Here is a 56,701-nt window from a genome sequence, read left to right as displayed (position 1 = left end):
CCGCACCTGCGCCGCCGAGAGCGAGAGCGACGTGTCGGCGGCGCGCTCGACCGGCGTGCCGCCGTCGAAGATGACCTCCGTGGAGCGAGCCTCTACGGTGCGGGCCCGCACCTCGACCTCGGCGGTCACCACGCCGCGACCCGCCATGAGTTGGTAGGCGCCGCCCAGGCGAAGCCGCACGGGGAAGCGGTCTGTGGTGCTCGTGCCGCCCGAAAACGCGTCCGAGGTGTCCCAGGCATAGCGGGCGAGCAGGTCGTCCACCGCGACGCCGAGTGCGAGCGCCTCGGTGACCTTCGCTGTCAGGCCCACCGAGAGCCCGAGCGAGTTGGCCGGAGTCACGTCATCGAACAAGTCAGCCCGGTAGAGCCGCAGGCCGAGCCCACCCGAGATACGCTCGTTGAACTTGATCCCGAAGGCGAGGAAGAACGCGAACTCCTCCGTCGAAAGCGTCTGGGTGGGGTTGCCGGACCCGTCGCGCCCGTCGATGCCGGAGACGCCGCCGCGGATGATGCCCGCCGCGATGCCCGCGCGCGGCCGCAGCGGCGAGGCGAACTGGATCGACTGCAGTTGCCGGTCCATCGTGAGGATCCCAGCAGAGAGTTCGAGATTCTGCCCGGGCATCGTCGGAGCGAGGGCGGGGTTGTGGTAGGGGCTTGCTCCGCCGAACACGTCCGCTGTCAGCGCGCCGCCCATGCCGAGCGACCGGGCGCCGAGGGCGTAGCGAGCGAACGCGCCCGCGTCCTGGGCCTGCAACCCGGGAGCCGCCCCGAGGAGTAGGACGACCATCGCCGCTGTGAGAGAGCGAAGCATAGTGCGTGGTGCGTGGTGCGTGATGGTGCTCATTCCAGAACCAGGATCTTGCCGTCAAACGTCTGGCTGCCTGCCTCGATGACGTAGAAATAGACGCCGTTGGCGAGGCGCGTGCCGTTGTCGGCCGTGCCGTCCCAGAGCGTTTCGGTGGGGCCTCCGGCGGTGCTGTCGGTCAGTTCACGGACGAGGTTCATGCCGAAGTCGAAGACACGGATCGTGACCTCGGCGGGGCCGCTGAGGTCGTAGCGGATCCGGATGACGCCGTCGGCGAGGGGCGAGAACGGGTTAGGGTAGGCGTAGGCCTCGACCGCATCCCCGTCGGCGTCCGTATCAACGGCGGGGTTGGCACGAAACGCCGTCCAGGTGGCGCCCCCGTCGGTGCTGCGCAGCAGGCCCTCGCCTGTGCCGACCCACACGGCGTCGGAGGTGGTCGCCACGGCAAAGATGGCAACCTCGGGGCCGAGCGGGATCGTACGGCTCGGGTCGGCGGCGCTGGGGAAGCCCCGCACGACGCGCCAGGAGTCGCCGCCGTCCTCCGAGATGTGGAGGCCGTTGCGCACAGCGGCGTAGATCACGCCCGTGCCCTGCATCGGGTCACCGCTGAAGGCGACATCGAAGATGCGCGTGTCGAGGCCTGTGCCCAGCGTGAGCTTCGGCTCAAACGCGACCGTGCCGTCTTCGTTGACCGTGGCTCTGGTGAGCCCGTTGCGCATCGCGTTGCCCTCCACAGGCCAACCCACTACCCACACCGGATTGCGCGGGTTCTCGGGCGATCCGATGGGGAAGGCCGCGTCGCCAATGGGCTGTTCCTCGACCGAGATCACGAAGTCGCCGGTGAGGGCGCGGGCGCTGCCGTCGAAGGGATAGCGCGTCCAGGCGCGCCCCGACGAACCGTCGGTGCAGGTGAGCACGTCGGCGTCGGAGGAACGGCTGACGCCTGCCGCCGTCCCGGCCCAGACGTCGCCGGCCTCGTCGACGAGCACGCTGAAGGCGACGAACCCGTTCTGCTGCTCGCCCTGGATGGGGGCATAGAAGAAGTTGTACGGCACGCACGGGTTGAGGAACCGCGTGGTATCGGGCGGAAGGACGACCGGCTCGAACCGGCGCGCGTAGCCGTCGGCGGTGTTTTCGAGGCGGCGCAGCCCGCTGGCCCAGCCCGCCACCCACACGTCGCCGTTGGGCGCGAGGGCGATGTCGAAGGGCGGGCTCTGCTGCGGAACGATCACCGGGAGCGCAGGGATCGCCGAGACGCCGTAGCGCACGGTGTCCTCGTCGGCCTGGTCGAGGTAGTCGCCGCGGTCGAAGGCGCGCCAGGACGTGCCGCCGTCCGTCGAAAAGGCGAACCCGCCGAGCGTCTGCGGCTCGCCGGCCGCGCTCTCGTCGATGAAGCCGATGCCGACCCAGACGGTGTCGCCGCGCGCGTCGAGCGAGAACACGATCGGGTCGGCCGCGCCTGCTGGCAAGAACGCGGTGTCCTCGATGAGCGTGACGGTCCCGTCGGGCGACCGCACGGTGACCTCGGGACCGAAGAGCAGCGAGTCGCCTCGCGTGATCAGGTTGCTGATGCCGTTGCGGCTGCCTGGGGCGAGGCCCTCGATCTGGCTGCCGAGCACCTGCACGGGCTGGGCGAGCAGACCGGGCGCGCTCAGGAGCAGCAGCGCGCACGTGAGCAGCAACGGGTAGAGCGTGCGCATGGAATGACTGGTGCGCATCGGACGAAGAATGCTCATTCGAAGGTGACGATGAACTCGACGGGGGCGCTCTCGTCGCCCGCGCGGTCCGTGGCGAAGAAGGTGAAGACCTCCGGTCCCGGCTCGACCTCGGGGATGTCGAACCCGACCGTGTAGAAGCCTTCGCGCTGGGCGGTGAGGTTGAAGAGTTGGCCCGAGCCGGCGCCGACTTGCACCTTGAGGAGGTCGTTTGGCCCGTCGGGGTCGCTCGCCATGACCTCGAAGCGTAGGATGCCCGGAGGCGTGAACGTCATGGGCCCGACGACCTCGTCCACCGACGGTGGGAGGTTCTCGCGCTCCACGACGACGGTGCTGCGGGCCTCGCTCGTACCGCCGTCGGGCCCGATCGCCACGGCGAGCACCGAGACGATGCCAGCCTGGTCACGCGGGAGGGTCACCTCGATGGTGCCCTCAACGCGCCCGGCGCCCCCCGGTGTGACCACGGTCTCACCGGCCGGATCGAAGCTGGCGAAGGGCTGCGCGATGAAGCGCACCTCGGACGCGGCACCTTCCAGGTTCACGGAGGCCGTGAGCGTGAAGGTGGCGGTCTGGCTCGTCCCCGCCACGTCCTCGAACTGGACGTTCTCCGGCGTCACGGTGAGGCCGCTCACACGCGGCGGCGTGGCCTGATCGACGGGGGAGGTACCCGGTGTCGTGTCGCACCCGGCGATCCCAACGAGGAGGACCGCCGCAAAGACGACGCTGATAAAGGAACGCATGGCGAGCAAGGAGAGAGTGCGGCGTGCTGGCTAAACCGCAAAGCGCGGTCAGGGGCGAAAGCGCCGCGAAAGTACGTGCTCGTAGCGAACGGTGCAGAGGCGTCGAATCGGGTTCGGTGTGAAGACAGGTCAACCTACGGGCGGAGGCTACCGTCCGCAACCGCCATACCCGCCGGGACCGGAAAGTGCCCCGCTGGCCGCGTCACGACGACAGCGCCGCCTGCCGCTTCGTGAGCTGGCTCGCCGCGAACTCCAACTGCTCCATCGCCGTGAGGCCGAACGGGTTGGCCTCGCCGAACGGCGCGAAGTAGTCGGCGACGATGCCGAGCGCAGTGTCGAAGTGTTCCTCGATGGTCTCCTCGAACACGGCGCGGGTGTTGGGGCTCCGCTGGAACGCGGCACGGAGCAGGTCGAGGCCGAAGGCGATGTGCCGCGCCTCGTCGCGCTGGATGTGCCGGATGCCCTTCACGAGGCCCGGCAGGATCTCGTTCGCCTCGAAGCTGCGGTAGAAGCCGTGGTAGCCCGACTCGGCGAGCATGCCCTCGATGACGACGTGGTAGGTCGTGATGGCGCGAACGAGCGCCTCGTCGCTCTCGTCGGTGAGGACGGCGTCGAGATTGGCGGGCAGCACCTCGTCGAAGAGCCGCGTGGCATTGTTGCTGGTGTAAGGTGCCAGGTCAGGGTTGCCCGCCACCTCGGTGAGCCACCGGCTGAAGAACTCGGCGTGCTTGGCCTCCTCCCAGATCTGGCTGGCGAGGAAGTAGCACGCGGTCTCGTACTCCGGGCGTCGGCGCAGCCGCACGAGCAGCGGCGCGAGGTCGGCCGCGACGGCCTCCTCCCCGCCTAGGAATAAGGCCACCGCGCCGAGTACCCCGTGCCGCTCCGTCTCGTCGAGCCGCGCCCAGTCGGCCTGGTCCTGCGCGAGGTCGAAGTGCTGCGGGTCCCAGGCGAGCTTTTTGGCCTTCTGGTAGCGCGTCCAGTGCTTGTCGCGGGCGCGGTCGAGGACAAAGTCGGGGGCTTGCATCGCAGGCAGGGTTGGGAGAATAGAAACGCTGTCGGATGGTAGCATGCGACTCGTCTCAGCGCAAGCACGCGGCGGACGAGTCAGGTACGCTGCCGGCTACGCGAGGCACCGGCCGATACGGACGAGCCAGGCTCCTCATCGACCTCGTCGAGGTCAAGACGAGCCGCGGACGTGGGATGCTCCTCGGACGTAGCGTGGGCCTCGTCCTGCCCCTGCAGCGCGGCGCGGGCCGCCTCCAAATCGTGGGCCTGCGTGTGCTTCGTCACGATGCCGTCCAGCCGCTCCATGAGTTGGTCAGACCGATTGGCTTCCTTGTCGATGAAGTTGCGGTACCAGCCTCGTGTGAGGGCGAACGCGAGCACACTCGCGAGCACGGAAACCGTCGCGCCAATGATGGCCCCGCTCATCGGCATGTTTTGCGTGCCGAGCAGCAAGAAGAAGGGCGCCATGACGCCTCCGAGGACGAGCCACGCCGCCGTCCCGCTAGCCGGTGTCGTCCATGAGCGTCGCAGGGTGAGGTGCACCTCGCCGTCGACTTCCTCGGCCTGAAACTCGCCGAAATTCTTGCTATGGTGGGAGTCCGAGCGCCACTCGTGCAACGCCCCTAGCGTGCTTGGCGTGCCCGCGGTGTCGAACGTACGGCGCAGCTCCAGCACCAACTTCTGCCACAGCGCCTCGTCCAGGTGGCCTGGGATGACGCGTTGCCTGCGCAAGCTCGTCGGCTTGCCGATCATGCGGTCGGTGAAGCCGGGCTCCGTCTCCGGCTCGACGCGCTCCGCATCCCGGATGGCCCCGGCCACGTGCTCGGGGTCGATGCCCGCCGCTGCCGCTGCACGTTCGAGGTCGGTGAGGGAAAGCCCGTTCGCTCGCGCTTCGGCGCTGAGGTCGGCGCGGTGCTGGCGCTCGGCGGCACGCTTGAGGATAGCGCGGGCGTCCCGTTCGGTGAAGCGTTCGCGATGGGGCATAGGGGTCGGAACCTTGTGTGGGCAAGAGCGGCGATGGTGCGTACGCGAGTGGCGTGTAGCGTAGGCAACGTACCCGCAGCACGCATCAGGTGCCCGTTTGGGAGCGGCTCTGCCTCGATACTTCCGTGGAGCGTTCGAGCCTATCCTCGACCTCGCCCAGCGACAGCACCGGCGCGTTCGCCTGGCCGAAGGAACGACCGTCCTCCGACGGTAAAGCGGTGAGGTCCTTGCCGTGATCCTCCACGATGCCGTCGAGTCGTTCCATGAGCCCCGTGAAGCGCTCGGTCTGCGCGCGCGTCCAGCGTGGGTAGAACACTCGTGTCGCGACTGCCGCTAGCACACTCACGGCCATGAGGGCCCCGACGAGCGGCATGATCTTGTCGGCTTTGTCGCCGAGCACGCCGATCAGGAGCAGGAACAGGCTAAACCCCGTGAAGAACGCCGCACTTGCGGCCGGTCCACTCGCTTTTGCCACCCACGAGCGGCGCAGTGTCAGGTGCACCACTCCGTCGACCTCCTCCGCCTGGAAGGTCGCCTGGTCCTGAACGTTGGGATTGGAGCGCCACTCCCGAATCGCCCCGAGTTGGTCGGGAATGCCGGGCGTGTCGAAGGTCTGCCGCAGTTCCACGACGAGCTTCTGCCAGAGCGCGTCGTCGAGGTGGCCGGGGGTGGTCCGTTCGAGGTGGATGCGCGTCGGCGCGCCTGCGGCGCGTTCGAGCAGCGTCGGGGCGGCGGTGGGCTCAGCTCCACGCTCGACCTCCAGCGCGGCCGCCCGCACGTGCTCGGGGTCGATGCCAGCCGCAGCGGCTACGTGCTCCAGTTCGTTCTTCGACAACCCCGACGCCCGCTCCTCGGCGCTCAAGTCGGCGCGGTGCTGGCGCTCAGCGGCACGCTTGAGGATGGCCTGCACCTCGGCCTCGGAGTAGCGCTCGCGGTCGGGCATCGCTCAGCCCTCGGTCTTCGCGGGAGGAGCGAGGGCGACCGGCCTCACGCCGGACAGCCCGGCGGGCTTGGCTACCCCACCAGGCTTGGTCACGCCGACCGACCGCGTGGCGGCGTTCGTAGCCGGCGTCGCTTTCTTCTCGCGCCAGATCGGGACGGACGAGCATGGCTCGCCGTACATCAGCTTCTTGGCCACCCCTTGCAGTTTCTGCGTCGCCACGAGGTAGGCGTGCGTCGGGACGATGGTGCCCCCACAGCCCTTGATGACGACCGGCTTGCCCGCGTAGGCGCTCCAGTCCTCCGCTTCGAGCGCACGGACGAAGTGATCGCGGACGAGGTCCTGCTCACTGCCGAAGGCGACGGAACGCGCGATACCGTCGAGCTTGGAGGCGACGAGCATGTAGGCCCACGTCGGAATGATGGCGTCGGTGGAGCAGGACACCGCGACGTGCTGGCCGTCGTGCTGCGGCCAGCCGTAGTCCTTCATCGCCTGGCGGAAGTCGCGCTCGCGGAGAACAAGCCCGCGCACGAGGTACGGCGCGAGGTCGAACGACACCACGGGCGCGCCGTCCCACAGTGCGGCGAGGTCGTAGACGGCGATGTCGCTCTGCGCGACGCGGTTGACGAGGTCCATGTCGAAAGTCGTAGATCGGAGGGCTTTAGTCCTCAGAACGAGGCCAGAAACACGCCGTTCCGGCTACAGCGCGGCGCGGAGGCCGAGGAGAAACGTGCGCGGCAGGCCTGGGCGCAAGCCCGCTGGACGCCGTGAGGCGACGTAGAGCGCGTCGGTGAGGTTGCGGACCGTCGCATAGGCCGACAGGCGCGCACCACCGGGGGTGAAGGGCAGCGCCGCCTCCCCGGTGAGGTCGATCACGAGCCGCGCGTCCACCCGCTCTTCTTCGGGGATCGTCCCCTGCCCGGCCCGGTCGCGCGTCTCGGCATGCCAGTTGGCACGTACGTCGAGGCGGACTGCCTCCGTGGCGATGCCCGCGCCGAAGGTGAGCACGTGCGGGACCACATAGGGCAGGCGGTCGCCCTCGCGCACGACGCCCCACGGCAGGAAGCTGCTGCGGAAGTCGGACTGGAAGCGCGCGTCGGTGAAGGTGTAAGCGAGCCGCAGCGGCAGCCGCAGCGTTCCAGATCGGTCGAAGGCCAGCGGGTCGAGGTCGACCGACGCCTCGGCGCCGACCACGCGGGCCGCACCGCCGTTGAAGAGGTCGCCCGTGCCGCTCCCGCCCGAGGAGGCCGTGTCGCTGCCGAGGAGGTTGTCGTACCACGTCCCGAAGCCAACTACCTGCGCCGAGAACGCCGCACCGCGCTGGATGCGCGTCCCGAGTTCGGTGACGATGCTCTCCTCCGCCTCGACGCCCGGCGCGCTCGACGGCGGCGCGAAGCCACGGTGGAGACCACCGAAGACGGTGACACCCCGGAGCGCCTCAACCTGCACGCCGAGGCCCGGGATCAGAGCAGTTACGGTGTTGGACCGCGTCGCGGGTGTGCCCTGCCGGTCGGGGTCGGCGGCGCCGAAGTCTTCGCGCTCCAACCCGACGAGTTCGAGCCGCAGCCCGGGCGTGAGCGTGAGCGGCCCGCGTTCGAGCGCGACCTCCGCGAAGGCCGCTAGTGCTCGTGCCCGATCGATCCGGTTGCCTGCGTCGCCCGGCACGCCCGGCGCCGTGAGGACGAGCGAGGCATTCTCCGCCCCCTCGTAGCTGAAGCCGTTGGCCGTCTGCAGCCGGTCCCCGTTGTCCCGGTGGAGCCGCAGCCCAAGCGTCGCGTCTATGTCGAAGCCGGCGACGCGACCCGGACGCACGCCGAGGACGATGTCGAGGCCGACGGTCCAGAAGTCGCGCGCGTTGTCGTTGACGACGAGGAGGCCGTTCGACAGGGCGCCCGTCGCCGTGCCGCGGGCGATGGCGAGTTCGTCGGCGAAAGAGACCGGGTCGGCGAGAATCGCATTGACGGGAATCAACTCGTCCGTGTCGTTGACGTTGTCCTGGTCGGTGTCGAGGTCGTCGCCTTGCCCGTCGGAGACGCGGTCGAGGCGCGTCCAGACGCGCGAGAAGCGGGTCGTGTAGAGCGTGGCCTTGACGTCAAAGCGCTCGCCGAAGAGGCCGACGTAGCGGAGGTAGCCAAGCGCGTAATCGCTGTCGAACTGATCCCGGCCCGTCGACGCGTAGCGGGCGAACGGAGCTGCGTCGAAGTCGTCGGGCGTGAGGCCGAGGTAGGTCGTGTTGGAGAGTTGGTTGTCGTAGGTCCCTTTGAGTTCGAGCGCGTGGAACACGTCGGGCGCGGGCGCGATGCTCAGCCGTGCCTTGCCGTGGAGACTCCACAGGTCGTAGCCCGTCTCGTCAGACACGCCCACGGGCGACGCCCCCGAGAAGTCCTCGATGCGCTTGAAGCCGTCCACGCCGTCGGCGAAGACCTCGCCGAGCACGCCGAGCCGGAACGGCCCAAGTTGAAGGTCCCCCGCCCCCGCGCGCGCGTGGAGCGTCCGCGCCGCATCGGTGCCGCCACGCACGTCGAGACGCAGCGCCCGCGTCGCCGGAATCGATGCCGAGACGAGGTTGATGGCCCCGCCGGTCGTGTACGGCCCATAGGCGACCTGCGCCGAGCCCTTGCGCACCTCGATGCCGTCGAGGCGGCCTGTCGCGGGGAAATAGTAGGCCGCGGGCGAGGCGTAGGGCGCGGGGGCGATCAGCACGCCGTCCTCCATGAGCGTCACCCCGCGCGAGCGGTCCGCGACGGTGCCCCGGATGCCGATGTTGGGCCGCAAGCCATAGCCGTCTTCTTCCTGCACGGTCACGCCCGGCACGTCGGCGAGGAGACGATGCACGTCGGTGTCGCCATAGCGCCGCAGCGCCTCGGGGCCTAGCACCGTGACCGACCCCGGCACGTCCAGCACGCCGCGCACGCCCCCCGCCAGGCTGCCGGCTGCCTCGACGGTCACCTCGCCCAGCGCTTCCACCGACGCCTCCAACGCCACGTCGAGCCGTACCGTCGCTCCTTCGGAAACCTCGACAGAGCGTTCCGTTGCGGCGTAGCCCGTCGCCGAGAACACGAGCGTCACGGTGCCCACGCGGACTTCCAGCTTGTAACGCCCGTCGCGGTCTGCCGCGGTCCCCTGGCTCGTCTTGTCCAGCACAACCGTGGCACCCGGCAGCGGCGACCCTGTCGCTGCGTCAGTCACGACGCCCTCGACGGACTGAGCGCGAACCATCTCGGAGGTGACGCCGAGGCTACACAGCGCGGCGAGGAGAACGAAGAGGCGAAGCATGGTGGTGGGGAATGGCAATAAGACGAGTAGCGCCACAAGACGAGCGGCGCTACGACCCGACGCCAGCGCCGGTGGATCCGACGCTCACGGGTCTCCGCGATAGATCCACGGCGTGGGCGTGACGACGTGCCGCCCGACTGCGGTGAGGTCCACGTCGGGGTCGATGAGAAGGCGACTATCGCGGCCGTTGAGGTTCACGTAGACCTCGGCGCGCACCTCGACGTCGTCGTAGCCGACGGCCTGGAAGCGGCGCTCGACGTGCTGGGCGTATTGCCAGATGAAGTCGGGCTGGACGGCCATCTCCTTCTCCTGGAATGCGGTCAGGTCGTCACTTGGGAGGATCGTCCAGCGGCGGTCGGTCGCGGGGTCGCGGACGAGGAAGGTGGCGTGCCCGGTCTTCGACGCAACCATCACGTGCCAGGCAAAACGGTAGCCCTCCTCGGTCCAAAAGCGGTCGCCGGGATAAAGCCAATGCCGCAGCGGAACGACGAGTTGGAGCGTCAGGAGGACCGCGACGAGGGCAAACGCTCCCCCCGTTCTCATCGCCTCCGCGCCTGTCGGCGCTACGCTCTTCGAACTGTCCCCCTCATTCGTGAGGGGGACAGCTTGACCACCGTTCAGGTGTGTTAAGCGGGGGGAGCGAAGCCGAGCAAACAGCCACCGCCACTGGTCCGCCTCGAAGAACACGAGCGCGGCGACCATCATCACGAACGGGAAGACGCCGATGTTGAAGAGCACGTACGTCGCCGCGTGGAAGGCGAACGCGACGGCATACGCCCACGGCCGCGCGCGGCGGTTCCAGAGGAAAAACGCCACGGAGAGGTCGAACACCGCCCCTGCCCACGACATCGCCCAGGGCATCCAGGCCAGATCCAAGACCGGACCAATGACGGGCATCCCGCCGCGCGCCGCCAGCCAGATCCGCAACGGCTGCGCGTCGATCAGCCAGTCGGGGTGCAGCTTCGCCACGCCCGCGAAGAAGTAGACCAGCCCAACGTGCACCCGCAGCGCGCCGAGCGTCCACGCAGGCACGCGCCAACTCGCACGTCCCGGCACGAGCGCCGCGTTCATCGGGAGGAGCAGCATCAGCAGCCCCAACGCCGAGACGAAGTAGTAGTGGTTCAGGTAGGTCGTCGCGTCGAGCAGTTCGACGTAGGTGAAGCTCACCACGAAGAGCGCGAGCCATGCCTTCGCGCCGCGCCCGACCGCGAAGCCGAGCGCCGCCGCCACCTGCGTCCACAGCACCGCGTCCAGCACGGCCGCCGACGGCCTCGGCACCCAACCGAATCCTGGGTAGGCGAAGCGCGTCACCGGCTCCACGTAGAGCGCCGCGCCCCAGTCGAGCCAGAGGAACCGCAGCGCGCTCAGCGCCATCACGACGCCAAAGGCGATGCGGAAGAGGCCGAGGACGAGCGGGTCCGACGGTTTAATCAGCCGCTCGCGCAGGGCGTTGGCAGTGAGAGGGCTGCGAACGGAGGCCACAGCCGAAACCGCCCCGTCGCCGGTCGGGCGCAGGGCGGTCTGGAGTTCAGTCCCGGATCCAGGCATGCTCATGCCAGCCGAGCACCGTTTCTACCTTCTGCGTTCATCCTTCTGCCTTCTCATCACCCTGAATCGCCGTCGTTGTCGCTGAAGGTGATGCTGACGCCGAGTTGGTTGGCGAGGTCCACCTTGACAATGCGGAGGAGGTCGCCCGCGGCGTCGTGGGCCGCCTGACCACCCGTTGGGTTGGTGCCGATGGCGTCGAACAGCGTGGAGCCAAGTTGGTCCACAGCGATCTCCGCAGCGTCGATCTCGGCGAGGAGAGCGGTACCCAAAGGCTGGCCGCCGAAGGTCGCGTCGAGCGTGTCGAGGTAGTCGTCGAGGCCGGTGCTGCCGTTGGCGGTGACGAGCGCGCGGAGCCCGTCGAGGTTGGCCTCGAAGAGTTGCTTCGAGACCTGGGCGTAGGGCGTCTGCACGCGCATCGCGTCCGGCGCGCCGCCCGGCTCCTCGGGGTTGCGCGCGATGCCGAACGGGCGGCCGAGCAGCACGTAGCGCAGGTCTTCCGTCACCATCGCCATCTCGTTGACGATGCGCGAGACGGAGCTTTGGAGGTTGCGCCCCTCGGAGTCGGCGGCCTCGAACATCCCGAGTTCGTCGCCGCCGTCGCGGCTCCAGACCTCGGCGAGGTCGTTGGCCTTGGCGACCACGTCGGCGGCGACGGCCGAGGCGTAGGCCTGCCGGTTCGCACTCTGCATGGCCGCGAGGATGGCGTCGTCGCTGGCGCGGCCCTGCGCCTCCATGCCGTCGGCGAAGAGGAGGTATTCCAGCACCGGCAGCCCACGCTTGTTCGAGCCCTGGCGGTTCACGAAGGCGACGTCGATCGCATCGTCGGTGGTGAGCAACTGCTCAACCTCGAAGACGTCGGTGGGCCAGATGCTGATGCGGTTGTGGTAGAGGCCGAACTGGATGCTCGGCAGGTTCAGCGCCGAGAGCCGCTCCCACTGCGTGGCCGCCTCGACCCACGCGCTCTGCGCGGCGGCGAGCGTGGTGGCGTTGGGGCCGGCGACGAAGGCGTCGACGGCCGTTTGCAGCGCCGCAGCTTCAGCGGCGAACTGGGTGTGGGCTGGCCCGATGACGTTGTTAGCGAGGTCGGCGAGCATCGCCGTGCGGACAGCCGCGCGGTCGTCGACGGCGGCCTGGGTGTCACCGTCACAGGCGACGAGGCCTACGGTGAGACCGAAGCTGAGCAGGAGAACGAGGGGAAACGTCCAGCGCATGGGAAGGAAAACGTAGAGCGGTGGTGGGTACTCAGAGCGAGTGCAGGAAGCGGACGAGGTCGTCGCGCTCTGCCTGGGAAAGCTGGCGGAACTGCTCGCGGGAGGCCTCCGCCTCGCCGCCGTGCCAGAGGATGGCCTCGACGACGCCGCGCGCGCGCCCGTCATGCAGCAGTTCCATATGGCCGTTGACCGTCTGGATCAGGCCCAGGCCCCAGAGCGGCGGCGTGCGCCACTCGCGGCCCGAGGCATCGAACGTCTCCAGGCCGTCGGCGAGGCCGTCGCCCATGTCGTGGAGGAGCAGGTCGGTGTAGGGCCGGATCACCTGGTGTTCGTGCGAGGCTGCGATGGTGCTTGGGCCCGTCTCGAACTTGGGCACGTGGCAGTTGGCGCAGCCGAGTTGTGCGAAGAGTGCCTTGCCGCGGAGCACGGCGGGCTCCTGCCAGTCGCGGCGGGCCGGGACGGCGAGGCTGCCCGAGTAGAGGGTGACGCGGCTCAGGCCCTTCTCCTCCACTTCCGGCGAGCCGCCCGTGGGCGCGTCGGTGCAGCCCGGCGAGGCGGGCGCGCAGTTTTCCTCGGGGAAGAGCGCCGATGTCAGCCCCATGTCGCCGTGGAACGCGCTCGCCACCTGCTGCTCGACCGTGGGCTGCTCGGCCTTCCAGCCGAAGCGACCCAGCGTGCGGCGCTGCTCGCGGACGTTCCAAACCATATTGGCGCGCCCCGAAATGCCGTCGCCATCCATGTCGTCGGGGTCGGCCAGGGCGAGGATGGTCGCCTCGGGGATGGCTTCGAGGAGGCCCATCCCCGAAAGGTGGTTGGCTGTGCGCCCCGAGAGCGGGAGGGTGCCGAGCGGCCCGTAGGCCTCGTCGCTGACCGTGATCGTCGGGCGACGCAGCGAGTACGGCGTTCCGTCGGCAAACTGGCCGGGTACCTCCTCGTAGGTCACCGCAAGCGCAGCCTCAGCGGGGAAACCATTGTTTGCGGCGTCCTGGATCTGCGTGCCGTAGCGCTCGTCGCCTACGGGGTTGCCCTGCGCGTCGAGGCTGCCGACGCTCGTGCGGACTAGCCAGCCCGTCGGGCGCTCGCCCGGGAACGCAGGCGGCCGACCGCGACCGTCTTTGAAGTGACAGCTGGAACACGTGCGTGCGTTGAAAAACGGCCCCAGCCCGTCACGCGCTGTCGTGGACGCCGGGGCCGACACCCAGCTCTGGTTGAAGAACGAGTTGCCGACGCCGAAAAACAGCTCTTCCTGGTTGTCGAGGCCCGGCGACGGTAGGCCGAAGGCGTTTGCCCCTGAGTTGAAGATGGTCCCCCTCGCTCCCCCGGACAGCTCCTCCCCAGGCTCGGCGACGAGAGCGTTGAGGTCCTCCCCCGCTCCGTCGCACGCGATGAACCCCCAGCTCAGCACCGGGATCAACGTGCAGGCAAAGAGACGAAGCAAGAGCGTTTTCATACCGAGATAAAGTGCCACACCCTCGCCACCTTCACGGCGACGAGGGCGGGCAGACGTGCTGTGCCGAGTAGGGGCACGCATGAAACGAGTGTAGGATTAGTCGGGCAGTTCGTTGTTGATCGAGACGCCGAGGGCCGCGGCGGCGGCGACGAGGTTGTCGCCCTGCGTCTGCAGCGCCTGGACGGCGTCGAGGATGACCTGCTGGTTGTTGATAAGCGCCTGGTCAAACGGATCCGGGATCAGATCAACGGCAGCAAGTGCAGCGGCCACGCTCGCGTCAACGGTCGCAGCCACAGTGGGATCCGCTTCGGCCACGAGGTCGGCAAGCGACGGGCCGCTCACCACCGAGCCATCCGTGCGCGTGTAGGTCCCGCGGTAGACGTTCGCGACACCCTGCTGGTTTGTCACGATGTCGCGGTCGGTATTGTCCGAGAAGCACGAGTGCTCGTCTTCCTGGTCCTGGTTGTCGACGGCGACGAACATGCGCTCCACAGCGAGCTCCGACTTGGCGAGCGTACCGATGCCGGTGAAGACGTTCGCAAGCGCCTCGTTCGTGTCGAGCGCTAGGAAGGTCGCGCGGTAGTTGTTCGAGCCGTTCGGGTCCCATGTGTCGAGCATCTCCCGGAGGTTAGCGAGGAGCTGATCCGACACAAGGCGGAGGTACTGCTTGCGGCGCTCGGCGTCAGCGTCGGTCGTGTAGTCTGTCACCGGACGCCGGCCACCCGTATCGCCCGTGGTGGCATCGTTAAAGTCCTGGCCGAAGAGGAGAAACTCAACAGCGTGGTAGCCGGTGGAGATGTTCTTCTCGCCACCCGCCTCGTTGAGGTCTACGAGCAGTTGGGCGTCGATGGTCGGGTAGGTCGTCGCGTCGTTGACGATACCCATGCGGATGAACTGACCTGGGTTGCTCGGATCGGCCACGTAATCGATGTAGCCTTCGTCGAGCGGCCAGGCGTTGAGCAGGCCTTCGGGGCCGTCCTCGTCGTCGATGGGACCGTTGGAGAAGCGGTAGGCTTCGGTCTGGCCGTAGGGCTCGTTGGAGTCGAGCCATGCCTGCTTGGCCGCATCGAAGTTGGCCTGGGTCGGGTTGGCGATGAACGCGTCGATGGCCTGGTCGAGCGCAATGGCGGCGTCGTAGGAGTCCTCGTAGGAGGCGAAGACGATGTCAGCATAGGTGGCGAAGACCGCCGCTGTGTCGATGGGGTCAACGACAGGATCTGGATCGTCACTGGAGTCACAAGCGACGAGGAGGAGCGGCATGGCCACGAGGACCACAGCCGCGAGGTAGAGCGTACGCATCAGAATGAGAGTGGTGAACAAGGTGGGATTCGAGTTTAGACCAAATCTAAAGAAGCGATCAACGGACGTTTGGGTGATTCCGTGAAGAGTGGAAACCTCCCCAAAAAAAGGAGACAAGGCATCGGCCCACAGCCGAGACGAACACATAAATAATGCAGGTCTATGAACGACCTAGGGCCACGCCTTACCTAACTCGACCAGCCTCTAGGTACGGGGTAGTGCAGCGAGGATCCCGCGCCAGTCTTCCAATTCCGGTAACCCTGGCTTGCGCTTGCCGAACATCTGTGTGATCACCTCGCCCTCTGCATCGAACAGTTCGAGCGCCGTCACCACACCGTCCGCAGTAGGCTTGCGGACGACCCAGGCCTCAGTGATGGCGTCTTCGCGCAGATGCAGGTTGAAGCCGGGGTCGAGCACGTTGTACCACGCGCCATACTCCTTGAGCTTCTTCACAGGCCCCGTGTGGATCTGGATACAGCCTCGGTTGGCGACGAACACCATGATCGGCGTCTTCGTCTCGCCGGCGAAGTCAAGCGTGCGACGGGCGCTGTCGAGCGTGACGCGCTCGGCGAAGGTGCCCTCGGCGAAGCGCAGCGCCTGCGTGCGGCTCACGCCGTGGTCTTTGAGCAGCGGGAAGAAGTCATGCGTGTCCTTGAGTTCGGCCCAGCCTTGGAGGAAAGCCGCGCGGTCGATCTCAGCGTCCGGCGTCTCGGCTTCGGGAACGAACGGCGCCTCGAACTCGATGGGGTCGTGCTGGTCGCGGTGGCGGTACTTCCTGACGATCTGCTCGTAGGCCTCGACGTTGCTCTTACGCGTGAGGAAGACCTTATGGACGGCCATGCCGTGCGCGTCGAAGAACTGGAGGCTGCGGCGGAGGCCGTCCTTCGCCCCATCGAACGGCGTCGCCACGGCGAACCCGTAGCGCCAGCGTCCGAGGAAGAGCCGCAAGTCGATGTCCTCGTCCAGCACGAGGCCGATGGCGTGGGCCTCGATCATCTTGACGTTGCGGTAGACGCCATGCTTCTCGTGCACGCAGGCGTCGTTGCGGGTGAGCGCCATCACCGTCCCCATTGACTCGATCTCCTGGAGCAGCGCGCCCCACCCCCCATCGAGGCGGATGGTGTGCACGGCAGCCAGGTCGTCCTGGCCGAGATTGGTGGCGAGGAGGTCGGCCTCGCTGACGCCGAGGTCGGCAGCCGCGTTGCGGATGCGAATACTGGGGGTGTCCGCGCGCAGGGCCGCCCAGCGGGCTGCGAGGTCGGCGTGGCCGGGCACCGTGACGGCACCGGCCGTCGGAGCAAGGGAGACGTCAGGCATGAGTCGAGGTGGGTAGCGAGTGAAAGGAAGGCGTGCTGAAACGCGCCGTCGGATCCGCGATTACGAGCGGGCAGCCCACGGTGGGGTGCGTCTCGACGAGCGCGTCGAGGCCGAAGGCGTCGCGGATCGTTTCGGTCGTGAGCACCGCCGAAGGTGGACCCAGCGCCACGAGGCGGCCCTGCTTCAGGACGGCGATGCGGTCGGCGTAGTAGGCGGCCAGGTTGAGGTCGTGCAGCACGGCGAGGACGCCCACGCCTGCCTCAGCGCAGCGCTTGGAGACACCAAGCACGGCATGCTGGTGAGCAGGATCCAGGCTCGCCGTTGGCTCGTCTAGGAGCAGGTAGCGCGACCCGGCCGGCGGAGCTTCCCAGAGTTGCGCCAACGTGCGCGCGAAGTGGACGCGCTGCTGCTCCCCACCCGAGAGTGTCGGGTAGGCGCGCTCGGTGAGGTGCGTCACACCCCCAAGGTGCAGCGCCTGGGCAGCGACCGCGTCGTCCATTGCTTGCCCAGCCGCGTGTGGCGTGCGGCCCAGGAGCACGACCTCGCGCGCGGTGAAGCCAAAGGTGAGCGCGGCGTGCTGCGGGAGCACGGCCCGCCGCTGGGCGAGAGCGTCGGGGGCATAGGACCGGAGTTCACGGGCGTCAAGCCGAACGGTGCCTGTGCTCGGCGTCAAGTCGCCGCTCGCCATACGCAGAAGCGTCGTTTTGCCCGCCCCATTTGCGCCGACTACCGCGACCACCTCGCCTGGATTCACCGCGAGCGAGACGTCCACGACCAGCGCGTTCGTCCCCACAGAGTAGCGTACGGTGTCGAGGGTGAGCATGGGGCGAGGTGTTCTACAGCGCGTAGTCGCGACGCCGGTGGAGCAGCAACGCGAGGAAGAACGGAGCGCCGCCGAGCGCCGTGAGAATACCAATCGGTACCTCGGCCGGCTCAATGGCCACGCGGGCGATCGTATCGGCAGCCACGAGCAGCGTCGCACCGAGAAGCGCGGAGGCGGGCAACAGCGTTCGATGGTCGGGGCCGATCATAAGTCGGACCAGGTGCGGCACCACGAGCCCCACAAAGCCGATGAGCCCGCTCACCGCCGTCACCGCGCCCACGGCCAACGCCGCTAGCCCGATGACGAGGCGCTTCACGAGATCGACGCGCACGCCGAGGTGCCGCGCCTCGGACTCGCCGAGGAGCAGCGCATTGAGGGCCCGCGCAAGTCGAGGCGCTGCTGCCAGCAAGACACCCACAAAAGGCACCACCGCCAGCACCGTCGGCCACGTCGCCCCGCCGAGGCTACCGAGCGTCCAGAACGTGAGGCTGCGAAGCTGCCCTTCGTCGCTGAAGAGGACGAGTGCGCCGGTGCCCGCGCCGCAGAGCGCGTTGAGGGCGATCCCCGCAAGCAGCATCGTGGCTACGTCGGTACGTCGCCCCCGCGTGGCGATACGGTAGACTAGCACCGTCACGACGAGACCGCCTGCAAACGCGCCAAACGCCACCCCGAAGAGGCCGAGAACAGCTGCTACGCTGCTCAGCACCGACCCGCCGAGCACGATCATGGTGGACGCTCCGAGCGCAGCCCCGCTCGACACACCGATGAGGCCAGGGTCGGCAAGCGGGTTGCGGAAGAGGCCCTGCATAAGGGCACCACTCACCGCCAGCGCCGATCCTACCAGCACGCCGAGGAGCACCCGCGGCAGCCGGATCCCAGTCAGCACGAGCGCCTGCTGCCCAGTGTAGTCCCACGACATCGCCGTGCCGACTTGGTCCAGGCCTACCTGCGCGGCAAGGATGGCAAGGACGGCACCCGGCGAGATCGCTACCGCGCCAATACCCAGCGCCAGCACCATGGACACACCGAGGGCAACGGTGAGCACGGCCAGGGCGCGGCCTGCATGCGAGCGGGAGCGAGGCATCGCGTTCGGGGAGGCGACCCCACCTGCGGACTCTCCCACAGCTGGCACCGCCTTGCTCTTGCGCGTTCGCTCTCGCTCTGACGTTCTTTGTCCCGGTTCTAGCGTCCCCGCCACCGACGAGTCCGCCCCGTCACCAGAGGGTGCGGGGCGGTCGAGTAGGACGGCCAGGGACGCTCCGGTCATACGTCGGTCGCGGATACCATCTCGGAGACGCCGGAGAGCGCCTGCGCGAGTTCAAGCACGCCCTCGCCGACGCGCGGGCCGAGGCCCAGCAGCAGTGCGTCGTCTACCGCGACGACGTGGCGGTTTTGCCCGGCTGGTGTCTGACCGAGGCCAGGTTGTGCCAACAAGCCATCCACGCCGCCGAGGCTTTCGAGGCCGCGCGCCGGGATCACCAGCACGTCGGGAGCCGCCTCGACGGCCGACTCGGCCGTGAGCGCCTGGAAGCCCTCGAATGCCGTGACGGCATTCTCGGCACCGGCCAGCTCCATCACCCGCTCGGCGGCGGTACCAGTACCGGAGACGCTCACGAGGCCTGCACCGCGCGCGTAGATAAAGAGCGCCTTTGGCGGGATCGCCGGGTGGGCAGCTTCGGCACGCAGGAGGCCCGCGCGCATGGTGTCGAGGACTGCCTCCGCCCGCATGGGGCGTCCGAGCGCCTGCCCGAGGGTGCGCACGCGCACTTGGGCCTCTTCGAGTGTCTCGGCTTCCTCCACGAGCAAGACCGGCACGCCCGCTGCGCGGACCTGGTCAGTCACCGCGGGGGGGCCAAGCCCGTCGAGCGCGATCACGAGCGTAGGCTCCAGCGAGAGGATGCCCTCGGCCGACGACTGCCGAAAGTAGCCGAGGCGCGGCTTCTCCTCCACGTCTGCGGGGAAGACGCTGGAGATGTCTGCGCCCACGACGTTGTCGCCGAGGCCTAGCGCGTAGACAGTCTCGGTGACCGGGCCGCCGAGCGTCACGATCCGTGACGCGTCGGGGGCTTCCACCACGACGCCATCGGTCCCGGTCACCGTTGTTGCCGAAACTGGGATCCTATCCGTTTCAGCAGAAGAGGTCCCGTCGGGTGCAGTACCGCACCCGACGAGCAAGACGAGGACGGCGAGCGTGCTCGCCCAGAGCATGGTAGCACGCATCGCTAGCCCTCTGTCGTCTCGAAGCCGCGCGAGCCGTCCGGCTGCACGATGTACTCGAACGTGTAGTAGCGACTCGGAGCATTCGGGTCGGGCGGGTTGGGGTTGCCCTGGTAGTAGCTCAGGATCTGGACCTTCGCATAGTTGCCCTCGCCGGTCGTCATGAGGATCGTGCGGCCGGGCAGCGGCGAGATCAGGTTGATCATGAAGTTGTAGTTGTACCACCCGTTGTCGGAGCCGGGGCAGACCGCCAGCAGATCGTCGCATTCGGTATTCCCACCGTCGGCTACATAGCCATCCGCTGGAGCTTCTAGGATGTCTTCGAACAGGTTCTCGACGACCTGCGCCGTGCCTTGGCCTGGGCCGCTAATGCCCCCATTGATGATGATCGTGGTGGAGTTGAAGCCGATGTCCCAGGCCGTCGAGGTCGAGTCGGCGGCACGCATCGCCTGGTCGGTCACCGAGGACGAGAGGACGATCTCGCCGGCATCGAGGTCATAGAGCGTGTAGCGGCCTGTCGAGGTTGGCGGCCCGCCACCGCCACCCATGGATGGATCGGCCTCGATGTCCGAGGCAGTTTGAACCACGAGCGGGACCGGGTCGGGGTCGGGATCCGGATCTGGATCGGGGTCGGGATCCGGATCGGGCATCGGGTCAGGCATCGGGTCCGGATCGGGCTCGGGGTCCGAGGAGTCACAGCCCACGACGCCGAAGGCGAAGACAGCGGCGAAGAGGGCCAAGAAGCGAAAGCGGGGACGCATGGTCGGCAGAGAGGTAGGTGGGGATATCACAGTGAGAAGCGGAGCGCGACGTAGAGCCGCCGCCCTGGTTGCGATGGGACGAGCGTGCCGCGCGTCACATCGAAGACGTTGTCGATGCCGATCTGGGCACGTGCGGACCCGGGCACAGTCTTGGTCACGGTGGCGTCGAAAATGGTATACCCGTCGATGTACTCGTCAGAGCGGTTGAGCAGGCCGTTGCCGTCGAAGTCTGCGTAGCCGTAGCGGTCGCGGTATCGCGCGCGCGTGGAGACCGCAAGACCCAGCGGGATGTAATCGTAGGCGGCCTGCAGGGTTGCGGAGTGAGGAGAGCGCCCAAACAGGCCCCCGTAGTCGCCCAGCGCGAGCCGGACGCCGCGGCCTTCAAAGTCGCGTCCGAAGACGGTGCCTGCCTCGATAGCGTCGACGACCTCGCGGTCGCGGGCCTGGAGAAACTGGTAGCTGAGCAGCACCTGAACGTGATGGCGGTCCTCAATGCCGAGGGCTGCGAGAGGGCGGAACGTCGTCTCGATCTCAACCCCGCGCGTATACACCTGTGCCACGTTGAAGTAACTGATGACGGGTTGCCCGTTCGTCTTGCGGGCCACGTTGCGTGTGTCGATGAGGTTCTCGACATCGTTGTAGAACGCGTTCAGGGACGTGGAGAGCCACGTCCACGGTGCGAAGGTCGCTCCGATGTTGTAGGCAACCGAGCTCTCGCTTTGAAGCGGACTCAGCGTTGTTCCGTCGGTGAAGACCCGGTTCTCGTCCTCGATTTGACCCGACGCCAGGAACTGCTCGATCCCCTCCGCGAGTAGCGTCGATCCTAGGACCGAGTAACCCGCGATGGGGTTGGTGAAGTTGAGGTAGAGTTGCCGAAAATCCGGAGCCTTGAAGCCGCTGCCAATACTGGCACGCAGCCGGAGGGTCTCGGCAGGGCGCACGAGGACGGCCACTTTGGGCGAGAGCTGCGCCGCATAGTCGGAGTGCGCGTCGAAGCGCACACTGGCGTTCGCCTCGAGTAGACGCGACGGGGCCCATTCATGCTGCGCAAACGCGTAGACGTGCTGTGCACTTGGCTGGTCGCCGTTGAAGGTGTAGCGGGCGCTCTCGAGCCGCTCGTCAGTCATACCCGCGCCGAGGACCGTGAGATGACGCTGACCCCAGATAGCGTCGGTCTGCACTTCGGCGCGGGTGAGTCGTTGATCGAAATCGTCTTCGTAGTAGAGGCTACCGTCGCGCTGACGGAAGGCCTGGGTTTCTGTGGCGTAGCGCGCGCCATAGAGCGTTGCCCGCAGACGGAGGCGATCGTTGAGGCGGATTTGCGCTTCGGGGTGGATGCTCCAATCGACGCGACGTGCCTCGTTGTCAAAGCGCACTTCGTTGCCCTGGTCGTCGAAGCTGGCAAAGCCGCCGTCTTGGTCCTGGAGAGCCGCACGGACGCCGAGGCTGAGCCGGAGGCGGTCGGTCACTTCGGCGTGGGCGCGCACGTCCGCCGTCCAGTCGCTGAAAGCGGGAACCGTCTGTCCAAACGAGTTCGGCGTGAGGTCATAGCCTCTCGAGGCATAGCGGTTGACGAGCAGGCGCAGGCCGCCGCGCGCCAGACCTACCTGCGCCTCGGCTGTGAGATCGGTCGATCCGAAGGAACCGCCGCGCACGGAGTAGCTGCCACTCCAGCCGTCCTGCGGAGCCGACGTGATGATGTTGACCACACCTGCGAGCGCTTCGCTGCCATAGAGCGACGACGACGGCCCGCGCACGAGCTCTACACGCTCGACCCCCTGCACTGTGATACGGTTAAGGCTGAGCGTGCCGGCGGTGCGCCCGATCACGGGTTGCCCGTCGATGAGGATGAGGGTGTAGTCTGGGTCGAAGCCTTGTACCTGGAGGCCCGTCCCGTGGTCGTCGAAGAGATGGAGGCCGGGCACCGCCGCGAGCACCTCGCCGAGGCGCACGGCGCCCTGGCGCTCGATCTCCTCGGCGCTCACGACGGCGATGGGCACCGCCACGTCCTCGATCTCCTTCGCGGTTCGCGTCGCCGTGACCACGACCGAGGAAAGCCGAACCGTCGTGTCCGGCCGGACCGTCGTGTCGGGCCGCGCGGTCGTGTCGGGCCGCGCAGGCGGTGAGGAGGGCTGTTCCGGGATCGGCCACGCCATTGCCCCGGTCGCGCTGAGCAGCACGAGGCCTAGCACCAGGCTGAGGTGCGTGAGCAGGGTCGCAGGTAGAGCTTTCACGTAGTCGAACGCCGTTGCGTAGGGGTGCACGAGCATGTTATATGGAACGAGTCTAAATTAAGAGGCTAGACTATGGCCCCGCCACCCTAGTGCTTTTCCCCATCTTCGGTTCCCACGTCCGTGCGTCCAACTGCACGTCTGTGCTGCTCAGCGTCACTCCTTTCCGCCACTTTCACACGGCGACGCCATGTCCTTCCTGAAACGCCTCCTGGTCACGCTGCGCAGCGAGGTCATGGTAGTCCCGCTTGACGCCGTCATGTTCATCCAAGCAGACCGCTCCTATGCGCTCGTCCACACCGACGCGCAGACCACGCCGTACCCAATCCGCCTTTCTCTGGCTGACTTGGAGCGCCGCTTGGACCCGGCGATGTTCTATCGCATCCACCGCTCCACCATCGTCCGTCTCGATGCAGTCGATGCCATCCAGACGGCTGCGGGGGGCGACTATAGCGTGCGGCTCCAGGACGGGACCACGCTGAGCCTAGCTCGGGGGCGACGGGATGCGTTTATGCGTAGCCTGCAAGGATAGGTGTGCGGTCTCCTGGCCGACTTGGTACGGTATCTTGCGGGCGTAGCAGAGTCCCGCGCGGTGTGGGCGGCGAGTGTGTCTCGCCGAGGGAAAGCCGGTGGAACTCCGGCGCTGTCGCGCAACGGTCACAGCCCGAATGCCTCCTCGCTATCGCCGCCTTTTCCCCACGCTGTATGGGGCGCGGCCCAGCCTGGCTGTGCGGGCAGGGACGCGTCTGCCTCGTCTCCATGACCCACCCCCGCCTCACGCCCGCCGACGTGCGCGCCGCCCTCGACGCCAAGGCCAAGCCTCCCGGGGCGCTCGATCGCCTCGACGACCTCGCTCTGCGCGTTGCCCTGGTGCAAGGCACGCTCCGGCCCGACCCCGATCCTGCCCGGGTGCTCCTCTTCGCCGCCGACCATGGCGTGGCTGAGGACGGCGTGAGCGCCTACCCCGCGTCCGTCACGGCCGCGATGGTGCGGACGGTTGCCGCTGGCGGGGCCGCCGTGGCCGTGCTCGCACAAAGCTGCGGGGCCAGTCTAGAGATCGTCGATGTGGGCGTAAACGCTGACCTGTCTGACGTGGCTGGCATCGTGCACGCGCCGGTCGCGCGCGGGACGCGCAACTTGGCGCGGGGGCCTGCCATGACGACGGTGGAGTGCGAGACGGCTTGGCAGGTCGGGGCCGACGCGGCGCATCGCGCTGCCGAAGCAGGCGTCCGCACGATCCTGCCCGGCGAGATGGGCATCGGCAACACGACGGCGGCAGCGGCCGTCTTGGCGGCACGCAACGGGTGGACGCCGGCGTCTTCGGTCGGGCGCGGAACGGGCGTAGACGACGCCGGGCTTGCTCGCAAAGCGGATGCCGTCCGCGCCGGGCTGGCGCACATTCCGGAGGCCGCCGAACCGCGGGACGTGCTCGCCCATGTGGGCGGCTTCGAGATCGCGGCGATGGCGGGCGCCTTTGCCGCGGCCCCCGACCTCGGCTTGGTCGCCGTCGTGGATGGCTTCATCGCCACGGCAGCCGCGACCGTCGCAGTCCGGCGCGATGCGCGGATAGCAGACCACCTCATCGCGGGCCACGCCTCCGCCGAGTCGGCCCACCGCCGCGCCCTCGACGCGCTCGGGCTCGTGCCCATCCTCGACCTCGGTCTACGGCTGGGCGAAGGGACGGGCGCGGTGCTCGCTCTGCCGGTCGTCCGCGCCGCCTGCGCCGTACTCCGCGAGATGGCCACGCTCGACGACGCACTCGCTTTGGGCACCACCGCATAAGCATCTACGAGTGAGCCCCCAGACATGAACACGACGCCCGCCGTCTCCAAGCCCCGCCCGCCCGCCGTCGATCCGCCTGAGACGACGGGCTGGCGCGCCGTTGCGCGCGTGCCGCTCACGGCGGTGATGTTTCTCACGCGCCTCCCCTGCCCCGCCTGGGTCGGCCACGACGCCCCCACGCTCTCGCGGTCGGCGGTCTACTTCCCCGTCATCGGCGCTCTCGTGGGCCTGTTTGGCGCAGCCGCTTACGGGCTCGTTGGGCTCGCGTTCGCCCCAACGTTTGCCGCTGCCGCTGCCCTCGCCGCCACGATCTGGCTCACCGGTGCCTTCCACGAGGACGCCCTCGGCGACACGTTCGACGGCTTTGGCGGGGGCTGGCAGCGCGACGAGATCTTGCGCATCATGCGCGACAGCCGCCTGGGCACCTACGGCACAGTCGCGCTCGTGCTCACGCTGGGGAGCCGCTGGGGCGCGCTCGCCTCGCTCGATGCCTCGATGGTGCTGGCTGCGCTCGTGGCGGCCCACACGCTTGGGCGCTGGACAGCACTCCCGCTCATCCTCTGGCTTCCCTATGTCCGCGAGACGGGCACCGGAAAGCCGTTTGCGGCGAGCATGACGCCGCGCCGCCTCGTCGTCGGGAGCCTCGTCACGCTCGCCATCACCGTCGTTGCGCTCGGCTGGGTGGCCATACCAGTAATCGGGACGGTGCTCGGTATCACGCTCGTCGGGGGCTGGTACGTCCACGCGCGCATCGGGGGCATGACGGGCGACGTGCTCGGGGCGGTCAACCAGCTCGCCGAACTCGCCGTCTACCTGGTACTTCTGGGCGACTGGGCGGGAATTGCCGAGCGCCTCGACGTGCCCCTCTTCTAGCGACGACGCCCGCGCCTATGCCGACGCTCCATCTCCTCCGCCACCTCCCGGCCGCCGAGGCCAACGGCCGCGCGATCGGCCACACCGACCTGCCCCTCGCCGACCCCGATGCGCCAGATCGCCTTGCACAAGCTTGGCCGCACGAGCCCCCGGCACGCCTCGTCGCGAGTCCCCTGCTGCGCGCCGCGCGCACCGCCCGGGCGCTCGGAGCGAAATGGAACCTGGACATCAATTTTGAGCCCCGGCTGCGCGAGATGGACTTCGGTACGTGGGACGGGCGCACGTGGGACGAGATCGAGCGCGACGATGCGGCGGCACTGCACGCCTGGATGGGCGACTGGACCGCGACGCCTGCCCCCGGCGGCGAGTCGTTCGCCGACGTGCAGGCGCGCGTGGGTGCCTGGCTGTCGGAGTTGGTCGATGACGCGGCAGCACAGGACACCGCGGCGCAGGACGCCGCAACCGTGGTAGTCGTAGCGCATGCTGGCTCAATCCGCGCAGTTCTCGTGCAGGTGCTCGGCCTGGATCCCGCGCAGGCCTTTCGCCTCGACGTGCACCACGGAGCGCTCACGACCGTTCGCCTCAAGCCGCCGTGCCTGACCGTCCTCAACCGACCCTTGTGACCCTAGACCCGTGATGCTACACCGCCTCCTCCCTGCTCTCCTCGCTGTGCTCGCGTTGGCAGGCTGCCGCCCGCAGTCCTCAGCCTCGACGGAGGACGGCGGAGCGTCTGCAGCCGACTCCGTGCACACGGTTTCAATGCACACGGTGCAGGACGACCTTGGTCGGAGCGTGCGCCTGCCGCAGTCGCCGCAGCGCATCGTGCCGCTGGCGCCAAGCGTGACCGAGTTGGTCGCCGCAGCGGGCGGTCTCGACCAGCTGGCAGCGCGCACGCCCTACTGCAACGCCCCAGAGGCAGCCCTGGCACTCCGTCCGATCTCGACCTATCCGCTTGATCGCGAGGCGCTGGTGGCCGTCCAGACCGATCTCGTAATTGGGACCGATCAGGTGAACGACCCCAGCGTTGGCGACGGCCTCAGCACGCTCGGCATCCCGGCGTTCTACCTCAACTTCCGGACCCTCGCCGATGTACCCCGGACGCTTCGTGTGGTGGGCGACCTGCTCGGCACTCGCGACGTGGCCGAAGCGGCGGCTCAGCGCTTTGAGGCGCGCATCGGCAACACACCGCCAGCCGACCCCGACGCACCGCGGGTGCTCGTGCTCATCGGCGACGACATCCTCTACGGGTTCGGCGAGGCGAGCTACGTCCACGCCCTGGTGGCTCGGGCTGGGGGCCGGTCCATCACGGCGCAGCTTGAGGGCGAAGGCGTGACCCTGTCGAGCGAGTGGGTGCTGACGCAGGCGCCCGAGGTCATCGGCGTGCTGGCGGGGGCGGACTACCGCACCGACGACCTAAGGACGGCGCAACCAGCCTGGAAGGATGTTCCAGCGCTTCAAAACGAGGCTGTGTGCGGCCTCGATCCCGATCTCATTTCGCGGCCAGGTCCGCGCCTCGCCGACGGCATGGACGCGCTGGCTGCTTGCATCGCAGCCGCACACGGGTGAGCCCGCGCGCTGGCGCCGGCGCTAGGCTGCCATCGCGCGGCCACGGAGGCTGCCGACGGCGCTGACGACGGCCTCGGCGGCGGCCTCCACCTCGGCTTCCGTCGTGTAGCGGCCGAACGAGAACCGGAGCGAGGCGAACGCCTCGGCGCGGCTACGCCCCATCGCGGTGAGCACGTGGCTCGGCTGCGACGCGCGCGTCTTGCAGGCAGCCCCGGTCGAGGCGGCAACGCCACGCAAGAGGGGGAGCAGCTTGCGCGTCTCCGTGCCCGGGATCGTCAGGTTCGAGACCGTCGGCACGCGCGGCGACTCTGCACCGTTGACGGTGACGTCGGCGAAGCGCGTCGTGATGGTCGCTTCGAAGCGGTCGCGGAGGCGCTCCAGATAGGCGGCCTCCTCAGCGAGGCGTTCGTCGGCGAGGTCGGCGGCCTTGCCCATTCCGACGATGCCCGGCACGTTGTAGTGGCCCGAGCGCAGACCGTCCTGCTGACCCGCTCCCGTGAGTTCGGGCAGTAGGCGGACCCGGCGCGGGCGGCGACGCACCCACAGGCCACCGGTGCCCTTGGGGCCATAGAACTGATTCGCGTCGAACGCCAGCAGGTCGACGTCGGCGGCGTCCACGTCCACGGGCACCTTGCCGACAGCCCACGTGGCGTCGGCGAGCAGGAAGGCGCCGCCGCTGTGCGCGACCTCGGCGATCTCGGCCATCGGGAGGAGCACGCCCGTCTGGTCGTTGGCCCACATGGCCGCCACGAGCAGCGTGTCGCGGTTCACCGCCGCGCGCAACGCATCTATGTCAACTTGCCCGGCGCGGTCCACCGGGACTACAACGATGTCGAAGCCGTCGCGCTCCAGGCTCGCTGCCGTCTCCAGCACACGCGGGTGCTCCGTGGCCACGGTCACGATGCGCGTCCGGCGGTGGCCGTAGGTCGAGGCCAGCCCTCGCATGGCGAGGTTGACCGCCTCGGTGGCGCCGCTGGTGAAGACGAACCCGGCGGCCTCCGCGTTGAGCAGCAACCCAAGCTGCCCACGGGCCACGTCGATGGCCTCGTCGGCGGTCCAGCCGTGCGCGTGCAGCGTCTGCCCAGGGTCGCCGAAGCGCTCCGTGAAGTAGGGGCGCATCGCCTCGAAGGCGAGGGGGTCAACGGGGGCAGCGGCGTGGTAATCGAGGTAGATCGGCGCGGCGGACATGAACGCGAGATCGGTGCGGGGGGAAGAGGCAGGTGTAGCGTCAGAAGCTAACAGCGGGCGACCCATTTGTGTTGCCCGAAATCGGTTTCGGAAGCGCTTTCATCCAAATCCATATCCCCTTCGCATCGAGCACGTATTTTGGGCCTCTGGCAAGGCCGACCGAGGACCCGGCCATCCTTCCACCACACTACAGAATCCCTCCCATACCTATGTCCGTTTTTTCCCCGAACGACGTGACGCGTCGTCTCGCCCTGTTGCTGCTGCTCGCCGTCGTCGCCGTCGGCTGCGACACGTCGGACGACGAGACCGTCGACCCCGTTGTCGACCAGCCCAGCATCGGCCTTCTCTTCGCCGCGCCCTCGCAGGCCGAGATCGACGCGGTGCGCGCCGACCTGCTCGCCCGCGCCACCGACGGCAGCTACGCCGTCCGCGACGTTGCCGTGGAGGCCCAGCAGACGCTCGGCGACGGCAGCACGGTCTTCGTCGTCTCCCACACGATGGCCGACATTGACGGCGCCGACTTCACCAACTACGCCGCCATCCGCATCCCCCAGGGCGCGGACAACCTCCCGGTGCTCATCATCAACCACGGCGGCGACCAGGGCTTCTCGCTCGACGACGAACTGGCGCTGCTGCTCGGCGGCTTCCCGTCCGTTGCCGCGGCAACCTCCAGGCCTGGCCCGTCTTCCGCAGCGAGACCATCCGCGACGCGTTCGGCCAGACCTACACCGCCGGCGGCGCCCCGAGCCCCTGGGACCGCGACGTGGACGATGCCATCACCCTGATGAACGCAGTCCTGGACACCTTCCCCAGCGAGACGGACGCCGAGCGCCTGGGCACGCTCGGCTACAGCCGCGGCGGCGCCGTGAGCCTGCTGATGGCCCAGCGCGGCGTCGGCATCGACGCGGTCACGGACTACTTCGGCCCCACCGACTTCTTCGACCCGACGATCCAGACGCTCGCCGTCGGCGTGCTCGTCAACGACCCGGGGGCGCTCTCGCTGCCCGGCGCCATCTTCCTCCGCGACGAGTTGCTGCAGCCCTACTTCGCGGGCTCGCTCTCGGAGGCCGACGCGCGGGCCGAGGTCGTCAAGCGCTCCTCGGCGCTCTACACGGCATTCCTGCCCAATACGCAGGTCCTCCACCACCGCCGCGACATCGTCGTGCCGTTCGAGCAGGCCGTCGCCTTCAACGAGGCGGCCCAGGCGGCCCCGCCGATGGGCGTCTACGAGTACAACGCCTACGGCGAGGCGCCCACCAGCGAGGAAGACCTCGGCGTCGAGTTCCACTCGCCGTTCGTCATGGGCGAGGGCGGGGTCGAAGGCTTCAGCCTCGTGGCGCAGTTCCACGCGCAGTACCTCCTCGCCGGAGCGACGGCCCCGGCCCCCTCGTTCTAGGTAGCCCTACCTATCGACGTGCGCGCCGCCTCGGTCTCTGCCAGACCGGGGCGGCGCTGTGTTTAGGGGGCACTAATCAGCCATGGAACCTCCGGCGCCGGACGCCACAGCGCTCACTCGGAACGGAGCGACTGAACCGGATTCGCCGTAGCGGCTCGGACAGCCTGGCTTCCTGCGGTGACCAGGGCAAGCAGCAGCGCACCCAGAACCGCCACCGCGAAGGGGGTGACCCCCAACTCGACCCGGTAGGCAAACCCAGCCAGCCAGCGGTTGATCAGCAGCATGGCGACCGGAACGGCCACGGCGCAGGCGAGCCCGACCCAGATCAGAAAATCGCGCGACAGCAAGCCGACTAGCCCAGCCACGGAGGCCCCGAGAACGCGCCGGACGCCGATCTCCTTGCGCCGCTGTTCGGCGGCATACGCTGCCAGCCCCACCAGGCCCAGCGTGGCGATCAGCATCGCGATCCCGGCGAACCACCACGCCATCGTGCCGAGTTGGCGCTCGTCCTGGTAGATCCGGTTGTATTCGTCGTCCAGGAAGCGGTAATCGAGCGGATAGGCCGGACTGAACGTCTCCGTCGCCGCCGCAAGACGAGTCAGCGCCGCGTCGGCCTGCCCCGGCGCGGTGCGCACGAAGCCCAGAGCCCAGCTGGATTCGCGCGGCGAGGCGAGCCAGAAGATCGTTGGGGATGTGGCGCTCCCCGCCGCTCGCATGTGGAAGTCCTTGACGACCCCCACGATCTCGCCCTCGCCCTCCCACAGCGTAATCCGCTCGCCGACCGGGGCCTCGAAGCCCATCAGGCGCGCAGCGGTCTCGTTGATGATGAAGTTCGACGAATCGGAGGCGATGCCCGCGGAGAAGGCCCGGCCCGCCGCCATCTCCATCCCGAGCGCGTGGATCGCCTCGGCGTCGATGCCCATGTAGTGGAACGAGGCCGCCACGCTGGGGTCCTTGCCGCGCCACTCGACGCTGCCTGTCGACGAGCCCATCTGGAGCGGGTTGCTGTGCGCAGTCCCCACGTTCGTGATTGCAGGGTCGTCCACGAGGGCGCTTCGGAACGCGTCGTAGTTGGCTGTGGCCCCGTCGCGCAGCGGCGCCATGATGAGCCCTTCGCGGTCGAGCCCGATGTCGCGGGTCTGAATGAAGTCGAGCTGCGCTGCGACGGCAAGCGTCCCGACGATGAGTACCACGGAGGCGGCGAACTGGAACACGACCAGGCTCCGCCGCAGCGCGAGCCCGCCCTTGCGTTCGCCCTGGAGGATCTTGACCGGGCTGAAGCGCGAGAGGACCACCGCCGGATACAGGCCCGCCGCGATGCCTGCGAGGACGGCCACGCCGAGGAAGCCCAGCCACATCCAGCCGGGCAGGCTCACCGCGCCGAGGTCTTTGTCGAGGAGCGTCCCGAACGGGGTGGCGAGCAGGGAGAACAACACGACGGCTGCCGCGAAGGCAACCAGCGCCATCAGCACAGACTCGCTCAGGAACTGCCGCATCAGGCTCCACCGCGTCGCGCCCATCGACTTGCGCACGCCGATCTCGCCCGCCCGACGAGTGGCCCGTGCCGTGGCAAGGTTGGTGAAGTTGATGCACGCCAGCGCGAGCAGCAGCGCCGCGATGATCGAGAACGTGCGCACCCCGTCGATGCGACCGCCGACCAGCACGCCGTTGTCGTACGCGCCGTGGAGGTAGCGCTCGCTGTAGCGCTGCGCGAACGCCGTCGTGACGTCGAGGTCGTCGCGCTCCAGGAGGAGGTCTGTCATCGTGCGGTTGAGCGCGGCGATGTCTGCGTCGGGGCGGAGCGTCACGTAGAGCTCCATGGCGTTGTTGCCCCAGTCCTTGACCCAGGCGTTGCGGGCGTAGAACTCGGAGGCGGGCGCGATCCACTCGAACGCCATCGACGCGCCGGCGGGTGGATCGGCCGCCACGCCTGTCACGCGGGCTTCGTGGTCGTTGAGGCGGACGGCCTGGCCCATGGCATCCTGGGGCTGCGCCTCCGGGCCGAAGAGCTTCTGCACCAGCCCCTCCGTGACGACGATCCCATCGGGCTGCGTGAGCACCGTGGCGGGGTCCCCAGCGAGGAGGTCGAAGGCGAACATCTCGAAGAACGGCTCGTCGGTCCAGAACCCGCTCACCCAGTACTTCTCCGCGCCCGCGGCGACCACCTGCTCGCCCTCGTAGCGCAGCATCGTCGCGTGCTCGACCTCGGGGTAGCTAGCTCGTAGCTCCTCCGCGAGCGGCTGCGGCGCGACGGTCCAGGTCAACACCGTCGCTCCGCCGTCGAAGGAGGCCGTGCGCAGGACCTGGTAGAGGTCGTCGCTGTGCATCTGGTCCATGCGCAGTTCGTCCTGCACGGCGTAGAGGATCAGGAACGCGGCCGCAAAGCCAGCGGCGAGACCCGTCAGGTTGAGGGCGGAGTAGGTGGCCTGCCGGCGAAACGCGCGCAGCGCGGCGATCAGAGTGTTCTTGAGCATGGTCGGACGGCTGTAGACGAGATGCAGTGCAACGGACGCTGCGACCCTGCCTCGCCAGGGTCAACCCCTGTGCCACCTTGGTCTCTGCCCCCACGAAGCGCTCCTCCCTCGCCGGACTGTGCGCCGACGCACACCCAGCAGGCGACTCCGCCCGTTCGTCGCACACGTTAGCTCGCACCCATTCCAGGAGATAGGGAGTGAATTGCCCCTGATTCTTACTCTTGTCATCCCCGACTTGACCGAGGGCCGCAGGCTGGCGCAAGCCAATCCATACGAGGGACTGCATGAATCCCCGCGTTCGCGGAGATGACTCTGAAATGAGCTTGTCGCCTCGGTTCCAGAAGGTGGTATCGCTACACACACGCCTCGACCACGTCTACACACTCCTCATCGTGCGCCGAAGTCGGACGCCTCGGGGACGGGGCGCAGCGGCCCCGTGTGCGACTGGCGCGGGACGAGGTGCAGTTCCGTCTGCCGCCCGTCGATGTACCACACGACCTCGCCGTCGAAGTAGGCGTCCTGTTCGAGCATGATGCGCACGGGCTGGTCGTCCCAGGCGGGGATCGGCACGGCGGCGTTGAGTTCGATGGAGTGCGCCGTGTTGGCGTAGAGTGGATAGTCGCCCTTGCCCGGCACGCCGCCCTGCTTGTCCCACATCCCGATGGCCGGGCCTGCGCCGTGGCCGTGGTAGCCGAGCGGGTGCGTGTAGATCGTCGCGTCGATACCCTCGCGTTCGGCCTGCGCGAGGGCGGCGGCGAGGACCTCGTTGCCCGTGCGCCCCGCCGCGAACTCGTCGGTGAGGATGTCCTGCAGCCGGTTGCCGACCGCCAGCGCAGCTTTCACGTCGTCCGGGGCGTCGGCCTCGCCGGGGCGGAGGACGTAGGCGTGCTCCTGCGTGTCGGTGTTGAGCCCGAGGTAGGTGATCCCGAGGTCCACGTGCAGCAGGTCGCCGGGCTGGATGGTGGCGTTGCCGCTGCCCCAGTCGGAGAAGTCGCCGCTGCGGGGGCCGCTCGTGGCGCGCTGGACGGACACGCTCGGGTGGAACCACGTCACGAGGTTGAGATCGCGGATGCGGTCGCGGTACCACCACTCGACGTCCTCCACCGTCGTCACGCCGGGCGTGATGACCTGCTCGGAGAAGCCCTCCGCGATGATCGCCTGCGCGATCCTGACGATCTGCGGATAGACGGCCATCTCCTCCGGGATGCGCGTCTCCAGCCACCCAATCGAGAGCGCCTCGCCTGACACGATGCGGTCGCGGTGGTCTTCCGAGAGCGCCGCGTTCAGGCCGTCGAACTCGGTGGCGGTCATTCCGTCGGCCAGCGCAAACGTCGTGGAGCGATTGAGCGCGATGCGCTGCGGGTCGCGCTCGGCGATGAGCTCGGCGACACGCGCCCACTGGTCGGGCTGCGTATCAGGATCCCACGCCGCCGGGAAGGCCTCGCCGACGGCGTAGCGCGCGATAGCGAGGCGTTCGACGCCTTCCTCCCCACGGTCATAGAACAGGAGGATCGTGCGGCGGCGCGCGTTGAGCCACGTCGCAGGCAGCATCGTCTTGAGCACCGGGTCCTCGTTGTACTCCCGCGCCACGAGCACCCACATGTCGACGCCCGCGCGCCGCATCAGCATCGGCACGACGGTGTCGAGGCGGCGCTCCAACCAGGCGTCGCGCACCTCGGCGCGCTCACGCATCGAGAGGATCGCGGGGATCGGGTCCTGCGCCACCGCGTCGCGCGGGAATAGGAGCAGGACGACGAGGACGAGCAAGACGCGGCGCATGACAGGGCGGGGCGCTGGTGAGTACGGTGCGTGCAACGTACGGCTCGGTGGCCCATCACCGCCTTCGCCCTCCGTGGGGCTCTGGCGCTGCAATTATCTTCGCCTCTCTCTAATTGCAACACGCTCGATCACATTACCTCGACTGAGGCACCTCGCATGGAAATCGGACTGGACAGCTTTGCCGCCTACCATCCCCAACCCGGCACGGACGGCGGCCCCGGACGCAGCAAGGCGATGGGTGAACTGCTCGACCGTATGGCCTACGCGGACGAGGTGGGCCTGGACAGCTTCGGCATCGGCGAGCACTACCGCGAGGAGTTCCTCGACGCCGCGCCCGTGGTCATCCTAGCCGCCGCCGCTGCCCGGACCAAGCGCATCCGGCTATCGAGCGCCGTCACCGTGCTCAGCGCCGCCGACCCGGTGCGGGCCTTCCAGAGCTTCGCGACGCTCGACCTCGTCTCGCAGGGGCGCGCTGACATGGTCGTCGGCCGGGGCTCCTTCACCGAGTCGTTCCCGCTCTTCGGCCTCGACCTGAACGACTACGACGCCCTCTTCGCAGAGAAGCTCGACCTGCTGCTTCAGCTTCGCGACCAGGAGGTCGTCACGTGGTCGGGCCAGTTCCGCCCACCGCTTCACGAGCAGGCGATCTACCCCCGGCCGCTCCAAGCGTCCCTCCCGATCTGGCTGGGCGTGGGCGGCACGCCTGCGTCGTTCGTGCGAGCCGGGATGCTCGGACTACCGCTGATGGTCGCTGTCATCGGGGGCGAGACGCACCGCTTCCGGCGGTTCGTCGATCTCTACCGGACCACGGGCGAACAAGCGGGCCATCCGCCGGAGCGCCTGAAGGTAGGCTTGCACTCACTCGGCTACGTCGGCGAAACCGCGGAGCAAGCCGTCGTAGACTACTATCCGGGCTATGCCGAGACGTTCACGAGGATCGGACGCGAGCGCGGCTGGCCCCCGGTGACGCGCGCCCGGTTCGACGCGCAGAACGGCCCGACTGGGGCACTCCTGGTCGGCGGTCCAGACGAGGTGGCTCAGAAGATCCTGCGCCACAGCGAGGCCCTCGGCGGGATCGACCGATTCACGTTCCAGATGGACAACGCGGGCCTGTCGCACGAGCAACTGCTGCGCGCCATCGAACGCATCGGCACACAGGTCGCTCCGCTCGTGAAGGCTGGTGCTGCCCAGCCCGCGTAATAGCGGGGGCCAGGGAGGTGGCGCGCTTTGTGTGTCAGATCGAGGCCAGCACGCAACATGGCCCCGTTGTCATGCCTCGGCGAGCATCTGTTCGCTCATCGCCCAGAGCCGCTCCGCGCCCTCGTCGCTGCAGACGTGTGGGTCCACGCCGTAGTAGCGCGCCATCGGACTTGCGGGGTCGGTTGGCGTGGCGATGTCGCCGTCCTCGCAGTAGACGCCCGGCTTGCCGTCGAGCAGCGGCGAGGTGGCCGCCCACAGCGTCGTCGAGCAACCCTGCTCCGGCGACTTGAAGCCCTGCTTCGCGAGTTCGCTCGGCCCGCCGTCCTCGTCTAGCCAGCCCAGCGCGATCTGCTCTTCCTGGGAGAGGTGCCGCTGGAGCGGCGTGAAGATGCCGCCGGGGTGCACCGAGAACGCGAGGCCCCCGAACGGCTGCATCCGCCGCGACAGCGCGTTGGCGAAGAGCGCGTTGGCCGTCTTGGCCTGCCCGTACGCCTGCCACTTGTCGTAGGGGCTCGCCTTGAAGTGCACGTCGTCCCAGCGGATGTCGCCCATCTTGTGCGCGGCCGAGGAGAGCGCGACGACGCGAGGCCGCTCGGCTTGTTCGAGGAGCGGCATCAGCCCCAGCGTGAGCGCGAAGTGGCCCATGTGGTTGATGCCGAACTGCGACTCCCACCCCGGCCCCACGCGCGCCTCGGGACATGCCATGATCCCGGCGTTGTTGATGAGCAGGTCGAGGTGCGGTAGTTCGTCGACCATCGACGCGGTGAAGCTACGCACGGAGCCGAGGTCGGCCAGGTCGAGCGGCGCGGTCTGCACGGTGCCCTCGATCTCAGCGAGGCTCGCGGCGGCCTTCTCGGGCGAGCGGACCGGGACGATCACCCGCGCGCCCTTCGCGGCGAGCGCCCGCGTCGTCTCCAGGCCGATGCCGCTATAGCCGCCCGTCACAACGGCGATCACGCCGGACAGGTCGTGGTCCGCGAGCACCTCCGCGCCCGTCGAGTGCCGGTCGAAGCCGGAGTGTGTAGGGACTTGGTCTGCGAGCGCCATGTCGTTTCTGTGTATGGGTTTGGAAGACGTTGCCACCTGCGGAAATATCTCGCGCCGACGCGGTTCCTTCGGCACTCGGCACACGGCCAGGTTTAACGCACCGTAAACGTCGCCTCCTGGTCGCCGACCATCACGGTGAAGTCGCCGGGCTCGACGACCCACTGGAGGTCGGTGCCGACGAACGCGAGGTCGTCGCGGCCGAGGGTGACGGTCACGACCTGCGACTCGCCGGGGGCGAGGGCGATCTTCTCGAAGCCACGCAGCTGCTTCACGGCGGGCGTGACCGAAGCCACGAGGTCGCCGACGTACCACAGCACAACCTCCTCGCCGTCGCGGTCACCGGTGTTGGTCACGGTCACGGTCACGGTCAAGGCGGCGCCCGTGCTCACCTGGTCGGCGCCCATCTCGGTGGCACGTATCTCCGTGGCAGAGAGCGTGAGGTCGCTGTAGGCGAACGTGGTGTAGCTCAGGCCATGGCCGAACTCGTACTGCGGGTGGTAGGTCGGCTCGTCCTCGTTGTTGACAAACTCCTCGCCGGTCGTGCGGTCGTAGAACAGCAGCGACCCCGTGTAGCGCGGATACGTGAAGGGCAGCTTGCCGCTCGGGTTGACGTCGCCGTAGAGCACGTCGGCGAGAGCGTTGGCCCCGAACGTGCCGGACTGGTAGCCCAGCACGACGGCGTCGGCGACCGCGTCGGCCTCGCGGAGGATGCGCGGGCGGTTCTGCAGCAGCACCAGCACCACGGGCGTCCCCGTCTCCGCGACGGCCTCGACGAGCCGCGTCTGGGCCTCAGGCAGCCGGAGGTCGAAGATGGTCCCGATCTGCTCGACGGACGGCTGTTCGGCGAGGGCGATGACCGCCACGTCTGCCTCGCGCGCCGCCTCGACGGCCGCGGCGATGTCGACCTCCTCCTCAAACGTCGCACCGGGGACGTAGGTGATCCGCTCCGCACCGGCTTCGGCCTGCAGCGCTTCGAGGAGGTTCAGCGTAGCGTCGGGGATCAGGTCCTCGTCTCGCCCCTGCCAGGAGTAGGTCCACGAGCCGTGGAGGGCCGTGAGCGAGGTCGCGCCGGGCCCGGTGAGCAGCACGCGCGCGTCGCGAGCGAGCGGAAGCACATCGTCCTCGTTCTTGAGCAGCGTGATGGCCTCCTGCGCCGCTCGGAGGCTCGCTGCCTTCGTCGCCTCACTGCCGACCTCAGCCGTGAGATCGGTGTCCGGATACGGGTCGTCGAAGAGGCCCAACTTCACCTTCAGCGTGAGGATGCGGCGCACGGCCTCGTCGATGCGCGCCATCGGGACGGCCCCTTCCTCGACGAGTTCGGCGAGCGTGTCACCGAAGTCGAGCGAGAGCGGCACCATGTTCATGTCGATGCCCGCCAGGATCGCCATGCGGACGGCGTCCTTCTGCGTGGCCGCGACGCGGTGGACGGTGCGAAGCTTGCCGACGTCGTCCCAGTCGGTGACGGCGACGCCCTCGAAGCCGAGTTCGTCGCGCAGGAGCGTCGTCACGAGGTCGTGGCTGGCGTGGGTCGGTTCGCCGTTGATCTCGCCCGAGTTGATCATCATGCTCGACACGCCCGCGTCGATGGCCTCCTGGAACGGCGGGAGGAACGACTCGCGGAGGATGCGCTCGGGAATCCACGCCGGGGTGCGGTCCATGCCCGTGAGCGGGATGCCGTAGCCGAGGAAGTGCTTCGCCGTGGAGGCGACGCGGCCCTGCGCCGCGAGGTCGTCGCCCTGCAAGCCCTCGACGGTCGCCTTGCCGAGCTCGGCGACGAGGTAGGGGTCCTCGCCGTAGGTCTCGAAGAAGCGCGACCAGAGCGGCTGCCGCACCACATCGAAGACCGGGGCATAATTCCAGTTGATGCCCGAGGCGCGCAGCTCGACGGCTGTGATCTCGGCGCCGCGCCGGACGAGCTCGGGGTCCCACGTCGCCGCCATCGCGATGTTGTGGGGGAAGATCACGCCACCGGCGAGGTAGTTGTGCCCGTGCACGGCGTCGATGCCGAAGAGGAGCGGGATGCCGAGCCGCGTCTCCTCGCTGGCGACCTCCTGCACGCTGCGGATAACCGTCTGCCACTCCTCCAGCGTGAACGTTCGCGTGTTGAGCAGTGCCCCGACGTGGCCCTCGACGAGCACCGCCTGCAGCTTCGCCGGGTCGAGTTCATCGTCGGTCATGACCATCCCGAGTTCGAGCAGCGTCATCTGCCCGATTTTCTCCGCCAGCGTCATCTCTGACAGTAGCGCCTCGACCTGCTCCGCCACGCCAGACTGCGCACGGAGGTCAACAGCGCTACACGTTAGAACAAGACCGAGAAGGAGGGTTTGGGCGAGCGCGCGGCGCAGCAGGCGGGGCATGGCTGGGGAAGCAGTGGAGTCGAGACGGGCGATGGCGTCAGTATAACCGATGGCTCGCTTGCGACTCGCTCCCCTGTTCGGTCAACCGCGTCTTGCCATTCACTGCGTCGAGCGGACGTAGGTGAGCACCGGGTCTTCACCCGCCATGAAGTCGGCGAAGCGCGGGACGAGCGTGCGGTCGGGCCGGATGGTCGTGGGATCGCCGTTCATGTAGCCGAAGAACGCCGTCGAATGGGCGACGACCTGACCGGAGTGTGGTAGGCGGAACACCTTGACCTCGCCGAAATGGTTGGGTGCGCCGCCGGTGGGCGTGCCCACGAACTCGGCACCCGTCATCAGGCGGAAGTCCATCGCGTTGATGACGGCCGAGGAGAACGTCTGCTCCGAGAGCGCCACCACGACGCGCTGCGGCCGTACGTCCTCCGGCAGCGCCGCGATGCGCTGCGCCAGCCGCGTCCCCTGCGGCGAACTCCCCCCGCTGTTGGCCCGCAGGTCGACGACGAGCGTCTCGACCTCGCCCGTGCGCAGCCGCTCCACGACACGGTCCGCGAACGCCTCGAACGACGCGTAGGCGTCTGCCTCGTCTGCATCGCCGAAGCGCGTCTCTAGTTCGCGGCCCCAGCACGAGCTGTACTGGAAGACGTAGACCCCGTCGTTGAACGCGAGGTCGCGGAACGCCAGCGCCGGGTCTTCCTCGCCGTGGTTGATCCACGTCGGGTGCGCGATTTCTTCGGAGAGGTAGACGAGTCGCGCCACGTCGGCCTGTCCCGGAATCGGCTCGATGGTCACTGCCTGGGCCTGCCCGTCTCGATTGATGAGGTCCAGCGTGACCCCGTCGTCCACGTCAGCGCCGAGGTAGCGATGAAGCTCGGCATACCGCAGAAAGACGGGGAACCGCTTTAGGGCGAACTGGGGGCGTCCGGCGGCCACGAATCGGGCCATCTCTGGCTGTAGCGCCTCAAGGGTCTTGCCTTCGATGGCGACCAGACGCGCACCGAGGAGGGCCCGATACTCGGGGTACGCGCCCGTGACGAAGACGCCCTCCTCGAACATCGCGAACTCGAAGGGCAGCAGATTCTCGAAGTCGAAGGCGTCGAGAAAGGTCGCGTTCGTGTGCGGGTCGCCGAGCAGCGCGACGGCCGCGCGGAGCCGCACCGAGATGTCCATGTCGGACAGGACGGCGAGGCTGTCGCGCACGGCAGCCAGTGCCGCCTCGAACGTCTCGCGCGGCGTGACGGCGTAGAGGTCGGGGTGCCGCGCTTCTAGCGTTTCCTGCAGGACGCGGAGGTCGTTGAGGTGGCCCGCGATCCGGACCGAGTCCGGGGCCGTGTTGGTTTGGTGCGTGGCACCGTCGTCCAGCGTCCGGGCCTGGAGCGGCGTGAGACCCAACAGGGTCAGGAGCACTAGGAGAGAACGGATCGGCATCATGCGCGAGTAGGCTTTAGGTACCAGCAGCGGCTCGTACGGAACGAGGGGCGAAGATCGAAACCCCGGCGCTTTCCTCCGATCCCAATTCCCGTCGCCTTGCTCAGGTCGACCCGCTCAGGATGCCAAGGCGAGCGTGTCCCCGGGCTGGCGTAGGTGCTCGCACAGGAATTCGGCGAGGACGCGCGCGGCGTCGGAGTCGGACTTCGCGCTCCGGTAGAGGCCAATCCGGGCAGCCCCGATCTTCGGGAAGCCCTCCGCCTCGCCCAGGATGCGAAACTCGGGCAGCACGGCGCTCTTCGGGAGCCAGCCGACGCCGAGACCGGCACGCACGGCCGACTGGACGGCGGCAAGGCTACCGCTGCTGAAGACGACCTGCCACGGCCGGCCGCTCGCCTCCAGCCGCCGCAGCGACCCGTCCCGCAACGAGCAGCCCGTCGTGAGTGGCTCCGTCACGATGGAGACGGGGTCGGCGGTTGCGCCCTCGAAGAGCGGACTGCACGCCCAGACGTAGGGCTCGTGCCACAGCGTCTCGATGTCCCCGCTCGCGTAGCTCGCATTCGCCACGGCGAGGCACAGCTCGCCTGTTTCGATGCGGCGGGCGAGGTCGGCACTCGTGGAGACGACCAGTTCCAGGTGGATCTTCGTGCAGAGCGCGCCGAACTTCGTGAGCAGGTCCACGAGCGGGCCGAGCGCGACCTCCTCGAAGATGCCGATGCGCACGTTGCCCTCGGCCTCGACGGCGGCGAATTTGCGCACCGCCTGCTCGTTGAGGTCGAGGATGCGCCGGGCATAGTCGTGCAGAAGCGCACCCGCCTCGGTGAGCGTGGTCTGGCGGCCCCGGCGAGTGAGCAGCGGCGTGCCGAGTTGCTCTTCGAGCCGCTTCATCTGCATGCTCACGGCAGGCTGCGTGCGGTGCAGCAGCGCGGCGGCCTTGGTGAAGCTCCCGCAGTCGGCGATGGTGACGAAGGTGCGGAGGTGATCCGTGGGAAGGTCGAAGGCCATAAGGATCAATGATGATCGTGATAAAAACAATCAATGGACCTTATCGCAGGACGTAGCATGCCACGCGTTGGTTTCACTTCGCCGCCCCTCTCCGCTCCCACGTCCGAGGATTGCCATGCCGATCCCCTCTGACCACTCGCGCCTGGTCTACCGCACCGTTGCCGCGTTCGCGGCGGTCTACCTCATCTGGGGCTCGACCTACCTCGCGATCCGCGTCGCCATCGACACGATCCCGCCGCTGCTGATGATTGGTTCGCGCTTCGCCGTGGCTGGGCTGGTGTTGCTCGGGTGGCTGCGGCTGCGCGGCGAGGCACTGCCGCCCGTGCGACAGCGATGGGCGGCTGCGGGCATCGGCTGCATGCTGCTGGGCTTGGGCACGGGTAGCGTGGCGTGGGCGCAGCAATATGTCACCTCCGGCATGGCCGCGCTCCTCGTCACGACCGTGCCGCTCTTCATGGTCGCGCTCGACTGGCTCTGGAAGCGTTCCGTGCGCCCGACCTGGCGTACCGTGCTCGGCCTCGCGCTCGGCGGCCTCGGCATCGTGCTGCTGGTCGGTCCACGCACGCTCTCCGACGCGAACCATCCGCTCGTCCCGATGCTCGTCATCCTGATGGGTGCGTTCTCGTGGTCGGTTGGCTCCGTCCATGCGCGGACGGCGGACTTGCCGAAGAACGTGTTCATGTCCACGGCGCTGCAGATGGCCGGCGGCGGCGGCGGCCTCGTGCTCGTCGGGCTGCTCCTCGGCGAGGGGCGCGCCCTCGACCTCGCGGCGGTCACGCAGGCGTCGTTTCTGGGGTGGGCCTACCTGGTCGTGTTCGGCTCGTTCATCGGCTTCGGCGCGTACGTCTGGCTGTTGCAGAACGTGACCCCGGCCAAAGTCGCGACCTACGCCTACGTCAACCCGGTCGTAGCGGTGGTGCTCGGCTGGGCGCTGTTGGACGAGGCGGTCAGTGGACTGATGCTCGTCGCCATCGTGGTGCTGGTGCTGGCCGTGGTGCTCATCACGCTGCCGGGCGCCACCGCCAAGCGGTCCATAGCGGAGGCGCCCCCCGACGACGCCCGTTCGGTCTCTGCGTCCCTCTCGTCCGACGCCATCCCAGCGCGCGCTGAGTCGCGCTACGAGCCTCCGGCTTCACCAAAGCCTGCCTCGACCGAGCGGTGCGCCTCCATGCTCCGGGTGGCCCCAGCAGTCGCCGACTGATCGCGTGCCCCTCGGTGGCTGCGTCACGAGCCCAGATGTTTTCTCAGGAAGGCCACGGTCTCCATGATCGCGCGCTCGGAACCCTCCCGAACGGCAGGCAACACGTCGTCTCGGTACTTGTCCGTCAAGGTCGGATGGCTGTCGATGCCTTCCAGGAACGGTGGCGGCCCCTCGGCAGACGGAAGCTGACAGCGGATGCTCGATATCCGTGCCGCTGGGCAGGTCGTGTCGCCCCCGTACCGCAGAACCAGCACCGGGGTGTCCGGCTGCGCAGCCGCCTGGACAGCTGCGGGGTCCATCCCTAGATCCTTTTTGGCCCGCTCGCGCCCCAAGGGAAAAGGTAGGCTGGGCTGGGCTGGGCTGCCACGCCCGCCGCGACGGCGGGGTGCGCGATCGTCGCCAGGACGATGCCGCCGGTCAGACACATACCCACCACACCAACGCCGAGGTCGCCCGGCGACTGTTCCCAGATCTCTGAGGCGAGGCCCCGGACCCAAGCCACGACGGGGCTGGTCTTCCCTACGCGGAGGAGGTGGAACTCGCGCCGCACGCAGTACGAGGCGCGCAATCCGCCGATTTTGCCTGGGAAAACCTGCCCCACCTGTCCGTAGAGGACGGGCGCGTGGACGGTGAACTGCTCGCTCAGGCGCAAAGCGAGGCGGATGAAGTGCTCGGCGAACCCGTCTAGCTCGTGCATGAGAATGACAGGGGGACCGCTGCCCCCGGACCACACCGGGTACGAGATCTTGGCGAACGTCTTTTCGGCTTCGGTGAACCGAGTTCGGAAGTCCGTGACCGTGTCTGACATACGTCCCGCAGCTCGATGTGTCTAGCGTACAACTCTGCGTGCTCACCCTCAAACGAGAGACTTCGCCCTCAAACAGGAGACTTCACCCTCAAACAGGAGACTTCGCCCTCAAACAGGAGACTTCGCCCTCAAACAGGAGACTTCGCCCTCAAACAGGAGACTTCGCCCTCAAACGAGAGACAAGGTCACTGTACAGGTGCCCACCAAGCTACGCAAGCTACTGGTACGCATGAGCTTCCGCTAGCCGCCACGAGCACTGCCGTGCTTCGTCCTGTGGGCACCGCCTTGTTCTGGGCATGGAGTCCTACGTCGCCGGGCCTCCGACACGAGCGGCAGGACGGACGCCGCCATGCGTCCGCTCGTCGTGTTCCGTAAGGCCCAGTCGTGTTCCGAAGGCGAGGACAGGAAGCTTCTGCGGGGCAGTATGCGCCGAGGGGCTTCCGCGCAGGAGCAGACCAGTTCCCAATACGTCGGGCGAGCGGGTATCGGGGCGAGCGGACACGCGGACATGCGGACACGCGCAGGCTAGTCGGCGCTGCTCACGTGTTGCTCCAGAGTGCGGCGCCTCTCGCGGTACCGTCGTGCGCGTCGATATTCCCCGTCTCACCTCTTGCCCATCCCATGTCCCTTTTTGCTCCGACTTCCCCGACGCCAGGCCGTGCAGCTCGGTTGGCGAGCAGAGTGCTGCAGGTGGGCCTGATCGCGGCCGTGGTGGTCGTCACCGCGACCCGCTCGTTCGATCTCGATCGGTTTTTCGTGCCTAAGGAGTTGGTGCTGCACGCCACCGCGCTGCTCGCCGGGCTGCTGACGCTTGCGCGGGTCCGCCACCTGCGTGTCACGTGGACGGACCTCGCCCTGGTGGGCGTGATCGGGGTTAGCGCGCTGTCTGCCGTCTGGGCGGCGAACCCCTGGGCGGCTGGTCGTGCTCTGGCGCTGACGTGCTCTGGCGCGGCGGTCTTTTGGGTTGCCCGCGTGCTCCGCCAGGAAGGGCTCGGCCCTCCCCTGGTGCGTAGCGCGGCCATCGCCGTGGTGCTTGCCGCCGTGCTCGCGCTCGCGCAGGCCTACGGGATCGAGAGCCCCTACTTCTCCACGAATCGCGCGCCCGGGGGTACGCTGGGCAACCGCAACTTCGTGGGTCATCTTGCCGCGTTCGGGCTACCGCTGCTGCTCGTCTCCGCGCTCCGGTCGCCACGGTGGTCCACGGTGCTGCTGAGCATGGTCAGTCTGGTGCTGGTGGTCGGCATCCTCGTGCTGACGCGCTCGCGGGCCGCCTGGCTCGGCGCGGGGACCGTACTGGCGGTGCTCATGCTCTGTGTCCTGCTCGCCCCAGCCCTCCGCCGCTGGTCAATGCTGATGAGGACGGGCCTCGTGGTGCCTGTGATCGCTGTGGGAGGCATCCTTGCGACCACACTTCCCAACGCCCTCGACTGGGTCAGCGAGTCGCCCTACCTGGAGTCAGCGCAGGGCATGCTGAACTACCAGGAAGGCAGCGGCCAGGGGCGGCTCTTGCAGTACCGGCGCAGCCTGGAGCTCGTGCAGCAGTCTCCGCTCCTCGGCGTGGGCCCTGGCAATTGGTCCGTGGCCTACCCGGGCGTAGCCCCACCAGGCGACCCGTCGATGTCGGGGAGCCGGCCGGGCATGACGTCGAACCCCTGGCCGAGCAGCGACGCCGTGGCGCTGGTGTCGGAGCGGGGCCTGCTTGGCGTGCTCGCGTGGCTCCTTTTCGCCGGGAGCCTGTCGTGGACCGCCTGGACCTCGTTGCGGCGCAAAGCCGACGACCGCGATGCCGACGACCGCGACGCGGCTGGGGCGGGGCTCCTCCTAGCGATGAGCGCGGGCGTGGTCGTCACCGGGGCGTTCGACGCGGTCCTGCTGCTAGCGTGGCCCGTACTGCTCGTCGCAACCGTGGCGGGCGCACTCCTGCCTGCGGCCCAGGCGCGCTCCATAGCCGTGCCGCGATGGCTGCGCGTCGCCTTCTTCGCGGTGCTTGTGACCCTCGCTGGCGTGGGTGCCGTGCGAAGCGGCGGGCAGTGGGCGGCCATGCGGCTCTACGAGGCCGATGCGAGCCGCGCCTCACTGGAGCGAGCCGCGCAACTGGACCCCGGCAGCTACCGCGTGCACCTCCGACTCGCTCAGCGGACGCGAGGCACCGCGCGGTGCCCCCATGCTCAGACGGCCGCGGCACTGTACCCGCACGCCACCGCAGCCGAGCGTCTAGCCGCGCGCTGCGAGTAACGTGCGCTCCCGATTCCTCGCTCTGCTCACCAGCGAACGCCATCGCTACAACCGGCCTGCGTCCCACGGATGGCGTGTCCTGTGAGCACCTGCACGGTCGATGCGCTACACCTCCTGACGCGTGTCCAAATCTGCTGTCTCCTCTGTAGGCTGCGCGAAGCTGGCCTGCTAGAAAATCTCGGCAACATCCCCCTCGCGTGCGTCGACCGTGGCGCGTTCCGAGTAGGACGGAGTCATGCGCTGCCCCCGCCGACGAGAGCAATCTCTTCTCGTTTTCAGCGGAGGTGCAGTCCGGTTTCGTTTCATTCTGACGACCTTACCTAACCGTCTTACCATGTCGATCTATCGTATCACGTTTCTCGTTGCGGGCCTGCTCGTCGCGACTGGCCTCGCCGCCTACGTCGCCTCTGGGACCGGCAGCGTGACGGCCCTCATTCCCACGTTCCTCGGCGTCTTCCTGGGCGGGCTCGCAGCGCTGGCGCAGGCGCGGCCGGGTGCCGCCAAGCACGCCATGCACGGCGTGGCCGTAGTCGCGCTCCTCGGGGCGCTCGGGAGCCTCGGGCGCGTCATCCCGGCCCTACTGGGCGGCGAGATCGCCCTTCCGATCGCGTTCGCGGCCCAGGCGGTGACGGCGCTGCTCTGCGTCGGGCTGATCGTCGCCGCGGTGCGCCACTTCCGCGCGACGCGGCGCAGCCGGGCCGTGGCCTCGTAGCCAGACCTACGAGCGTCGCCGGTGCGAGCTCCGAGGTGTCCTCCTACCAGCACCGGCCACACTTGGCCAGCGGTGTAGCCTGAGGGCGGTATGTTCGGGGCATGAACACGTCCGACCTGCGCCCCGCCCTGCTCGCCTACCTCGCCTCTGGTGTCACGCCGACCCAGGGCGAGGCGGCCGACCGCGTCGGTTGCTCCGAGCGCTCGGCGCGGCGGCACCTCCGTGCGATGGAGCACGACGGGATGGTGGCGGTCGTGACGGACGCCGACGGCTTCAAGCGCTACCGGCTCAAGCCCGAACATCGGCCGCTCTCGACCGCGGTGGATCTGCCCGAGCGGGAGGTGGAGGCGCTGACCGTGGCGATCCTCGCCGCGCGTGACCTGTTGGCACCGACACCGTTTGCCTCACCGCTTGCCCAAGCTCAGCAGCGGCTGGAGCGGGCGTGGCTGGCTGAGGCGTTCACCTTCGAGCCGCAGGACGAGGCGGCGCGGTGGCGCTTCGACGGGAGCAGCGGGCCACCTCCGTTTGACCCGGGGTGCTTCGGCGCGCTGCTGAAGGCCGTACGCAACACGCGACCGGTCGAGGTGGCCTACTACACGGCCTCGCGCGCCGCGCTCAGCGAGGGGCGGCGGCTGCACCCGCTGGGCTTCCTGGTCCGCAGCGGGACGTGGTGCCTCGTGGCCTACGACCCGGGCGTGGGCACCTACCGCGACTTCGCGCTGGCGGGCTTCCGGGACGTGGCGCTGGTGGAGGGCGAGACCTTCCAGCCGCCTGGGGACTTCGACCTGGCCACCTACGGGCGCGACCGGTTCGGTGCCCTCGCCGGCGACACGGTCCACGAGGTGCGGCTTCGCGTATCGGCCGAGGCCGCGCCGTACTTCGAGAGGAAGACCTACTCAGCAACACAACTGGTCGAGGCCGAGCACGCCGACGGCAGCCTCACGGTGTCGTTCGAGGTGGAGGGGCTGCCGTCGGTGGTGAGTTGGGTGTGCTCGTGGGGGCCGAAGGTGCGGGTGCTCGCGCCGCCCGAGTTAGTGGAAGAGGTGGCGGCAGCGCACCGGGCGGCGGCGGCGCAGTATGGCGAGGGACAGGATGGTTAAGCGCGATGCCCAGAGGGTGCGATTGAGTTTCCCGCACTGAAACATCTACCCTGTTTCGATGCCTAGAGTATTTGGTTAGGAGCGATTGAAAGCGCTAGGACCAGAGCGACAGATCAGTTAGGATTGACTGGGATGAGTTTCTCTAAGCCGTCTGCCACGCCAATGTCACACGATAGTGATAAATCTTCAGCCCACGCCTCTGGGATCAAGCCCATAGCTACGAGGTGGCTCACGTGCGCCATGACTAGCTCTGGAGCGGCACTACAACGTACCAGCGTTTTGTCAAACTCCCCCAACAGGAAGTCATGATAGAGCCTTTGATAGAACCATCCGAGGGGAACCATTGGCCTGATCTTCTAGTGTATTTTTACTGATACAACTACCCTCGGTATAACTTGGTCTTTTCTGAGTTCCATGCGTCTACATCTCCGACTCTCTCCGAACACCGAGCCGGTTCCGTTCGATCACCTGAATCGACTGACGGGGGCGCTCCACACTTGGGTTGGGAAAAATGATGTCCACGACGGGTTGAGCCTCTACAGCTTCGGCTGGCTCCGAAACGGTAGAGTCCGTCAAGGCCGCTTAGACTTTCCAAAGGGTACGACCTGGACCGTATCGTTTGTCGATACTGCGCTGGGCAAGCGGCTTCTGGGCGGAGTGCTCGATGCCCCCGACGTGACCTGCGGTATGCGTGTGACCGAGGTGCAGCTTGCGGAGTCGCCTGAATTCGGTGCGTCGCATCGGTTTCTGGTTGACGGGGCCGTGCTGACCCGACGCAACCGTGATGACGGCGGACGCGATCACCTCACGTTCGAAGACGCCGACGCCGACGCGACCCTCACCCGTACCCTCCAGAGAAAGCTCGTTGCAGCGGGACTCGACGCAGGGACGGACCAGGTTCGGGTGCGCTTCGACCGGGCGTGGTCCGGTGCCAAGTCCAAGGTGGTCACCTTGAAGGGCGTGACCTACAAGACGAGCGTCTGCCCGGTGGTCGTAGAAGGGACTCCAGAGGTTGTTCGCTTCGCGTGGCTGGTTGGGGCAGGCGAACTCACAGGATCGGGCCTCGGTGCTCTTCGCTAAGCGCTACAACCATGACCTACTACGTCGTTTCCTATGAGGGACCCTTTGGCTTCATCAAGCCGTGGACTGCAGTCCGCGACGGCGAGACGTTCAGCCAGCCATTTCTCTCCCCCAGCACGGTGAGGGGAATGGAGATCAAGCTTGGCGTTTCAGGAATCCTCCGGCACCGCCTCTCGCACGCAGGCATCGACCGTCAGCAGGAGCAAGTTCAGGCCGCTGGCTGGACTACCAACCGGCGAGCCATGACGATGACGCGCCAGACGGGGATCCTTATCCGGGGCGTCATGCTCAGACCTCGGCTCCACCTTGCCTTCCCAACGGCGGAGGATGCCGAGATTGCTGCGACCGACCACCTCTGCCTATGCCGGAATGAAGACCTAGTCGTGCCGGTCCGCGTCCGGTACCGAGAGAAGGAGGGCCACAAAGCCGTCCTTGAATCGGTGCGAGCCGATACACGCCCGCTCGTTCACGAGATGACGCCTGAGGACTTCGAACGCATCGAAGGGTTCGAGTTGATCGAGGGGAAAGGGCCAGGTACGATCCCGCTCGGCATCAGCCGCTACACGGGCGAGATGATGCGCGGGCGGCTCGTCACCGTCGGGACGGCCGGCGGCTCCGACCGGTCGGGCCGATGAGCGCCGTCCTTCTCGCCAAAAGCCCCGAGCGCGGCGGCCTCACGCTCCATGAGCACACGGCGCACGTTGTTGCCTGCGCTGAGCGGTTCGCCGAGGCATGGGACTTCGACAGCCGCCTCGCCCGCCTCGGGGCCATACTCCACGACCTCGGCAAAGGACACCCAGCCACGCAGGCGATGCTCCTGGCGAAGACAAAGCAGCGTGACCCGGTCGCGTTCGCGGCCCGCCTCGACGGCGCGCCGTGGAAAGAAGCCGTCGAGCGCGAGATCCGCCACCGTGACAACCCAAACACGTTCCCACACCGCCACGAACTCTCGTCGCTCGGCTTCCTCCCGCTATTCCCAGCCGACAACTGGCGGACACTCATCGAGATGGTCGTTGGTCACCATAAGTCCGTCGTCGATGATGTGAGCGGTCGTGGGTTTCTCGACTTGATGGAGCCTGGCGGCTATCCTGACCCAGACCTCGCCGTTGAGCGGCATCTTCAAGACTGGGACCTGTGGGCACCCGCTGCCGCAGAAGTCGCGGAGGCGTTCGGCGTCGAGGTGGGTGAGGTCTCCCTGGACCAAGCTGAGGCTGCATTCTTTGAGGCGTACGAGATCGTCCGCGGCCTCGGCAAGAAGCGCTCTGACTGGCGAGGGCTTTTGATGGCGGCCGACCACTTCGGATCGGCCTTCGCCCACGACGCGGCCGAGAACGTAGCTGGGCTGTTTGGCGACCCGAAGGCCGCAGACGTATATGGGCCGGAGGGCCGCTACGCGCCGTCGGAGGACTACCCGCTCTCACTCCGGCATGCCGAGGCCGAAGATACGCGCCCGCACACGCTCGTCGTCGCACCCACGGGGGCAGGCAAGACCAACTTTCTCTTCCGGCGGTGCCGGGGACGGGTGTTCTACACGCTCCCGTTTCAGGCCTCGATCAATGCGATGGCCGATCGTGTTCGCACCGACGTTGGCGAGACCGCCGACGTTCGCCGCCTACACGCGGCGTCAGGTATTGGCAGTGACGTGGGCGACAGCGAGGAAGATGTACAACTCCAACGGCTCCCCGGTGCCGCTGTCAAAGTACTCACGCCGCATCAGCTTGCAGCCGTCGTATTCGGGACGGCAGGGCACGAGGCCGTCGCGCTTGATCTCCGTGGCCAGGACGTGATTCTCGACGAGGTCCACACCTACGGCCCCTTGGCCCTTTCGATGGTTGAACGGCTCGTTCGCGTCGCAGCTTCGCTTGAGTGTCGCGTCCACGTTGGCACGGCCACGATCCCCAAAGCACTAAGCGACGTGATCGTGGATGTCCTTGGAGGGTCAGAGGCGGTTTCTGAAGTTCGCCTGACCGACTCTGAACTCGACCGCTACGACCGGCACACGGTGGAGAAGGTGGACGGAGAGGAAGCCGCGCGGATGCGGATTGCCGAGGCTGTTCGAGCAGGACAGCGCGTGCTTGTCGTCTCGAACCGGGTGGCCCGCGCGCAGGAGCGGTTCGAGTGGGTCAGCGACGCATTCCCGCTCATTTCGCGGCTGCTCCTCCACAGTCGCTATCGCCGGATGGACCGCGCACGCTTGGAGGCGGACCTACGAGCTATGGCTGATGGTCCCGGCCCGTGTGTCGTCTCGGCGACCCAGGTGGTCGAGGTCAGTCTTGACGTGTCTTTCGACATCCTTATCACTGACGCCGCACCGCTTGACGCGCTCATCCAGCGGTTTGGGCGCGTCAACCGGCACGCCCGCCAGTCTCCAGACGGTTCAGGCGATCCGCGCAAGCCTGTCGTCGTGGTCGCACCGCCAGAGAAGAGTCGGGACGCGCTGCCCTACGACCTGGACGTTGTCCAGCGGAGCTACGCCGCGCTCCGAGAAGGCTCGCTCCACGAGCGTGACCTGCAAGACCTCATCTCGAATGTCTACCCAAGCGTGAGCGCGGAGAACATCGAGGAGCACTTCGCCCACCGCGACGACCTGACGTACCGGCTGAAGGCACTCCAGCACCGACCGCGTTCGGTGATCGTCAAGGCGCTTCAGATCGAGTCGGAGACGGCCCTCCGCGCCTCCGACGCCCCGGTCTACGAGGACCGCCGGACCTCGCCTGCTGAGCGTACCCGCCTAGAAATTCCAGCCCCCGAGTCGCTCAGTCGCGTTGCCCGGGATCGCGGTTGGCGGCGCACTGAGCGTGGAGCGTGGCCCATCGTCGTCCCCGACGACCAGTACGACGAGGTCTACGGCCTCCGGCCTGAACGCCAGGTCGAGCCTGCCGACCTCTACCAGGAAACTGCCAGTCGCATTCACTAACACCTGCGATGTACACGCCTCTCATTGGCCGCCGCCTGCTGGATCGCGCTAACGCCCGCGATGGCCGCGACCGGACGCCCGCCGAGTTCTTCGTTGAGGAATTCCACCGGCTCGTCTTTGACGACGATGATTACCTCATGCCTGCTGGCAACTCAAAGTTCGGCCAGTTGGTCAACAACCGGAAGAAGCACAGGGCGGCGGCCGAGCGCGAGGGACGCGTGTGGGACGAGGCCGAGCGCGCTCGGCTTCGCGCCGCTGCTCTCGCCGACTTCCACGAGGTAGCTGCCGAGACTACAGAACCCCAATCACATCTCGTGCTTGGCGGCTACGCGCGTGGCACCGACGGCACTACCTCCGGCCAAGTCACTGGCATCGACCATGCCGCCGACGCTGACGAGGTCTATCTCTCGTGGATCGGGGCCGCTGCCGGAGCGGGCGTCTCGGGCGGCCTCGTCCTCCTCATCGACCATGATGCCGTGCTCGACGCCGTGCTCGAAGGGTGGGAGCACTACCGGCGCATCCTGAGCAAGAGCGGAGGCACGATGCGGTCCAATCAGCTCGAAACGTGGAACGGACAATGGCTGCGCCATCGGTTCTCGCCGCGCTACGACCCGGACGAGCCGACGCTCTTCGTGACGACGGTCCCCGACGTAGTCAATGCAAAGAAAACGCCGTCGCAACTCAACACCGTTCCATGGGCGCGGCTCCTATTCGCGCTCGGCCACGGCGTTGACGACGATCGAGTATCGGCCTATGTCTACAGCACGGGCCAGACCAATACGACAGTCGGCTTCGTGACGCTTTATCTCGGCGCGACTGAGCAAGTTCGCAGGGGCTACCGGACGTTGCGTGGGTTCTACCGTGACCTGTTTGGCAGCGCTGCCGACGGCCTCGCCAAGACCGACGACCTCGACGCGGTCTACGACGCGGGGCGCGGCTTCGTGTGGGCCTGCGCCGAAGGCACCATCGGCTTGAGCGCCCTTCAGCCGCGCAAGCTCCGCGACTTCCTTCCCGGCGGGAAAAACCGCCAGCCTAAGCCTATCGGTCCTGCTGACGCTCAGACGCCTCTTCTCTACCAATCCTGGATCTACGCTATGCTCGGAGACAAACAGACCGCCCTCTACGACCGCGCCCGTGACACCGCCGAGCGGTTTCTCGCCTTCGAAAGCGGAGCTATCGGAGGCAAGACGAACCTCAGCAAGTCCGTCGAGGGCGTGCTTAAATCGACGTCCATCCAGGAGTTCATCGACGGCCTGGCGCAGATGGCAGAGGACGCCCAGGAAACCTCGAAGTCCAACCTGACCGACGAGCAGGTGGCTGGGACTCTTGACGCACTCGACGGTCTCGTCCAGGACACACTCGACCTCGACTACGAGCGGTTCCGGCTCTTCCTCGTCCTCCTCCGCTTTCAACTCGCCCTCCTCCGTGGCCGTGCCGCGGAAGTGGCTTGAGTCCTCGACATGGGTAGCCCATCGCTCCCGCACCCACTCGCATTCTTTTGCACCCACTCTCGCCCTTTATCATGCGCCACACGCTCTATCTCCGCGGCCTCCGGCAGGTCAACCATACCGTGTTTGCCGTCGCCGACGGACAAAAGACGTACCGTGACCCGATCACCGGCCGCCCGCAGGCCTACTCCAGCGGTCAGCAGGTCAAGCGGTCCCTTCTCGACACGTTCGCCGACGAACTCGGTCAGGAGCGTGCTCCGGTCACGTTCTACAAGGTTCTCGACAAAGGTTCACTCAAGGATCGTGAGCCTCACTCTGCGTGTGACCCCGCCTACCCTGACCAACTCATCGGTGGATGGATGCGGGCCGAGAAGCGCTCGGGCGACGACAAGGGCGGACGGCCCATCCGGCGCCGAGCGCCGATCTCCGTGTCGGCCTTCCGCCCACTTCACCCGACGCTAGCTTCCGTCGACACGGAGGAAGCCCTGACCTTTGACCGGCGGGATAGTAACCCTGCCACGAACAAGGTGATTGTCCGTGACCCGAAAGGCAATCCGGTCTCTGACGAAGACCTGGACGCGTTCTTGAGCGACAACAACCAGACGCTCCGTCGCCTCAACTTCCTCGCTCCTCAGAAACGAGCACACGGCCTGTTCGTCTACGACGTGGCCGTCGACCTACGGCGGCTCTTCTCCGTCAGTATGGCCGACGAAGACCCGGAACTCGACTCGAGCACCATCGAGAAGCTCAAGGGAGAGGGCTGGGACGAAGTCGGGACCACGCTCGTCGCGCCAAGCGAGATGCAAGAGCAGATCATTCCGGCTCTCGCCTATGCGCTGCTTCACTGGACCATCACGAGCAACCAGTCACGGACGTTCAGCCCGATGCCGCCGCTCGCCGTTGCGTTGGCAGACCGGGCCGACAAGATCGCTGTGGCTATTCGAGCAGACCTAGGTGAAGCCGCGTTGCGCAGGCCTTCTGCGCAGGTCCAGTTTGATTCTGTGGGGGACAATTCGCTCTTCGTCACACCCGTAGCACGCGGCGTCATGCCCGAGGTCGAGGCCGACGTGAATGCGATGGACAGGGCACAAGCCGAAATCGAACGGCGGCTGCGGGCGTACGACTACGGGGCAGCATGACAGCTCCTCGCATCGGCGGGATGCTGGTGGGGTACTGGCGGGTGTGTCCGCGCAAGGCGTGGTACTCGATGCGCGGGCTGTGGATGGAGCAGGAGAGCGAGGCCGTCGCGCTGGGGCGGCTGCTCGACCGCACGAGCTACCGCCGACGGCGGCGCCCGGCCCTCATCGAGGCCACAGCCCCCGACGGGACACCGCTCGTAGCCAAGCTGGACGGCGTCGACTTGCGGGCGGGTGTGCTCCACGAGACCAAGAAGGGCCGCTCGTGTGAGGATGCGCACGTGTGGCAGGTGCGGTTCTACCTATGGGTGCTGAGGCTCGCCGGCGTCACCGGGCCGGGCGGGCGTCCGCTGCGCGGCCAACTCGACTACCCGGCGCTGCGGCGCACGGAACCCGTTGCGCTGGAGCTTGAGCACGAGGGGCACCTCGCCGAGGTCGTGTCGGCGCTCGCGGCGTGCGCGCGGCAGGACGTACCGCCCGAGCGGCATCCGCGGCGGTCGTTCTGCCGGCGGTGTGCCTTCGAGGCACTGTGCTACGGGTAGCGGCCAGGGGTGGCCGGTTGCGCGGGCTGGGCGGCCTATGCTGGCCGACGCCGCCCTCCTGCCCCTTCTGCTATGCCTCGCGACCACTACCTCTTTTCCAACGGACGGCTGCGTCGTCGCCAGAACACGCTCTGGCTGGAAAAGGCCACCGAAGACCGGGTCCCGGGCGTGGCACTGGACGATACGGGCGCCCCGTCGGGCACGCTCACCGGCGAGAAGGCGGTGCTGCCCGTGGAGGCCGTCGACGCGCTACACTGCTTCGGGGAGATCGACCTCAACGCCAAGCTGGTCGTGTTCCTGGCGCAGCAGCGCATCCCGGTCCACGTCTACGACTACTACGGGAACTACGCAGCGACGCTCTACCCGCGCGAGTACCTGCTCTCGGGGCGGCTGACGGTCGCCCAGGCGGAGCACTACCTGCGTCCGGCGCGACGGCTGCGGCTGGCCCGGGCTTTCGTCGGGGCAGGGCTGTACAACATCCGGCGCGTGCTGCGCTACCACGCCAGGCGGGTCGGGGACGAGGCCCCGGTCCGGCACGCGCTCGCGGTCGTCGAGCGGGAGGCAGCGCGGGTGCCGGAGGAGGCTGCGATCCCGGAGCTGATGGCGGTGGAAGGACGCGCCCGGGACGCCTACTACCGCGCGTGGCCCGCGATGCTCGGTCCCAGGCTGGCCGAGGTCTTCCCCTTCGACGGGCGGCAGCGGCGCCCTCCCTCGAACGCCCTGAATGCCGCCATCTCGTTCGGAAACGCGCTCTGCTACGCGGCCTGCCTGAAGGCGCTCTACCGGACGGCCCTCGACCCGACGATCTCATACCTGCACGAGCCGGGCGACCGGCGCTACAGCCTGGCCTTGGACCTGGCTGAGGTGTTCAAGCCGCTGCTGGTGGACCGGGCGATTCTGCGGTTGCTGAAGACGGGGCGGCTCCAGCCTAGCCACTTCGAGGGACGCCTCGGCGGGACCTACCTCACGGAGACGGGCCGACGTCGGTTCGTGGAGGCCTGGGACGAGCGGCTCCGGCGGACCGTGCGGCATCGGCGGCTGGGGCGGCACGTGTCGTACGAGCGCCTCATCCGGCTCGACGCCTACCGCCTCGTCCGCCACCTCACGGATCCCGCCGACCCCTATGTCGGCTTCCGAGCCTGGTGGTGAACACGACCCAGACACGGCCATGCCCTACTACATCGCGGTCTACGACATCGGCTCGGACCGGGTCGCGAAAGCGCTCAAGCTCTTCCGGCGGTACCTCACCTGGATCCAGAACAGCGTGTTCGAGGGGGAGCTGACCAAGGCCCAGGCGGCGGAGCTCGAGGCCGAGGCCCGGGCGCTGCTCGAGGCGGGCGACTCGGTCATCCTGTTCGAGCTGCGCACGACCGCCTACATGGAGCGGCGGGTGCTGGGCACCGAGCACGGCGAGCGCGGGCCGATTCTGTGAGGGGGCCGCGTCGTCCTCCATGATGCGGGGGCGTCTGTGGGGGAGCCGCGCACTCCGAACGACGCGTCGGGTCAATGGGGAGCGAATTGCAGCGCGTCGTCTGAAGGGGTAGACTGCGCGACTGGGGGGCGACGCCCTCGGCTGCGAGGCGCGACGGCACCCGATGGCTCTTTGACGTAGTGTAAGCGTATTTTCCGGCCTCATTGGCTGGGCCTCAATCGCACCTCAGAGGCATCGAAAGGAGGCGCCTGCTGACGAGGTAGAGTTCTTCGCGGACAGCCTCAATCGCACCTCAGAGGCATCGAAAGTCGTCATCCTCAAGGGCAAACATGAACTTCGGTTGTGCCTCAATCGCACCTCAGAGGCATCGAAAGGACACGCTCGGCACCATCGTTGTCACTGCCGACACGGCCTCAATCGCACCTCAGAGGCATCGAAAGCGCCCGCCATGTGCCCCTGTGCGACATCGCCGCTGACGGCCTCAATCGCACCTCAGAGGCATCGAAAGTCGCGGTCCTTGACGCGCGTGTGGGACCCGCTCGGCGCCTCAATCGCACCTCAGAGGCATCGAAAGTCCTTCGTCTAAGCAGAGGTCAGCACGCAATGAGCAGCCTCAATCGCACCTCAGAGGCATCGAAAGGTTTACATCGAGTTCGAGGACGAACTCCAACAGAAGGCCTCAATCGCACCTCAGAGGCATCGAAAGGAGCATGCTGGGTCACGACCGCATCGAGCAGACCGGCCTCAATCGCACCTCAGAGGCATCGAAAGACCTTCGACGCTGCCAACCAGGCCATTCGCTTCGCAGCCTCAATCGCACCTCAGAGGCATCGAAAGTGTACATCAAGAGGCGGTCGCCGGGCCGAATCGGGTGGCCTCAATCGCACCTCAGAGGCATCGAAAGGGGGCTGTGTCGTTCAGGTCACGACGCACCAGCGCAAGCCTCAATCGCACCTCAGAGGCATCGAAAGATGTACGTGGCACCAGGCGGCTTGCCGGTGGCGATGAGCCTCAATCGCACCTCAGAGGCATCGAAAGGGCTGTGCTGCGTGTGCGTGTGCAGCGTGGAGGGGGCCTCAATCGCACCTCAGAGGCATCGAAAGGTAGACACGCGAGGGGGCGGGGCCTAACCTCGGACTGCCTCAATCGCACCTCAGAGGCATCGAAAGTGACGAGGACTGGTTTGTGGCGGTCCTCGCATACCGGCCTCAATCGCACCTCAGAGGCATCGAAAGCATGCGGGGTGAGGACTACGACCCGGCTCCCTTTGAGCCTCAATCGCACCTCAGAGGCATCGAAAGTGCATCAGTTCCGCGACTTCGGCGACAATACCGGCAAGCCTCAATCGCACCTCAGAGGCATCGAAAGGACGAGCAGTTGTTCGGCGCCGCTGTAGACGAATAGCCTCAATCGCACCTCAGAGGCATCGAAAGTTGCCGCCACCCGTGCGTTTATCCAGGCCGCGCAGGGCCTCAATCGCACCTCAGAGGCATCGAAAGATCTGCACACTCGGCTTCTCCTTCTTCGGAGTCTGGCCTCAATCGCACCTCAGAGGCATCGAAAGACGGTAGGCCGCTCCGCATTGTGAACCGCTACCTCGGGCCTCAATCGCACCTCAGAGGCATCGAAAGTTTTTCCACGAGTGCCGGGTTGGATATAGACGACTTGCCTCAATCG

46 protein-coding genes, 1 CRISPR repeat array and 1 riboswitch (1 of these 48 cut by a window edge) are annotated in these 56,701 nt (G+C 67.7%); of the genes, 20 read left to right on the top strand and 26 right to left on the bottom strand.

Annotated features, from left to right (window positions below; translation table 11 throughout):
- From AAFU51_06270 to AAFU51_06185, 18 genes are all read right to left on the bottom strand, one after another.
- Positions 1-810, bottom strand: partial view of a PorV/PorQ family protein gene (locus AAFU51_06270; GenBank protein MEO1570856.1) — the 5' portion only. 213 nt of this gene lie to the left of the window's left edge; only the first 810 of its 1,023 coding nucleotides appear in the window; its start codon is at positions 808-810; its stop codon lies off the left edge, out of view.
- Positions 811-839: 29 nt separating this feature from the next.
- On the bottom strand, positions 840-2,504 hold the full coding sequence (locus tag AAFU51_06265; protein MEO1570855.1) for a FlgD immunoglobulin-like domain containing protein: 1,665 nt from the start codon (positions 2,502-2,504) through the stop codon (positions 840-842).
- A 32-nt stretch (positions 2,505-2,536) separates the two neighbouring features.
- A complete protein-coding gene (locus tag AAFU51_06260; GenBank protein ID MEO1570854.1) occupies positions 2,537-3,259 on the bottom strand; it encodes a hypothetical protein in 723 nt (240 codons plus the stop codon).
- Positions 3,260-3,461: 202 nt separating this feature from the next.
- A complete protein-coding gene (locus AAFU51_06255) occupies positions 3,462-4,283 on the bottom strand; it encodes a ribonucleotide-diphosphate reductase subunit beta (GenBank protein MEO1570853.1) in 822 nt (273 codons plus the stop codon).
- A gap of 80 nt (positions 4,284-4,363) precedes the next feature.
- Positions 4,364-5,248: a hypothetical protein gene (locus tag AAFU51_06250; GenBank protein MEO1570852.1), complete on the bottom strand. Its 885-nt coding sequence runs from the start codon at positions 5,246-5,248 to the stop codon at positions 4,364-4,366.
- 85 nt (positions 5,249-5,333) lie between these two features.
- Positions 5,334-6,191 (bottom strand): hypothetical protein, encoded by an 858-nt coding sequence (locus AAFU51_06245; GenBank protein MEO1570851.1) that lies wholly within the window; start codon positions 6,189-6,191, stop codon positions 5,334-5,336.
- 3 nt (positions 6,192-6,194) lie between these two features.
- Entirely contained in the window at positions 6,195-6,824 is a 630-nt protein-coding gene (locus AAFU51_06240; GenBank protein MEO1570850.1) for a DUF2480 family protein, read from the bottom strand.
- A 63-nt stretch (positions 6,825-6,887) separates the two neighbouring features.
- Entirely contained in the window at positions 6,888-9,464 is a 2,577-nt protein-coding gene (locus AAFU51_06235) for a carboxypeptidase-like regulatory domain-containing protein (GenBank protein MEO1570849.1), read from the bottom strand.
- A gap of 84 nt (positions 9,465-9,548) precedes the next feature.
- The gene (locus tag AAFU51_06230) at positions 9,549-11,018 is read right to left on the bottom strand and encodes an HTTM domain-containing protein (protein ID MEO1570848.1); all 1,470 of its coding nucleotides are present in this window, start codon (positions 11,016-11,018) and stop codon (positions 9,549-9,551) included.
- A gap of 50 nt (positions 11,019-11,068) precedes the next feature.
- Complete coding sequence (locus AAFU51_06225) at positions 11,069-12,223, bottom strand: imelysin family protein (protein ID MEO1570847.1); 1,155 nt, start codon at positions 12,221-12,223, stop codon at positions 11,069-11,071.
- Between the two features lie 31 nt (positions 12,224-12,254).
- Positions 12,255-13,661: a di-heme oxidoredictase family protein gene (locus tag AAFU51_06220; protein ID MEO1570846.1), complete on the bottom strand. Its 1,407-nt coding sequence runs from the start codon at positions 13,659-13,661 to the stop codon at positions 12,255-12,257.
- Positions 13,662-13,769: 108 nt separating this feature from the next.
- Positions 13,770-14,972 (bottom strand): imelysin family protein, encoded by a 1,203-nt coding sequence (locus AAFU51_06215; GenBank protein MEO1570845.1) that lies wholly within the window; start codon positions 14,970-14,972, stop codon positions 13,770-13,772.
- Between the two features lie 204 nt (positions 14,973-15,176).
- Complete coding sequence (locus tag AAFU51_06210; protein ID MEO1570844.1) at positions 15,177-16,289, bottom strand: ChuX/HutX family heme-like substrate-binding protein; 1,113 nt, start codon at positions 16,287-16,289, stop codon at positions 15,177-15,179.
- Complete coding sequence (locus AAFU51_06205; protein ID MEO1570843.1) at positions 16,282-17,112, bottom strand: heme ABC transporter ATP-binding protein; 831 nt, start codon at positions 17,110-17,112, stop codon at positions 16,282-16,284. Before AAFU51_06205 ends, AAFU51_06210 begins: the two co-directional genes overlap by 8 nt.
- A 13-nt stretch (positions 17,113-17,125) precedes the next feature.
- Entirely contained in the window at positions 17,126-18,196 is a 1,071-nt protein-coding gene (locus tag AAFU51_06200) for an iron ABC transporter permease (protein MEO1570842.1), read from the bottom strand.
- A gap of 179 nt (positions 18,197-18,375) precedes the next feature.
- Positions 18,376-19,332 (bottom strand): ABC transporter substrate-binding protein, encoded by a 957-nt coding sequence (locus tag AAFU51_06195; GenBank protein MEO1570841.1) that lies wholly within the window; start codon positions 19,330-19,332, stop codon positions 18,376-18,378.
- Positions 19,333-19,334: 2 nt separating this feature from the next.
- Positions 19,335-20,090 carry an HmuY family protein gene (locus tag AAFU51_06190; GenBank protein ID MEO1570840.1) on the bottom strand — a complete coding sequence of 252 codons (756 nt, stop codon included), beginning with the start codon at positions 20,088-20,090 and terminating at the stop codon, positions 19,335-19,337.
- Between the two features lie 26 nt (positions 20,091-20,116).
- Positions 20,117-22,360: a TonB-dependent receptor gene (locus AAFU51_06185; GenBank protein MEO1570839.1), complete on the bottom strand. Its 2,244-nt coding sequence runs from the start codon at positions 22,358-22,360 to the stop codon at positions 20,117-20,119.
- Positions 22,361-22,511: 151 nt separating this feature from the next.
- Here AAFU51_06185 and AAFU51_06180 point away from each other — a divergent pair, with 151 nt between their 5' ends.
- From AAFU51_06180 to AAFU51_06160, 5 genes are all read left to right on the top strand, one after another.
- Positions 22,512-22,853 (top strand): LytTR family DNA-binding domain-containing protein, encoded by a 342-nt coding sequence (locus tag AAFU51_06180; GenBank protein ID MEO1570838.1) that lies wholly within the window; start codon positions 22,512-22,514, stop codon positions 22,851-22,853.
- A gap of 45 nt (positions 22,854-22,898) precedes the next feature.
- Positions 22,899-23,016, top strand: a riboswitch (cobalamin riboswitch).
- A gap of 64 nt (positions 23,017-23,080) precedes the next feature.
- Positions 23,081-24,103 carry a nicotinate-nucleotide--dimethylbenzimidazole phosphoribosyltransferase gene (cobT, locus tag AAFU51_06175; GenBank protein MEO1570837.1) on the top strand — a complete coding sequence of 341 codons (1,023 nt, stop codon included), beginning with the start codon at positions 23,081-23,083 and terminating at the stop codon, positions 24,101-24,103.
- A 24-nt stretch (positions 24,104-24,127) separates the two neighbouring features.
- Positions 24,128-24,976 (top strand): adenosylcobinamide-GDP ribazoletransferase, encoded by an 849-nt coding sequence (gene cobS, locus AAFU51_06170; protein ID MEO1570836.1) that lies wholly within the window; start codon positions 24,128-24,130, stop codon positions 24,974-24,976.
- A 17-nt stretch (positions 24,977-24,993) separates the two neighbouring features.
- Positions 24,994-25,599 (top strand): histidine phosphatase family protein, encoded by a 606-nt coding sequence (locus AAFU51_06165; GenBank protein MEO1570835.1) that lies wholly within the window; start codon positions 24,994-24,996, stop codon positions 25,597-25,599.
- Positions 25,600-25,612: 13 nt separating this feature from the next.
- Positions 25,613-26,542 (top strand): helical backbone metal receptor, encoded by a 930-nt coding sequence (locus AAFU51_06160; GenBank protein MEO1570834.1) that lies wholly within the window; start codon positions 25,613-25,615, stop codon positions 26,540-26,542.
- A gap of 21 nt (positions 26,543-26,563) precedes the next feature.
- Here AAFU51_06160 and AAFU51_06155 read toward each other — a convergent pair whose 3' ends face one another.
- Positions 26,564-27,730, bottom strand: coding sequence for a cysteine desulfurase family protein (locus AAFU51_06155; protein MEO1570833.1), 1,167 nt, complete (start codon positions 27,728-27,730; stop codon positions 26,564-26,566).
- A 209-nt stretch (positions 27,731-27,939) separates the two neighbouring features.
- Between AAFU51_06155 and AAFU51_06150 the strand changes: the two genes are divergently transcribed.
- Positions 27,940-28,515, top strand: coding sequence for a hypothetical protein (locus AAFU51_06150; protein MEO1570832.1), 576 nt, complete (start codon positions 27,940-27,942; stop codon positions 28,513-28,515).
- Positions 28,515-29,126, top strand: a complete 612-nt coding sequence (locus tag AAFU51_06145) for a hypothetical protein (protein MEO1570831.1) — start codon at positions 28,515-28,517, stop codon at positions 29,124-29,126. The genes AAFU51_06150 and AAFU51_06145 overlap by 1 nt, the downstream gene beginning before the upstream one ends.
- A gap of 113 nt (positions 29,127-29,239) precedes the next feature.
- Here the strand turns inward: AAFU51_06145 and AAFU51_06140 are convergent, their stop codons facing one another.
- Positions 29,240-31,600: an ABC transporter permease gene (locus AAFU51_06140; protein MEO1570830.1), complete on the bottom strand. Its 2,361-nt coding sequence runs from the start codon at positions 31,598-31,600 to the stop codon at positions 29,240-29,242.
- A 387-nt stretch (positions 31,601-31,987) separates the two neighbouring features.
- A complete protein-coding gene (locus AAFU51_06135; GenBank protein ID MEO1570829.1) occupies positions 31,988-33,379 on the bottom strand; it encodes a M24 family metallopeptidase in 1,392 nt (463 codons plus the stop codon).
- Positions 33,380-33,535: 156 nt separating this feature from the next.
- Between AAFU51_06135 and AAFU51_06130 the strand changes: the two genes are divergently transcribed.
- A complete protein-coding gene (locus AAFU51_06130) occupies positions 33,536-34,579 on the top strand; it encodes an Atu2307/SP_0267 family LLM class monooxygenase (protein MEO1570828.1) in 1,044 nt (347 codons plus the stop codon).
- Between the two features lie 69 nt (positions 34,580-34,648).
- Here the strand turns inward: AAFU51_06130 and AAFU51_06125 are convergent, their stop codons facing one another.
- From AAFU51_06125 to AAFU51_06110, 4 genes are all read right to left on the bottom strand, one after another.
- Positions 34,649-35,626, bottom strand: a complete 978-nt coding sequence (locus AAFU51_06125; protein ID MEO1570827.1) for an oxidoreductase — start codon at positions 35,624-35,626, stop codon at positions 34,649-34,651.
- A gap of 92 nt (positions 35,627-35,718) precedes the next feature.
- Positions 35,719-37,983 (bottom strand): glycoside hydrolase family 3 N-terminal domain-containing protein, encoded by a 2,265-nt coding sequence (locus AAFU51_06120; protein ID MEO1570826.1) that lies wholly within the window; start codon positions 37,981-37,983, stop codon positions 35,719-35,721.
- Positions 37,984-38,082: 99 nt separating this feature from the next.
- Positions 38,083-39,408, bottom strand: coding sequence for a hypothetical protein (locus tag AAFU51_06115; protein ID MEO1570825.1), 1,326 nt, complete (start codon positions 39,406-39,408; stop codon positions 38,083-38,085).
- 117 nt (positions 39,409-39,525) lie between these two features.
- The gene (locus AAFU51_06110) at positions 39,526-40,413 is read right to left on the bottom strand and encodes a LysR substrate-binding domain-containing protein (GenBank protein ID MEO1570824.1); all 888 of its coding nucleotides are present in this window, start codon (positions 40,411-40,413) and stop codon (positions 39,526-39,528) included.
- A 115-nt stretch (positions 40,414-40,528) separates the two neighbouring features.
- Between AAFU51_06110 and AAFU51_06105 the strand changes: the two genes are divergently transcribed.
- Positions 40,529-41,614, top strand: coding sequence for an EamA family transporter (locus AAFU51_06105; GenBank protein ID MEO1570823.1), 1,086 nt, complete (start codon positions 40,529-40,531; stop codon positions 41,612-41,614).
- 301 nt (positions 41,615-41,915) lie between these two features.
- On the opposite strand, the gene AAFU51_06100 is transcribed toward AAFU51_06105, so the two are convergent.
- The gene (locus AAFU51_06100; protein ID MEO1570822.1) at positions 41,916-42,422 is read right to left on the bottom strand and encodes a dienelactone hydrolase family protein; all 507 of its coding nucleotides are present in this window, start codon (positions 42,420-42,422) and stop codon (positions 41,916-41,918) included.
- A 621-nt stretch (positions 42,423-43,043) separates the two neighbouring features.
- Between AAFU51_06100 and AAFU51_06095 the strand changes: the two genes are divergently transcribed.
- The 11 genes from AAFU51_06095 to cas2 all read left to right on the top strand — a co-directional run bounded on the left by AAFU51_06095 (position 43,044) and on the right by cas2 (position 55,024).
- Entirely contained in the window at positions 43,044-44,657 is a 1,614-nt protein-coding gene (locus AAFU51_06095; GenBank protein ID MEO1570821.1) for an O-antigen ligase family protein, read from the top strand.
- A gap of 334 nt (positions 44,658-44,991) precedes the next feature.
- Entirely contained in the window at positions 44,992-45,369 is a 378-nt protein-coding gene (locus tag AAFU51_06090) for a hypothetical protein (protein ID MEO1570820.1), read from the top strand.
- A gap of 101 nt (positions 45,370-45,470) precedes the next feature.
- Positions 45,471-46,469 (top strand): WYL domain-containing protein, encoded by a 999-nt coding sequence (locus tag AAFU51_06085; protein MEO1570819.1) that lies wholly within the window; start codon positions 45,471-45,473, stop codon positions 46,467-46,469.
- 414 nt (positions 46,470-46,883) lie between these two features.
- Positions 46,884-47,549: a CRISPR-associated endoribonuclease Cas6 gene (locus AAFU51_06080; GenBank protein ID MEO1570818.1), complete on the top strand. Its 666-nt coding sequence runs from the start codon at positions 46,884-46,886 to the stop codon at positions 47,547-47,549.
- A gap of 11 nt (positions 47,550-47,560) precedes the next feature.
- Entirely contained in the window at positions 47,561-48,184 is a 624-nt protein-coding gene (locus AAFU51_06075; protein ID MEO1570817.1) for a hypothetical protein, read from the top strand.
- On the top strand, positions 48,181-50,466 hold the full coding sequence (gene cas3 / locus AAFU51_06070; GenBank protein ID MEO1570816.1) for a CRISPR-associated helicase Cas3': 2,286 nt from the start codon (positions 48,181-48,183) through the stop codon (positions 50,464-50,466). The genes AAFU51_06075 and cas3 overlap by 4 nt, the downstream gene beginning before the upstream one ends.
- 8 nt (positions 50,467-50,474) lie before the next feature.
- Positions 50,475-51,917: a hypothetical protein gene (locus AAFU51_06065; GenBank protein ID MEO1570815.1), complete on the top strand. Its 1,443-nt coding sequence runs from the start codon at positions 50,475-50,477 to the stop codon at positions 51,915-51,917.
- A 71-nt stretch (positions 51,918-51,988) separates the two neighbouring features.
- Complete coding sequence (locus AAFU51_06060) at positions 51,989-53,053, top strand: CRISPR-associated protein Cas7 (protein ID MEO1570814.1); 1,065 nt, start codon at positions 51,989-51,991, stop codon at positions 53,051-53,053.
- Complete coding sequence (locus tag AAFU51_06055; GenBank protein MEO1570813.1) at positions 53,050-53,592, top strand: Dna2/Cas4 domain-containing protein; 543 nt, start codon at positions 53,050-53,052, stop codon at positions 53,590-53,592. Before AAFU51_06060 ends, AAFU51_06055 begins: the two co-directional genes overlap by 4 nt.
- A 72-nt stretch (positions 53,593-53,664) precedes the next feature.
- Positions 53,665-54,741 (top strand): type I-B CRISPR-associated endonuclease Cas1b, encoded by a 1,077-nt coding sequence (gene cas1b / locus AAFU51_06050; protein ID MEO1570812.1) that lies wholly within the window; start codon positions 53,665-53,667, stop codon positions 54,739-54,741.
- 19 nt (positions 54,742-54,760) lie between these two features.
- Positions 54,761-55,024 carry a CRISPR-associated endonuclease Cas2 gene (cas2, locus tag AAFU51_06045; protein MEO1570811.1) on the top strand — a complete coding sequence of 88 codons (264 nt, stop codon included), beginning with the start codon at positions 54,761-54,763 and terminating at the stop codon, positions 55,022-55,024.
- A gap of 211 nt (positions 55,025-55,235) precedes the next feature.
- Positions 55,236-56,655: direct repeats of the CRISPR family, unit length 30 nt; unit sequence GCCTCAATCGCACCTCAGAGGCATCGAAAG.
- Between the last annotated feature and the right edge of the window lie 46 nt (positions 56,656-56,701).

This window comes from Bacteroidota bacterium (assembly GCA_039821555.1).
Taxonomy (GTDB): domain Bacteria; phylum Bacteroidota; class Rhodothermia; order Rhodothermales; family Rubricoccaceae; genus JBCBEX01.
This window is presented reverse-complemented; position numbering and strand designations above follow the sequence as displayed.

What these genes read in the sequence shown, in the direction of transcription:
- AAFU51_06265 (MEO1570855.1), bottom strand. Translation starts at nt 2,504, where the DNA reads ATGCGCACGCTCTACCCGTTGCTGCTCACGTGCGCGCTGCTGCTCCTG.
- AAFU51_06260 (MEO1570854.1), bottom strand. Translation starts at nt 3,259, where the DNA reads ATGCGTTCCTTTATCAGCGTCGTCTTTGCGGCGGTCCTCCTCGTTGGG.
- AAFU51_06255 (MEO1570853.1), bottom strand. Translation starts at nt 4,283, where the DNA reads ATGCAAGCCCCCGACTTTGTCCTCGACCGCGCCCGCGACAAGCACTGG.
- AAFU51_06250 (MEO1570852.1), bottom strand. Translation starts at nt 5,248, where the DNA reads ATGCCCCATCGCGAACGCTTCACCGAACGGGACGCCCGCGCTATCCTC.
- AAFU51_06245 (MEO1570851.1), bottom strand. Translation starts at nt 6,191, where the DNA reads ATGCCCGACCGCGAGCGCTACTCCGAGGCCGAGGTGCAGGCCATCCTC.
- AAFU51_06240 (MEO1570850.1), bottom strand. Translation starts at nt 6,824, where the DNA reads ATGGACCTCGTCAACCGCGTCGCGCAGAGCGACATCGCCGTCTACGAC.
- AAFU51_06235 (MEO1570849.1), bottom strand. Translation starts at nt 9,464, where the DNA reads ATGCTTCGCCTCTTCGTTCTCCTCGCCGCGCTGTGTAGCCTCGGCGTC.
- AAFU51_06230 (MEO1570848.1), bottom strand. Translation starts at nt 11,018, where the DNA reads ATGAGCATGCCTGGATCCGGGACTGAACTCCAGACCGCCCTGCGCCCG.
- AAFU51_06225 (MEO1570847.1), bottom strand. Translation starts at nt 12,223, where the DNA reads ATGCGCTGGACGTTTCCCCTCGTTCTCCTGCTCAGCTTCGGTCTCACC.
- AAFU51_06215 (MEO1570845.1), bottom strand. Translation starts at nt 14,972, where the DNA reads ATGCGTACGCTCTACCTCGCGGCTGTGGTCCTCGTGGCCATGCCGCTC.
- AAFU51_06210 (MEO1570844.1), bottom strand. Translation starts at nt 16,289, where the DNA reads ATGCCTGACGTCTCCCTTGCTCCGACGGCCGGTGCCGTCACGGTGCCC.
- AAFU51_06205 (MEO1570843.1), bottom strand. Translation starts at nt 17,112, where the DNA reads ATGCTCACCCTCGACACCGTACGCTACTCTGTGGGGACGAACGCGCTG.
- AAFU51_06200 (MEO1570842.1), bottom strand. Translation starts at nt 18,196, where the DNA reads ATGCCTCGCTCCCGCTCGCATGCAGGCCGCGCCCTGGCCGTGCTCACC.
- AAFU51_06195 (MEO1570841.1), bottom strand. Translation starts at nt 19,332, where the DNA reads ATGCGTGCTACCATGCTCTGGGCGAGCACGCTCGCCGTCCTCGTCTTG.
- AAFU51_06190 (MEO1570840.1), bottom strand. Translation starts at nt 20,090, where the DNA reads ATGCGTCCCCGCTTTCGCTTCTTGGCCCTCTTCGCCGCTGTCTTCGCC.
- AAFU51_06185 (MEO1570839.1), bottom strand. Translation starts at nt 22,360, where the DNA reads ATGCTCGTGCACCCCTACGCAACGGCGTTCGACTACGTGAAAGCTCTA.
- AAFU51_06180 (MEO1570838.1), top strand. Translation starts at nt 22,512, where the DNA reads ATGTCCTTCCTGAAACGCCTCCTGGTCACGCTGCGCAGCGAGGTCATG.
- cobT (MEO1570837.1), top strand. Translation starts at nt 23,081, where the DNA reads ATGACCCACCCCCGCCTCACGCCCGCCGACGTGCGCGCCGCCCTCGAC.
- cobS (MEO1570836.1), top strand. Translation starts at nt 24,128, where the DNA reads ATGAACACGACGCCCGCCGTCTCCAAGCCCCGCCCGCCCGCCGTCGAT.
- AAFU51_06165 (MEO1570835.1), top strand. Translation starts at nt 24,994, where the DNA reads ATGCCGACGCTCCATCTCCTCCGCCACCTCCCGGCCGCCGAGGCCAAC.
- AAFU51_06160 (MEO1570834.1), top strand. Translation starts at nt 25,613, where the DNA reads ATGCTACACCGCCTCCTCCCTGCTCTCCTCGCTGTGCTCGCGTTGGCA.
- AAFU51_06155 (MEO1570833.1), bottom strand. Translation starts at nt 27,730, where the DNA reads ATGTCCGCCGCGCCGATCTACCTCGATTACCACGCCGCTGCCCCCGTT.
- AAFU51_06150 (MEO1570832.1), top strand. Translation starts at nt 27,940, where the DNA reads ATGTCCGTTTTTTCCCCGAACGACGTGACGCGTCGTCTCGCCCTGTTG.
- AAFU51_06145 (MEO1570831.1), top strand. Translation starts at nt 28,515, where the DNA reads ATGAACGCAGTCCTGGACACCTTCCCCAGCGAGACGGACGCCGAGCGC.
- AAFU51_06140 (MEO1570830.1), bottom strand. Translation starts at nt 31,600, where the DNA reads ATGCTCAAGAACACTCTGATCGCCGCGCTGCGCGCGTTTCGCCGGCAG.
- AAFU51_06135 (MEO1570829.1), bottom strand. Translation starts at nt 33,379, where the DNA reads ATGCGCCGCGTCTTGCTCGTCCTCGTCGTCCTGCTCCTATTCCCGCGC.
- AAFU51_06130 (MEO1570828.1), top strand. Translation starts at nt 33,536, where the DNA reads ATGGAAATCGGACTGGACAGCTTTGCCGCCTACCATCCCCAACCCGGC.
- AAFU51_06125 (MEO1570827.1), bottom strand. Translation starts at nt 35,626, where the DNA reads ATGGCGCTCGCAGACCAAGTCCCTACACACTCCGGCTTCGACCGGCAC.
- AAFU51_06120 (MEO1570826.1), bottom strand. Translation starts at nt 37,983, where the DNA reads ATGCCCCGCCTGCTGCGCCGCGCGCTCGCCCAAACCCTCCTTCTCGGT.
- AAFU51_06115 (MEO1570825.1), bottom strand. Translation starts at nt 39,408, where the DNA reads ATGCCGATCCGTTCTCTCCTAGTGCTCCTGACCCTGTTGGGTCTCACG.
- AAFU51_06110 (MEO1570824.1), bottom strand. Translation starts at nt 40,413, where the DNA reads ATGGCCTTCGACCTTCCCACGGATCACCTCCGCACCTTCGTCACCATC.
- AAFU51_06105 (MEO1570823.1), top strand. Translation starts at nt 40,529, where the DNA reads ATGCCGATCCCCTCTGACCACTCGCGCCTGGTCTACCGCACCGTTGCC.
- AAFU51_06100 (MEO1570822.1), bottom strand. Translation starts at nt 42,422, where the DNA reads ATGTCAGACACGGTCACGGACTTCCGAACTCGGTTCACCGAAGCCGAA.
- AAFU51_06095 (MEO1570821.1), top strand. Translation starts at nt 43,044, where the DNA reads ATGTCCCTTTTTGCTCCGACTTCCCCGACGCCAGGCCGTGCAGCTCGG.
- AAFU51_06090 (MEO1570820.1), top strand. Translation starts at nt 44,992, where the DNA reads ATGTCGATCTATCGTATCACGTTTCTCGTTGCGGGCCTGCTCGTCGCG.
- AAFU51_06085 (MEO1570819.1), top strand. Translation starts at nt 45,471, where the DNA reads ATGAACACGTCCGACCTGCGCCCCGCCCTGCTCGCCTACCTCGCCTCT.
- AAFU51_06080 (MEO1570818.1), top strand. Translation starts at nt 46,884, where the DNA reads ATGCGTCTACATCTCCGACTCTCTCCGAACACCGAGCCGGTTCCGTTC.
- AAFU51_06075 (MEO1570817.1), top strand. Translation starts at nt 47,561, where the DNA reads ATGACCTACTACGTCGTTTCCTATGAGGGACCCTTTGGCTTCATCAAG.
- cas3 (MEO1570816.1), top strand. Translation starts at nt 48,181, where the DNA reads ATGAGCGCCGTCCTTCTCGCCAAAAGCCCCGAGCGCGGCGGCCTCACG.
- AAFU51_06065 (MEO1570815.1), top strand. Translation starts at nt 50,475, where the DNA reads ATGTACACGCCTCTCATTGGCCGCCGCCTGCTGGATCGCGCTAACGCC.
- AAFU51_06060 (MEO1570814.1), top strand. Translation starts at nt 51,989, where the DNA reads ATGCGCCACACGCTCTATCTCCGCGGCCTCCGGCAGGTCAACCATACC.
- AAFU51_06055 (MEO1570813.1), top strand. Translation starts at nt 53,050, where the DNA reads ATGACAGCTCCTCGCATCGGCGGGATGCTGGTGGGGTACTGGCGGGTG.
- cas1b (MEO1570812.1), top strand. Translation starts at nt 53,665, where the DNA reads ATGCCTCGCGACCACTACCTCTTTTCCAACGGACGGCTGCGTCGTCGC.
- cas2 (MEO1570811.1), top strand. Translation starts at nt 54,761, where the DNA reads ATGCCCTACTACATCGCGGTCTACGACATCGGCTCGGACCGGGTCGCG.